The organism is Microcoleus sp. POL10_C6 (assembly GCF_036701585.1).
Taxonomy (GTDB): domain Bacteria; phylum Cyanobacteriota; class Cyanobacteriia; order Cyanobacteriales; family Microcoleaceae; genus Microcoleus.
Genome location: NZ_JAUBRB010000055.1, coordinates 1 through 48727 on the forward strand (window position 1 = coordinate 1; position 48727 = coordinate 48727).

40 protein-coding genes, 2 tRNA genes and 2 pseudogenes are annotated in these 48727 nt (G+C 46.6%); 23 read left to right on the forward strand and 21 right to left on the reverse strand.

Translation table 11 applies throughout. The annotated features are described in order from the left end of the window. The first annotated feature begins 359 nt into the window (after positions 1 to 359). The 4 genes from QUA34_RS23985 (at position 360) to QUA34_RS24000 (ending at position 8015) form a co-directional block, all read left to right on the forward strand. Positions 360 to 1535 (forward strand): exonuclease SbcCD subunit D, encoded by a 1176-nt coding sequence (locus tag QUA34_RS23985; RefSeq protein WP_333389561.1) that lies wholly within the window; start codon positions 360 to 362, stop codon positions 1533 to 1535. A gap of 252 nt (positions 1536 to 1787) precedes the next feature. Beyond that, a complete protein-coding gene (locus QUA34_RS23990; protein WP_333389563.1) occupies positions 1788 to 4829 on the forward strand; it encodes an SMC family ATPase in 3042 nt (1013 codons plus the stop codon). A gap of 86 nt (positions 4830 to 4915) precedes the next feature. Further along, on the forward strand, positions 4916 to 6085 hold the full coding sequence (locus QUA34_RS23995) for a pyridoxal phosphate-dependent aminotransferase (RefSeq protein ID WP_333389597.1): 1170 nt from the start codon (positions 4916 to 4918) through the stop codon (positions 6083 to 6085). Positions 6086 to 6101: 16 nt separating this feature from the next. Further along, the gene (locus QUA34_RS24000; protein ID WP_333389565.1) at positions 6102 to 8015 is read left to right on the forward strand and encodes an aminopeptidase P family protein; all 1914 of its coding nucleotides are present in this window, start codon (positions 6102 to 6104) and stop codon (positions 8013 to 8015) included. Here the strand turns inward: QUA34_RS24000 and QUA34_RS24005 are convergent. From QUA34_RS24005 to QUA34_RS24020, 4 genes are all read right to left on the reverse strand, one after another. Continuing rightward, positions 8005 to 8256 (reverse strand): hypothetical protein, encoded by a 252-nt coding sequence (locus QUA34_RS24005; RefSeq protein ID WP_333103119.1) that lies wholly within the window; start codon positions 8254 to 8256, stop codon positions 8005 to 8007. The genes QUA34_RS24000 and QUA34_RS24005 overlap by 11 nt on opposite strands. Then, positions 8256 to 8456 (reverse strand): hypothetical protein, encoded by a 201-nt coding sequence (locus tag QUA34_RS24010; protein ID WP_333103120.1) that lies wholly within the window; start codon positions 8454 to 8456, stop codon positions 8256 to 8258. Before QUA34_RS24010 ends, QUA34_RS24005 begins: the two co-directional genes overlap by 1 nt. A 49-nt stretch (positions 8457 to 8505) precedes the next feature. Next, positions 8506 to 8578 (reverse strand) — tRNA-Thr (locus QUA34_RS24015). Between the two features lie 125 nt (positions 8579 to 8703). Then, positions 8704 to 10863: a WD40 domain-containing protein gene (locus QUA34_RS24020; RefSeq protein ID WP_333389567.1), complete on the reverse strand. Its 2160-nt coding sequence runs from the start codon at positions 10861 to 10863 to the stop codon at positions 8704 to 8706. A gap of 378 nt (positions 10864 to 11241) precedes the next feature. On the opposite strand from QUA34_RS24020, the gene QUA34_RS24025 reads away from it, so the two are divergent. The 5 genes from QUA34_RS24025 to QUA34_RS24045 all read left to right on the forward strand — a co-directional run bounded on the left by QUA34_RS24025 (position 11242) and on the right by QUA34_RS24045 (position 20812). After that, entirely contained in the window at positions 11242 to 12387 is a 1146-nt protein-coding gene (locus QUA34_RS24025; RefSeq protein WP_333389569.1) for a sulfate ABC transporter substrate-binding protein, read from the forward strand. 88 nt (positions 12388 to 12475) lie between these two features. Then, entirely contained in the window at positions 12476 to 13336 is an 861-nt protein-coding gene (cysT, locus tag QUA34_RS24030) for a sulfate ABC transporter permease subunit CysT (protein ID WP_333389571.1), read from the forward strand. Next, a complete protein-coding gene (cysW, locus tag QUA34_RS24035) occupies positions 13326 to 14204 on the forward strand; it encodes a sulfate ABC transporter permease subunit CysW (RefSeq protein WP_333389573.1) in 879 nt (292 codons plus the stop codon). The genes cysT and cysW overlap by 11 nt, the downstream gene beginning before the upstream one ends. Before the next feature lie 208 nt (positions 14205 to 14412). Then, positions 14413 to 14772: an NIL domain-containing protein gene (locus QUA34_RS24040; protein ID WP_333328461.1), complete on the forward strand. Its 360-nt coding sequence runs from the start codon at positions 14413 to 14415 to the stop codon at positions 14770 to 14772. 652 nt (positions 14773 to 15424) lie between these two features. Further along, positions 15425 to 20812 (forward strand): DUF4347 domain-containing protein, encoded by a 5388-nt coding sequence (locus tag QUA34_RS24045; RefSeq protein ID WP_333389575.1) that lies wholly within the window; start codon positions 15425 to 15427, stop codon positions 20810 to 20812. Positions 20813 to 20957: 145 nt separating this feature from the next. Here QUA34_RS24045 and QUA34_RS24050 read toward each other — a convergent pair whose 3' ends face one another. After that, the gene (locus tag QUA34_RS24050; protein ID WP_333389577.1) at positions 20958 to 21338 is read right to left on the reverse strand and encodes a c-type cytochrome; all 381 of its coding nucleotides are present in this window, start codon (positions 21336 to 21338) and stop codon (positions 20958 to 20960) included. A gap of 180 nt (positions 21339 to 21518) precedes the next feature. Here QUA34_RS24050 and petG point away from each other — a divergent pair, with 180 nt between their 5' ends. Further along, positions 21519 to 21638 carry a cytochrome b6-f complex subunit V gene (gene petG / locus QUA34_RS24055; protein ID WP_006632329.1) on the forward strand — a complete coding sequence of 40 codons (120 nt, stop codon included), beginning with the start codon at positions 21519 to 21521 and terminating at the stop codon, positions 21636 to 21638. A 261-nt stretch (positions 21639 to 21899) separates the two neighbouring features. Here petG and QUA34_RS24060 read toward each other — a convergent pair whose 3' ends face one another. The 8 genes and pseudogenes from QUA34_RS24060 to QUA34_RS24095 all read right to left on the reverse strand — a co-directional run bounded on the left by QUA34_RS24060 (position 21900) and on the right by QUA34_RS24095 (position 30548). Then, positions 21900 to 22982 (reverse strand): glycosyltransferase family 1 protein, encoded by a 1083-nt coding sequence (locus tag QUA34_RS24060; protein WP_333328452.1) that lies wholly within the window; start codon positions 22980 to 22982, stop codon positions 21900 to 21902. Between the two features lie 98 nt (positions 22983 to 23080). After that, the gene (locus QUA34_RS24065) at positions 23081 to 24151 is read right to left on the reverse strand and encodes a glycosyltransferase family 1 protein (RefSeq protein ID WP_333389580.1); all 1071 of its coding nucleotides are present in this window, start codon (positions 24149 to 24151) and stop codon (positions 23081 to 23083) included. Positions 24152 to 24165: 14 nt separating this feature from the next. After that, a complete protein-coding gene (locus QUA34_RS24070) occupies positions 24166 to 26295 on the reverse strand; it encodes a glycosyltransferase (RefSeq protein WP_333389582.1) in 2130 nt (709 codons plus the stop codon). Positions 26296 to 26546: 251 nt separating this feature from the next. Beyond that, on the reverse strand, positions 26547 to 27080 hold the full coding sequence (locus QUA34_RS24075) for a hypothetical protein (protein ID WP_333328444.1): 534 nt from the start codon (positions 27078 to 27080) through the stop codon (positions 26547 to 26549). Between the two features lie 345 nt (positions 27081 to 27425). Further along, the gene (locus QUA34_RS24080; protein WP_333083001.1) at positions 27426 to 28496 is read right to left on the reverse strand and encodes a glucose-1-phosphate thymidylyltransferase; all 1071 of its coding nucleotides are present in this window, start codon (positions 28494 to 28496) and stop codon (positions 27426 to 27428) included. A 284-nt stretch (positions 28497 to 28780) separates the two neighbouring features. Further along, positions 28781 to 29491: a M15 family metallopeptidase gene (locus tag QUA34_RS24085; RefSeq protein ID WP_333389584.1), complete on the reverse strand. Its 711-nt coding sequence runs from the start codon at positions 29489 to 29491 to the stop codon at positions 28781 to 28783. Between the two features lie 45 nt (positions 29492 to 29536). Next, positions 29537 to 29761 (reverse strand): annotated as a pseudogene (locus QUA34_RS24090) (DUF433 domain-containing protein). Positions 29762 to 29885: 124 nt separating this feature from the next. Then, positions 29886 to 30548, reverse strand: coding sequence for a class I SAM-dependent methyltransferase (locus QUA34_RS24095; RefSeq protein WP_333328438.1), 663 nt, complete (start codon positions 30546 to 30548; stop codon positions 29886 to 29888). 136 nt (positions 30549 to 30684) lie between these two features. Here QUA34_RS24095 and QUA34_RS24100 point away from each other — a divergent pair, with 136 nt between their 5' ends. Beyond that, positions 30685 to 31068 (forward strand): hypothetical protein, encoded by a 384-nt coding sequence (locus QUA34_RS24100; protein ID WP_333328435.1) that lies wholly within the window; start codon positions 30685 to 30687, stop codon positions 31066 to 31068. On the opposite strand, the gene QUA34_RS24105 is transcribed toward QUA34_RS24100, so the two are convergent. Together QUA34_RS24105 and QUA34_RS24110 are read right to left on the reverse strand one after the other, a co-directional pair. Next, a complete protein-coding gene (locus tag QUA34_RS24105) occupies positions 31057 to 31476 on the reverse strand; it encodes a type II toxin-antitoxin system VapC family toxin (protein ID WP_333328431.1) in 420 nt (139 codons plus the stop codon). The two genes, QUA34_RS24100 and QUA34_RS24105, sit on opposite strands and share 12 nt — an antisense overlap. Beyond that, positions 31473 to 31910: a type II toxin-antitoxin system HicB family antitoxin gene (locus QUA34_RS24110; protein ID WP_333389586.1), complete on the reverse strand. Its 438-nt coding sequence runs from the start codon at positions 31908 to 31910 to the stop codon at positions 31473 to 31475. Before QUA34_RS24110 ends, QUA34_RS24105 begins: the two co-directional genes overlap by 4 nt. Before the next feature lie 257 nt (positions 31911 to 32167). Between QUA34_RS24110 and rpmH the strand changes: the two genes are divergently transcribed. The 7 genes from rpmH to QUA34_RS24145 all read left to right on the forward strand — a co-directional run bounded on the left by rpmH (position 32168) and on the right by QUA34_RS24145 (position 37180). Further along, positions 32168 to 32305: a 50S ribosomal protein L34 gene (rpmH, locus tag QUA34_RS24115; RefSeq protein WP_006632320.1), complete on the forward strand. Its 138-nt coding sequence runs from the start codon at positions 32168 to 32170 to the stop codon at positions 32303 to 32305. A gap of 42 nt (positions 32306 to 32347) precedes the next feature. Beyond that, positions 32348 to 32752, forward strand: coding sequence for a ribonuclease P protein component (rnpA, locus tag QUA34_RS24120; RefSeq protein ID WP_333083007.1), 405 nt, complete (start codon positions 32348 to 32350; stop codon positions 32750 to 32752). Continuing rightward, entirely contained in the window at positions 32724 to 33116 is a 393-nt protein-coding gene (locus tag QUA34_RS24125) for a PH domain-containing protein (RefSeq protein WP_333161710.1), read from the forward strand. Before rnpA ends, QUA34_RS24125 begins: the two co-directional genes overlap by 29 nt. A 203-nt stretch (positions 33117 to 33319) precedes the next feature. Next, on the forward strand, positions 33320 to 34468 hold the full coding sequence (gene yidC / locus QUA34_RS24130; protein WP_333083009.1) for a membrane protein insertase YidC: 1149 nt from the start codon (positions 33320 to 33322) through the stop codon (positions 34466 to 34468). 11 nt (positions 34469 to 34479) lie between these two features. Further along, positions 34480 to 34953, forward strand: coding sequence for a R3H domain-containing nucleic acid-binding protein (locus QUA34_RS24135; RefSeq protein WP_333389589.1), 474 nt, complete (start codon positions 34480 to 34482; stop codon positions 34951 to 34953). A gap of 97 nt (positions 34954 to 35050) precedes the next feature. Beyond that, entirely contained in the window at positions 35051 to 35563 is a 513-nt protein-coding gene (locus QUA34_RS24140; RefSeq protein WP_333389590.1) for a YceD family protein, read from the forward strand. Positions 35564 to 35671: 108 nt separating this feature from the next. Further along, the gene (locus QUA34_RS24145; RefSeq protein ID WP_333389592.1) at positions 35672 to 37180 is read left to right on the forward strand and encodes an AAA family ATPase; all 1509 of its coding nucleotides are present in this window, start codon (positions 35672 to 35674) and stop codon (positions 37178 to 37180) included. Positions 37181 to 37257: 77 nt separating this feature from the next. Here QUA34_RS24145 and QUA34_RS24150 read toward each other — a convergent pair whose 3' ends face one another. Beyond that, positions 37258 to 37380: a hypothetical protein gene (locus QUA34_RS24150; RefSeq protein ID WP_333328416.1), complete on the reverse strand. Its 123-nt coding sequence runs from the start codon at positions 37378 to 37380 to the stop codon at positions 37258 to 37260. Between the two features lie 10 nt (positions 37381 to 37390). On the opposite strand from QUA34_RS24150, the gene QUA34_RS24155 reads away from it, so the two are divergent. The 3 genes from QUA34_RS24155 (at position 37391) to QUA34_RS24165 (ending at position 40583) form a co-directional block, all read left to right on the forward strand. Then, positions 37391 to 37852 (forward strand): SH3 domain-containing protein, encoded by a 462-nt coding sequence (locus QUA34_RS24155; protein ID WP_333312207.1) that lies wholly within the window; start codon positions 37391 to 37393, stop codon positions 37850 to 37852. A 446-nt stretch (positions 37853 to 38298) separates the two neighbouring features. Next, complete coding sequence (locus QUA34_RS24160) at positions 38299 to 38475, forward strand: hypothetical protein (RefSeq protein WP_242724391.1); 177 nt, start codon at positions 38299 to 38301, stop codon at positions 38473 to 38475. Between the two features lie 530 nt (positions 38476 to 39005). After that, entirely contained in the window at positions 39006 to 40583 is a 1578-nt protein-coding gene (locus QUA34_RS24165; RefSeq protein WP_333389594.1) for a peptidoglycan-binding protein, read from the forward strand. Between the two features lie 177 nt (positions 40584 to 40760). Here the strand turns inward: QUA34_RS24165 and QUA34_RS24170 are convergent, their stop codons facing one another. The 3 genes and pseudogenes from QUA34_RS24170 to lipA form a co-directional block, all read right to left on the reverse strand. Then, entirely contained in the window at positions 40761 to 41288 is a 528-nt protein-coding gene (locus QUA34_RS24170) for a transcriptional repressor (RefSeq protein WP_006632310.1), read from the reverse strand. A 410-nt stretch (positions 41289 to 41698) separates the two neighbouring features. Beyond that, entirely contained in the window at positions 41699 to 42964 is a 1266-nt protein-coding gene (sigC, locus tag QUA34_RS24175; protein ID WP_333328408.1) for an RNA polymerase sigma factor SigC, read from the reverse strand. An 807-nt stretch (positions 42965 to 43771) separates the two neighbouring features. Then, positions 43772 to 44647, reverse strand: a pseudogene (gene lipA, locus QUA34_RS24180) (lipoyl synthase); the annotation flags it as partial. Positions 44648 to 44738: 91 nt separating this feature from the next. Here lipA and QUA34_RS24185 point away from each other — a divergent pair. Beyond that, positions 44739 to 44812: transfer RNA gene (locus QUA34_RS24185), tRNA-Pro, on the forward strand. Positions 44813 to 45290: 478 nt separating this feature from the next. After that, positions 45291 to 46412, forward strand: a complete 1122-nt coding sequence (locus QUA34_RS24190) for an EAL domain-containing protein (protein ID WP_333328403.1) — start codon at positions 45291 to 45293, stop codon at positions 46410 to 46412. 165 nt (positions 46413 to 46577) lie between these two features. Here QUA34_RS24190 and QUA34_RS24195 read toward each other — a convergent pair whose 3' ends face one another. Continuing rightward, a complete protein-coding gene (locus tag QUA34_RS24195) occupies positions 46578 to 47453 on the reverse strand; it encodes an SDR family oxidoreductase (protein ID WP_333328400.1) in 876 nt (291 codons plus the stop codon). A gap of 171 nt (positions 47454 to 47624) precedes the next feature. Next, positions 47625 to 48410: an exodeoxyribonuclease III gene (gene xth / locus QUA34_RS24200; RefSeq protein WP_333328397.1), complete on the reverse strand. Its 786-nt coding sequence runs from the start codon at positions 48408 to 48410 to the stop codon at positions 47625 to 47627. Positions 48411 to 48727 lie beyond the last annotated feature (317 nt).

The following is a 48727-nucleotide window of genomic DNA, read 5'->3' on the forward strand; positions in this document are numbered from 1 at the left end:
CAGGTTTTTTTCCATAATTGTAATATTCCGCCCAGAATGTCACACTTGTCAATACCCTCTGACCTGAATCCTTACGAGTGCCGTAGATTTGGTGAATGCTTTTAGTTATGCTGAGGCATATCCTGATGAGATTGAAAGAGCAATTCGAGAACAGGAAGAGGCATAAACTGTGGCAGATCTTTATACCGCGATCGCACAAAGCATTAAAACTGAAATATTTTACCATTTTAAATCAGGCTTTTATGAACGGGCAAGATGCCCGTTCCACAAGAAATTTATTCTTTGTGGAACGGGCATCTTGCCCGTTCTTGAAAATGGTACAACATCTCAGTTAACATAAACAAAAAACTCCTCGTACTATGCGAATAATTCATACTGCTGACTGGCATTTAGGGCGACGTTTTCGAGGGATCGATCGCACTTTTGAAATTGCGATCGCCCTCGAACAGATTTTGAAGCAAGCAAAAGCCTTGGATGTCGATGCTGTGCTCGTTGCCGGCGACATTTTCGACGTGCCCAACCCTCCCGCTTACGCTGAACGCATTGCTTATAACTTTTTCTGCGAACTCCAAGCGGCAGGAATTCCCGCAATTGCGATCGCCGGTAATCACGATTCGGCATCCCGCATCGACAGCATCGCGCAATTGCTTTCCCTCGCCGGTGTTCGCGCTTTAGGCAAACCCAGGCTTTCCGCAGACGGCGGCACAATTACTCTTAATACAAAAAGCGGTAAACTTTGCGTGGGAGCGATGCCTTTTGCTTCCGAACAAAGACTGTTAGATGCTAATTCTCTCTGGCAGTCTGGCGATGCCGATCGCCGAAAAGATTACCGCGAAATAGTAAAATATTTACTCGAAGATTTAACCAGGGATTTTAGAGACAATACTGTCAATTTTCTCATGGGACACATGAGCATTGACGGCGCTCGATTAGCAAAATCCGAAGTCGCTTATTACACGCGAGAAAAATACCTGCTATCATCGCAAACTCTGCCGCCGGAAGCTCAGTATGTTGCCCTCGGACACATCCACATTCACCAGCGGATTTCTGAGACTTCTCCCGCTTATTATTCCGGTTCTTTGATTCAGTTAGATTTTGGAGAAGCGGAACAGGAAAAAGGATTTTGCTTGATAGAAGTTGAGCCGGGAAGTCAGGCAAAGGTGGAATTTAAGCCGGTGGCTTGCCACAAGCCGTTAAAAGTGCTTAAATGTCATAACGACAATCTCGATGAAACTTTACAAGCTCATCAGTATCATCCGGGTTTCTTGAAAGTAATTGTCGAACTGGACAGTCCGCAAATCGGACTTGCCGATCGAGTGCGCCAAATTTGTTCTCAAGCGCTGTTAATTGAACCGCGCTATCCAGATGCAGCGCTAGAAGCAACAGAAATAACTAATATCGATCCCAATAATTTCGATCCGGCAGCAGAGTTTTGCAACTATTATCAAAACCGCTTGGGAACGACACCGAAACCAGCAGTATTGGAGGAATTTAAAAATTTGTACAAGAAGTTTAAGGAAACAGTTAACAATTAAATGGGTAAAAAGATACAATCCAAAATCCCAAATCTCAAATTTCAAATAGTTTTAAGACTGAAACCCACGCTCAATGTCGCTTGTAGTCGAGTCTAGATCCCCCTAAATCCCCCTGGTTGTTGGGGGACTTTGATAATACTCTTGTCCCCCCCTTAACAAGGGGGGTTAGGGGGGATCGGGAAGACTGTAGAAGGAAGACAGTAGAGCTGAATATAACAATCTAAAACCCCAAATCCTAAAACTAAAATCAGTATGCGTCCACTAGAACTTATTCTCGAAGGATTTACCAGCTTCCACCGCGAACAGCGTTTAGATTTTTCTCAACTCGATTTGTTTGCAATTACTGGTGCTACAGGTGCAGGCAAATCTTCCCTGTTAGATGCCATGACTTACGCTCTTTTTGGCACGACAACTCGCAGCGGCAAACAGGTAAGTGATTTGGCAAGTCAAGGCAGCGAAAATTTAAAAGTGCAGTTGCGTTTTGCTGTGGGTTCGGCACAGTATCGGGTGACGCGAAGGTGGCGTTTTCGTCCCAAATCTCCCGAAAATAAGGTGATTTTGGACAACTGGCAAAATGGTCAATGGGAAACTTTGGGGACGAGTATCGTTGCTGTTCAAAATACCATTGAACAGATTTTAGGAATGGATTTTGATACTTTTACACGCGCAATTGTTCTGCCTCAAGGCAAGTTTGATGAATTTATTAAAGGGGATACTTCAAAACGTCGGGAAATTTTGCGGCAGCTAGCGGGATTTGAGATTTTTGAGCAGATGCGGAAGGAAACAAATGAACTCGCAAAGTTGCTGAAACAGGAACGGGAAATGGTGGAAAGGCAGCTAGCGGATTTGAGTGCGCCGACGGCGGATGAGGTGGATCAAAGACGATCGCAACTTTTGATTTTAGAGCAGCAGTTACCCCAGTTCGATCGCGCTGTGATGAAAGCTCAAAAGGATCTAGATGAAGAGGAACAGCTATTTTCGCAAATCGCTCGCTGGCAAGAGTTACAACAACAACTGGCCCAATTAAATGCTAATTCTGCTGAGGTGGCAATTTTAGCACAGCGTTTAGAAAGAGCGCAAGCTGCCAATCATTTACAGGGAGATTGGGCTTTAGTGCGATCGGCTCGCAGTCAGTATGAAACTGCCGAAAGTGCCTCGGTGGCAGCGCGAAAGCAGTTAATTAAAGCTCGCTCTGAGCTGGCAGTAGAGCAGCACCAATTTGATGCGGCAAAAGCCAAAGAAGACGTGCTAGCGCCACAAATTAAGGCTCGCGAAGATGCTCTAGCTGCTGCTAAAGTATATGAAGAACAGCGCGCTCAATTAGAAAAAGAAGTGGCGCTTGCCCAAAAAGTTCAACAGGAAAAACTCCGCTTTTTTATGGCAGCAGATAAAGAACTGCAAGCTGCTAACACTAAAATTCAAGGCGCGGGTTTTCGAGTTACTCAAGCAGCGGCACAGCTCGAACAGTATGCGCCGGGAGGAAAGCGTTTAGAGCAATTGCAGCAAATTTCACCCTTATTGATGGAATTGCAGCTAATTACCAAGCAGCAAAAGACTCAGCAAGAACAGTTGGATAAATCTCTGGCAGATAAGGAAAAAGCTCAACAGAATTATGTGCAGGTTGCCGCTAATTTAGAAGCAGCAGAAATCCAACTAAAAGAGTGCGATCGCGAGTTAGAAGCGGCCCAAACCGCTAATGCGGAAGCCGCACGTTTAGAGAGTGTGGCTGCTGTCAGAATGTCGCTGAATTCTGGCGATACTTGCCCGGTGTGCGGGGGGGTGCATCCTGAGAGCGATCGGCTCCCTCCTTTGCCCGATTCTAATATTGTCGATGTGGCTGGTTTGCGGCAGAAATTGGCTGCTGCAAATCAGGTTTTTCAAGATGCTCAAAGGTTGGCTGCTGAGGGAAAAAGTGCAGTAGCAGCCTGCCTGCAAAAAGAGTCGGAAATTGCTCAAATGTTGGAATTAACTGCGAATAAAGTTGCTCAATTGCAGCAGGAAATCACTCATGTGCTGGAAAATCCTCAGTGGGAAAGCTTGGGGTTGCAGCAGGAGTTGGCACTCCTTAAAGAGAGCGATCGCCAATACCGCGAAACCGAACAGCAGTTCCAACTGGCATCATTGGAATATGATAATTTTCAGGAAAGATTTAATTTGGCGGTGGCGACTCAAGCAGCTAAACAGCAGGAATATCAAGATGCGATCGCCGAATCAGACCGTCGCCAGCAGCAGTTGCAAAGTTGTGTAAATGCGCTTTATCAAATTACCGAATATCAACCTTATGCTAATTTAGCAAAAGTTTTAGAACAAGACAAGCAAGACTTGGCAAATCTGCTAAAAGTTGCCGAAAAATCCTATCAAACTGCTCACAATAAGGTTATTCAAGCCGCAGAGAGAGAGCAACAAGCTGGAGAAGCTTTTGGACAAGCCCAAGCCCAGAAACAGCAGTTAAACCTGGATTGGTCAGCAAAATTAACAGCGGCTGATTTCACAGAAGAGACATTTTTAGCAGCGGTGGCGACAGTTAAGGAACAATCAGAATGGGAAAATGCTATTCGCTCTCACCGGGAATCAAAAATTCAGTTAGAGACGCGGGCGAAAGATTTGAGCGAGGCAATCGCAGGCAGAACTACCGATGAGAATACTTTAGCACAAGTGCGATCGGCAAAACATACCGCCCAAGAAAACCTCAAACAAGCCAACAACAACCGCGCCGAACTGTTAGCTTGGATTCAAGTAGCAGCCCAAAATCTCGAACAAGCCGAAAGACTGTCACAGCAAATCACAAATTTCACAGAACAAGAGCAAACTTATCACACCTTAGCGCAGAATCTCAAATCCAACGAATTTCAATCCTACATTTTAGAACATTTAGAAGCAGAATTAGTCGGCAGCGCCACCTTAATTTTGCAAGAATTAACCGAAAATCGCTACAAACTAATAAACCAAGACGGCGAATACTGGGTAGCAGATAATTGGAACGGTGGCGAAGCTAGACGAGTGCGTACTCTTTCCGGTGGCGAAACCTTTGCCACTTCCTTATCAATGGCTTTAGCTTTGTCAGAAAAACTGTCTCAAGGATCTCACTTGGGCAGCTTGTTTCTCGATGAAGGATTTGGTACTTTAGATACCGAAACTCTGGAAAGCGTTACTCAAATTTTAGAATCTTTGCGACAGCGAGACAGGCTGATTGGAGTGATTACCCACGTTCGAGAATTGGGCGAAAGATTGCCCGCACAAGTTAAAGTTTCTAAATCACCCCAAGGTTCTAAAATAGAAGTACATAGATCCTGAAGTGAGAGGCGCGTGCGTGAAATAGTAAACTTGCTTAAGGACGTATATTATCACTAAATCTGCCCTACAATTACCTATAATATATGATGAAAAATCCCCCGACTCGAATGCAATCGGTACAGTCGCCAATAATTCCAGTAGTTGGCGAACTGATTCGCCAAAATCCTGGAACAATATCTTTAGGACAAGGCGTAGTTTATTACAATCCGCCACAAGAATCATTTGACAAAATTCCCGAATTCTTCGCAAATACCGACAATCACAAATACAAAGCCGTGGAAGGAATTCCACAATTACAAGATGCTATCGCAGCCAAACTCAAAACCGATAACGACATAGAAATTAACAGCAAAAACTGTATTGTCGTTACCGCCGGCAGCAATATGGGATTTACCAACGCCATTCTCGCCATCACCTCGGCGGGAGACGAAATTATTATCCAATCACCTTATTACTTCAACCACGAAATGGCGGCAATTATGGCAAGTTGCCGACCAGTCATAGTAGAAACTGACGCCCATTATCAACTTAATATCGATGCTATAAAAAAAGCAATCACCGACAAAACGCGAGCCATAGTTACCATTTCACCAAATAATCCCACTGGTGTTGTTTATCCTTCCGAAGCACTCCGAGAAATTAACGAAGTTTGTCGCCAGCACAACATCTATCACATCAGCGATGAAGCTTATGAATATTTTACTTATAACGGCGTCAAACACTGTTCGCCCGCCGCTTTTCCCAATAGCAGCGAACATACAATTTCTCTGTTTAGCCTCTCCAAAGCCTATGGTTTTGCGAGTTGGCGGATCGGGTATATGGTAATCCCAGAACATTTGCTCGTTTCAGTGAGAAAAATTCAAGATACAATCTTGATTTGTCCCCCCGTAATTTCTCAGTATGCAGCGCTGGGAGCCTTGCAAGTTGGTAGAGGTTACTGCGATAATTATGTAAGGGCGATCGCATCCGTGCGCCAACTCGTATTAGACGAACTCAATACCATCCAAAATTTGTGTACAATTTCCCCAGCCTGCGGAGCATTCTACTTTTTCTTGAAAGTTGATACTGAAATCGATACAATGGAATTAGTAGAAAAATTAATTCGCGAATATCACGTAGCAGTGCTTCCCGGTACAACCTTCGGCATGGATAGCGGCTGCTATTTGCGCGTTGCTTACGGTGCTTTGGAGAAAGCAACCGCCACCGCTGGTATTAGGAGATTAGTTAAAGGTTTGAAGACAATTTTAAACAAGTAAAATAGGAAGATTCAACATGGTTGCCACTAATTTAAAAGCAAATACAAATATCCAAGATACCTCCGCTGCAAGACTGGCAGACTTGCGCGATTTGATGGCAGATTATGAATTAGATTGCTATTACATCCCAGCGGTTGACGAACACTTAAATTTATCAGTTCCAGCAGCCAAGCAGCGGCGAGCTTGGATGTGCGGTTTTACGGGTTCCGCCGGTGATTTGTTGGTTGGCAAAAATTCCGCTTGGTTGTTTGTGGATTCCCGCTATTACGAACAAGCCGAATTGCAAGTCGATACTGGAATTATTCAAATATCGAAACTCGGCTTAGAAGGAAATTTAACCTTAATTGAAACTTTAGAAAAACTGGCGGTAGAATCGGCAGAAAAATCAACTAAAATTCGCCTGGGTTTTGACCCGTTTACCGTAGCGACAGAGCAATATCAAAATTGGGTGAAAAAATTCGCGAATGCAGAGATTGAACTCCTACCAATCCGGGACAATTTGACAGACAAAGTGCGATCGCAAACTCCTTGGCAAACAGCCGAGACTTTACCCGCGATTGATGCAGAGCCCATATTTAGCTTACCTGTATCCCTGACCGGAGAAACCGCCGCCGAAAAATTAGCCAGAGTCAGGGAAGCGATGCAAAAAGCCAACATCGATGTGCTTCCGATTACCAACCTCAATCAAATAGCGTGGCTGTTCAACCTCCGAGGCTCGGATATTCCCCACATTCCCATTTTCATATCCTATGCCATTGTCACCACAGATTCAGCATTTTTGTTTACAAATACCGAACGAATTTCACTAGAAATCAAGCAAGAATTGCGGGCGGATGTAACTTTGCTTCCCTACGCAGACTATCCGCATACATTAGAAACTTGCGTAAATTTGCCACATAAAGTTCGGGTACTTTTAGACCCGAAACACAGCACAGCAGGCACGTACCAGTTAATATTAAACCATCAAGAAGCGCAGTTATACAACATCGAAATACTTTTTGAGACACATCCGGTGGAAGGGATGAAAGCTCGCAAAAATCCCGTAGAAATTGAGCAGATGAAATCAGCCAATTTCAAAGCAAGTCGAGCGAAAACTTTGACTTTAAAGTGGTTGACAAAACAGTTAGAAAATGGTAATGTATTGACCGAGTTTGATGTCAAAGAAAGCATCGAAAGATTTTACCAGGAAGAAACTGATTTTCAGACTTTAACTTTTAGAACGATTGCAGGTGCGGGAGCCAATAGCTCGATCGTACACTACGGAACCCCCAGCCCAGAAGTCACCTTAAAACCCGGAGAATTGCTGCTGCTTGACTCAGGCGCGCAATATTTAGCAGGTACAACCGACGATACGAGAACACTAAGTATCGGAGAACCGACGGCGCTACAAATAGAACACTACACCACAGTTTTAATCGCGCACATCAACTGTGCAATGCAGCAATTTCCCAAAGGAACAACGGGAGCGCAATTAGATGCGATCGCCCGTGCGGTATTATGGCAACAACAGCTAGACTACGGACATGGCACCGGGCACGGAGTCGGCGCGTTTTTAGCCGGTCACGAAGGGCCAAACGGCATCAGCAAATCGGTACAATATCCCCTGGAAGCCGGAATGGTAACGAGCATCGAACCGGGATATTACGAACCGGGATGGGGCGGAATTCGCATCGAAAATCTCTATGTTGTCAGGGAAATGCCCTCAAAAAACGGTTCGGTTTGGTACGGATTTGAATCGCTGACGTATATTCCGTTTGAGCGCAAATTGATAAATGTCGATCGACTGTCAAAGACTCAACTCGCATGGTTGAATAATTATCACGCTTCGGTAGTCGAGAAGCTGGAACCCGTACTTGATGCAGCAACAATTGAATGGTTGAAAACAGCCTGCGCTGCGTTAGGTAAAATTGATGTTACTATTAGCCAATAAGCCGATCGTACTCTGCGTGCGCGCCGATCCAAAACCACAAAATACCCTGCTCAATCCCTATACCCAAAGCTCGGTAGTCTTGTCCGGCTCTGACTGACCAATACTTGCCGACTTTTTTGAAATGCAGCGATGGATGAGTTGGATCGGCTTTGAGTAATTCGTAACATCGATCGGCTGAAAGCTTTACGGTTTCAGGTAAAGCGTTGTAGCATTCCCAAAATCGACGAGTCGTGTAGTGCATCAAATTTCCCGATAGCGCCCCGCCTCAAAATCTGCGATCGCCTCCTGGGCTAAATCTTCCAACTTACCGCCAGCAATATCTTGTTCTAACTGCTCGTCCCAACGCCGATAATCCAACTCAAAAAACCATTCCAAAAGTTGATGAAACTTATCTGGTGGTAGATCCAGGATAGCGGCTTCAATTTGCTCGATCGTCAACATAGAGCTTGTGATTTGTAGATAGTTATATCTCTCAAAATTATACTAATAAAGCTGGTGACAGGATTTGAACCTGCGACAGGCTGATTACAAATCAGCTACTCTACCAACTGAGTTACACCAGCAGTGAAACTTAATATAGCAAACTTATAGTCATTAGCGCAACCCCCCCAGCCATTTTTTTTTCAAATTCGCTCAAAACCCCTCCCCGTAAGGGCAAAACCGAAATTGTCTGCCCACTGCCAATTAACTAATCGCACCGCCAAATCTTAATCGTCTGATCCGCACTGCCGCTGGCGAGCAAATTGCCCGAAGGTGCGATCGCCACCGAGTACACCGTACCCGAATGTCCCTTAAGAGCGCTCAACAACTCCCCCGTCTGCAAATTCCAAATATTAATCGTATTATCATCGCAGCCACTAACCAAAGTCAAACCGTCCCCACTGATAGCAACCGAATCGCCCCGACTCACATAATTCTGCAAAATATGCAGCGCCTCATTCGTTCCTAAATTCGTTACACCCTTTCCCTTCGCATAATGAGTATTTAAAATCCGCAACAAACTGCCCGTGTGCAAATTCCGCAGCTTAATCGTATAATCATTGCTGACGCTAGCAAGAACCTGACCGTCCGGCGCGATCGCCACAGAATTCACCCCAACATTCAACCCCGAAAGAGTCCGCAGCAACTTACCGCTTTCCACATCCCAAACCTTGCTCGTCGCATCCGAACTGCCACTCGCCAATATTTTACCGTCCGGGCTAAAAACCACCGCATTCACATTGTCAGAATGACCCTTCAAAGTCCGCAGCAACTCACCACTCCGCAAATTCCACAGCTTAATCGTATTATCAGCACCGCCGCAGCTAGCAATTATTTGGCGCTTCGGGTTAATCGCCACCGAATTCACCTCCATAGAATGTCCCGGAAAAGTACACAGCAAATCACCGGTGTGCAAATTCCAAAACTTAATTGTTTCGTCCGAACTGCAGCTGACCAACATTTTTCCGTCATAGCTAATAGCAACCGAATTTACGCGATCGGAATGTCCCGTCAGAGTGCCAATTAATTCCGCTGTTTCTAAATTCCAAATCTTAATAGTTTTATCCCAACTACCGCTAGCCATAATTTTACCGTCAGGGCTAATCGCCAGAGAATTCACAAATGATGAATGTCCCGGCAGCGTATATACACACCGCCATTTTTGATGTTTTAATTTGTGAGCTAATTCCTTCACCCGCTTAGCTGCCGCCTCAGCTTCCTCTCTACGTTTGAGTTCAGCCTCCTCCAAACGCTGGCGTTCCGCCCTAGCTTTCGCCTCTCGCAGTGCCAGCCGCCGCATCTCTCCCTTATAGACTATTCGCTGCTGCTCCTGAATTTCTTTAAGAGTTTCTATATACGGTTGGGCCCAATCTTTAGAAAACCATTCATGAGCAAATTCCGCCTCTAATTTAAATAACTGAGGTTCGTGAGTAAAATCGATATTTAAATAATACAAATCAGCTAAAAAAGCGGCCAATAACTTGTGAATAGTCACAATTATTTGCCGAATAATCCGCAGGCTCAGCTTTTTGTCTTTCCCCTCTGCTTCCAACTGGTTATAAACCTCTTCCCAATTCCAAGGCTGCATCGCCACTAGAGAAACGCTCTGATTGATAACTCCCCAAAAACCCACATGAAAATTAACTTCATAATCGCTAATATCGCTGTACAGTATAGCAGTCGGTACGGGAGACAAAACAGTCTGCAACCGCTCCACATCAATATCAGAAATGGATTTTTTGAAATAGTCTCCGTAAAACTGAACCGGGCACAAATCTCCATGCGGGGGGTAGTGCTGGTTCAAAAAAGCTCTTAACTTAGCCGGCAGCTCGATATTCAGATTGTGGCGAAACGAATCCGGGCAATCTTGGCTAATTTTTGCGGGAGCAACTAACAGCAGCAATCGGTGCTGCTGCTGCTGCTGCAAAATCTGTTCAGTTTCCTGCCTGCTCAAATTAGAAAACCAGTTGTCCCTGTCCCAAATAGTTTGAATTTCGCTCAGCTTAACTCGAATTGCTTCTGATTGAAACTCCCGCATTAAGTCGCGGCAAAGTCGGCTAATTGCCCGCTTATCTCTTATTTCTTGTGCCTTAATTCGATTAGCCCGTTCTTCCTTTACCCTTTCTTCTGCGCCCACGAGGGCGATTAATTCTTGTTCTCTGGCCTGCTGCCGCTGCAAATATCTCATTTGTGCTTTAATCCAGCGGGGGTCTTTTTTGATTTGCTGGTTTAAAGCTGAAGAACCAGAGGGCTCAATTTCTGCATAGCGTTCGCTGACAGCGTTTGCCCCCAATCTTTCTCCCAATTCAGAGGCTACAGGCTTCAACAGTTCAATTAGGGTGTCTGAGACTGGGCGGGGTAAGGACATACCAGTTAAAACTTTTTCTTACTTAAGGGCGATCGCGCGAGTCAGGCATATCTCGCTGGGGCGGCGACTCTTGGCAGGGCTATTACATTTGGGCGATCGGCCGATGGTATATGTAAGGAGTATCCTGCAGGCGTATCGTGCAGCGCCGCAAATTTAGCACCTTAACTCAATAATAGTATTTATACACTTTACATTTTACCCCGAATCTGAATCAAAAACACCGACGGAAAAGACTTCAGGATATGCGATCGACCCTGAGTTCCCCCAATTTGTTTTTTTTGTTGCCTTTTGACTCACTCTTGTCTATAATCGTACTTCACAACCATAATTACGGTATTCCTACCTAAGAACCGTACTTTATCTAGAGGAACAAATATAATGAGCCCGTGGCAACGCCTAACTCAACACCTTTACTGGCCGCAACAGCGATCAGCCAGCACAAATCAATCATTTACGGCCATGAAAAGATTTGTATCGCTATTTTTAGTGGGAATAACTTTAAGTCTGGCCGTTGCATCCTGCGGTCAGGGAATCACCAACAACCCCGCAGCCACTCCAGGCAGTGGTAGCCCAGCAGCTAACAAAGGCAACGTAGAATTAACCCTAGTATCCTTCGCCGTCACCAAAGCCGCCCACGAAGCGATAATTCCCAAATTCGTAGAACAATGGCAAAAAGAAAAAGGCCAAACCGTCACCTTCAACCAAAGCTACGGCGGTTCCGGTTCCCAAACTCGCGCCGTAATTGACGGTTTAGAAGCAGACATCGTACACCTAGCCCTCGCCCTCGACACCGCAAAAATTGAAAAAGCCGGACTCATTGAGCCCGGATGGGAAAAAGAAGTCCCCAACGAAGGCATAGTTAGCAAATCCGTAGGAGCAATAGTCACCCGCGAAGGCAATCCCAAAGGCATCAAAACCTGGGAAGATTTAAGCAAAGACGGAGTAAAAGTGATTACTGCCGATCCTAAAACATCAGGCGTTGCCCGCTGGAATTTCCTCGCACTTTGGGGTTCGGTTGTTAAAACCGGAGGAGACGAAACCAAAGCATTAGACTTTACTAGCAAAGTCTACAAAAACGTCCCGATTCTGACTAAAGATGCCCGCGAAGCCACCGATGTATTTTTCAAACAAGGGCAAGGCGACGCCTTAATTAACTACGAAAACGAGATTCTTCTGGCAGGTGAGAAAGGCGAAAAACCGACTTATACTATTCCCGAAGTCAATGTTTCGATCGACAATCCGATCGCCATCGTCGATAAAAACGTTGATAAACACGGTACTCGCGAAGTCGCGGAAGCATTTGTCAAGTTTCTCTACACCCCAGAAGCTCAGCGAGAATTTGCCAAAGTAGGCTTCCGCCCAGTAGATGCGACAGTAGCCGCAGAACCAGAATTTGTCAAAAAATATGCCCCCATCAAAACCCTATTTACAGCTCAAGACTTAGGAGGTTGGGGAGATATTCAGAAGAAATTCTTCGATGACGGAGCGGTTTTTGACAAAATTCAAGGTTCAATTAGACAGTAAAAAAACAGAATGCCCAGATCCCCGACTTCCCCCAAGTTGTCTGGGATCTAATAGATTCACTATTCTTCCAAATCCAAAGTATTCACTTATGGCTGTATCATCTCCAACCAGCAACCCTCAATCTCCGATCGACAATATCAAAAGGGCGATCGGCAAAATAACATTACCTTGGGGAATCACCCTAGGCTACCTCAGCTTAATGCTATTGCTCCCAGTTGCAGCAATGCTGCTGAAAGCCAGCACCGCAAACCCCGCCGAATTTTGGGCAATTGCCACCACTCCCATCGCCCTTTCCGCCTACGATGTCACCTTCTTTACGGCATTAATTGCGGCATTAATTAACGGAGTATTCGGCACATTAATTGCCTGGGTTTTAGTCCGCTACGACTTTCCCCTAAAACGGATTGTCGATGCAATCGTCGATTTACCTTTTGCACTGCCCACCTCCGTTGCCGGTTTAACTCTCGCCACAGTTTACAGCGATAACGGCTGGATTGGTTCGCTTTTTGCACCTTTGGGAATCAAGATATCCTTTACTCGCTTGGGCGTAGGTATAGCGATGATATTTATTTCCTTGCCATTTATAGTTAGAACCGTACAGCCAGTTTTAAATGAGATGGAAAAAGATATCGAAGAAGCAGCTTGGTGCTTAGGTGCTTCTCAATTTGAAACCTTCTGGCGAGTAGTTTTGCCGCCGCTATTTCCTTCTATTTTAACTGGAGTAGCACTCGGATTTTCGCGAGCGGTGGGCGAATACGGATCTACTGTAATTGTAGCTTCTAACATACCGTTCAAAGATTTAATCGCCCCGGTTTTAATTTTCCAACGGTTGGAACAGTACGACTATGCAGGAGCAACAGTTATCGGCACTGTCATGTTAGCTATTTCCCTGGCAATGCTGTTCGCCATTAATCTTTTACAAGCATGGAGAAGACGCTATGACGGCTAATATTAATTCACCGGCTGGTTACAAATTTCCGCCCGCAGGTTCTAGTCGGAGTCAGGAAAAAGCTTGGGTAAAACCAACTTTAATCGGAATTGCGATCGGGTATCTCGCTCTTGTCTTATTTATCCCTACTCTCAATGTTTTTTATCAAGCTTTCAGAAAGGGATTTGAGCCATTTTTGTCTAACTTAACCTCACCAGATTTTCTGCACGCAGCGCAACTAACCCTGATAATTTCTCTGATAGTTGTGCCAATCAATACAGTATTCGGTTTGTGTGCAGCCTGGGTAATTGGTCGCAACAAATTTCCGGGTCGCACGCTATTAATCAGCCTTTTAGACGTACCTTTTGCCATATCTCCCGTAGTGGCAGGTTTAATGATTGTACTGCTTTATGGTCGGCTGGGATGGTTCGGGCCGTGGCTGGAGGGGGCCAATATCAAGGTTATTTTTGCCTTCCCTGGAATGGTGCTGGCTACTGCTTTTGTTACCTTGCCTTTTGTTGCCCGCGAAGTAATTCCTGTTTTGGAAGAAGTGGGAACTGATCAAGAAGAGGCGGCGAAAACTTTGGGAGCAAATGACTGGCAAATTTTCTGGAATGTTACGCTTCCGAGTATTCGCTGGGGATTGCTTTACGGAGTAATTTTGACCAATGCTAGAGCAATGGGAGAATTTGGAGCCGTCTCTGTGGTGTCGGGAAATATTGCTAAAAAAACGCAAACTTTGCCCTTGTTTGTAGAGGATGCTTACAAGCAGTACGCGACCCAAGCCGCATTTTCGGCTGCGGTAGTTCTCGGTCTTTTAGCAGTTGTTACCCTCGTGCTTAAGGAGATTTTAGAACGAAAAACTAGGATCAAAGAAGTTGAAGAATAGTCATTAGTCATTAGTCATTAGTCATTAGTCATTAGTCATTAGTCATTAGGGCTTTAGGGTGCGCGCTGTGAACCTCATCCCTCAAACCAGTCAGTAGTAGGGTGCGGCGCTATCGACAATCTGGTTGGAAGCTCGAAAATCTCGCAGATCCGCACCCTACAAGATATTGGTGCAAAATGTAAACTGAAACAAACATTAGGAGTCCCAAATGTTAGATCACAACACTAGCGAATCTCTATTTGAGGCGATCGGCAATTTTGACAAAACCCAAGAATCAGATATTCTCCAATCTGATAGTCGTGACAACAGACCAACTCAAACGCGCATTCGCATTCGTATTCCTAAAGAATACCATCAGGAACCTGTCATTTCTCACCTGATTTCTGAATACGGTTTGACGGTGAATTTTAATGCTGCTTTGTTGGGTGTTAAAACTTTAGATGACGGTTGGTTTGACTTGGAACTTAACGGTACAAGTAAACAAATTGAAACGGCTCTAATTTATCTCAATGATTTAGATGTGGAAATCTGGAGCAATTCCAATCATCCCGATGAAGAAACTTGGTAATTAGTGAGTCTTTGACGCACCAACCTGGAAGAGGAGTTAATATTCTGGACTGCCACGCCTAATTTTCTTTCTTCGAGCCGGTTTATTGAGTCTAATAGGCTCCAGGAATGTTAGTCATGAGTCAGCCTATCTCTTCCTGTAAAATTACAGTTATCACGCTTCTAGTGAGGAATACAAGTGGTCATAAAACTCAGAGGACTTGTATTCCTTACTGCCAAGTAATTTGATTGCGGTTGTTCGTTAGCGAAGCCCTCGAAGAGGATCGCACATACAGATAATTCAGCAGCCAACAAGTACCAAATAACACCAGCTTACAGCTAATAACCGTGATTGATGACTCTTGATTAACCAATATCGATCATCATCAGTTAACTATTCGATTGACATTTTTTATAAAATCTGGTGTTTTCTCCATCTCTGGCATATCAATAAACAGCGCGCAAGTCTTCTCCAACATTGTTGTAACAGCCGGAACAATATCCCCCTTTAAAACTTCTAAACAATCAAACTAACTCCGTTAGGGCTGGAGAGCACAAAAAAATGTTTTTGTCAATATTCAATTTAGGTGAAAGTTAGGTTAGATGAAATTAGGGGCGATCGACTCTCATCCGCGCCGGAAAAAGATTGATCGCTGCTGCGGTTGGTTTGTGATATGAATTTGATGTGTGTGTACCAGGAGAATTTGAACGTGGAACCCTATAAAGAACGGAAACACCAGATAGTTTTTGCAGATTCACAAGTTAAAGATTGTGAAAGTTTAACAGAAACGGTCAATCCCGATACAGAAATTGTTATTCTGAATGCTGATCGCGACGGGATCGAGCAAATCGCCGAAACACTTAAACAGCGGCAAAACATTGCAGCCGTCCACATTTTGTCTCACGGCGCAGCAGCCAGCTTACAACTGGGAGGCACAGAACTAAATCTCAGCAACATTGAAAGCTACCGCAATTATTTAGAAACATGGTTTGCTTTGCCAGCAGCCGAGGCAAACTCGAACTCTTCAATTACAGCTAAACCCGAAATTCTGCTTTACGGTTGCAACGTCGCCGCCACAGAAGCAGGTGTTGCCTTCGTGGAAAGGCTGAGCCAGCTCACGGGAGCAAATATTGCCGCTTCCGATAACTTGACCGGCAGTGCGGCACTGGGTGGAGACTGGGAACTCGAAGTAACTACGGGAAACATAGAAACACCTTTGGCATTTTCTGCTGAGGCGAGGGAAGCTTACAGTGCAGTTTTAGTCGCCACATTTGCCGAACTGCAAGATGCGATAACTCTGGCTAACGCTTTGCCCAATGCAGACACGATTTCCATCACCGGCAACATCACCTTAGCCGCCGGAGACGTTCTGCCCAGAATTTCCACCCCCATCACGTTTACCGGCGGCGGTTTCATCATAAATTTCGCTAATAACCGGGGCTTTTTTGTAGACAGCGGGACTGCCCCAGTCAGCTTTTCCAACCTGACATTGACTGGTGGTCGAGCGCTAGGCGGTGCCGGTACAGGCGGCGGTGGAGGTGCGGCCGGCATGGGAGGCGCACTATTTATCAACACCGGCGATGTCACAGTTAATAGCGTTACCTTCAATGGCAACAGCGCTACGGGCGGCGCGGGCAGCGCCGCCCCCGTCAGTCCTGCAGTCGCAGGCCCTGGCGGCAACACCGATTTTGCAAGCCTGTTTCCCTTCGTTTCCGCAGGTGGCCCCGGTCAAGCAGGCCTCCCGGGCTTGCCAAGTATCGGCGGGGCAGGTGGGCCCGGCGGCCCCGGCGGCAATGGTGGCGCTGGCACTGGCGGATTGCCAGGAACCGGTCTCAACGGCGGAATTGGTGGCGCGGGAGGGGTTGGTGGCAGCGGTTTACCGGGCGGTACTAATGGCGGAGTTGGAGGCATCGGCGGCGCTGGCGGCGCTGGCGGCCTCGTCGGAGGCGGTGGCGGTGGCGGTGGCGCTGGCGGCACCGGCGGCCCGCCAGGTTCGGGGATTGCAGGCGCTGGGGGCAGTGGTGGCGCTGGCGGCCTGGGTGGCTTTGGCGGCGGTGGCGGCGGTGGCGGCGCTGGCGGTACCGGCAGTGTCGCAGGTGCGATCGGCGGTGGCGGTGTCGGTGGCTTCGGTGGAGGTAGCGGCAGCGGTGCAGCATCAGTAGCCAGCACGACCCTCGGAGGTTTCACCCCAGGTGGCACTAGTAGCCCAGCCAGTGGCGGCGGCGGTGCTGGTTTGGGAGGCGCAATTTTTGTTAAGGGTGGCAGTTTGGCTCTCAACAACAGCACTTTGTTCAACAACACAGCAATAGGCGGCGATCCGGCCGGCCCAATACCCGCTACACCTGGTTTTGGGGCGGGTGCCGCGATTTTTGTCAACTTAGGCGCTAGTGCAACTCTCACTAACAACACCATTACGGCCAACACTGCTGATCCTGATCCGGTTTTTGGCCGCGGCGGCGGAATTGCTACTAACGGCGGTACGGTAAATCTCAGAAATTCGATCGTCGCAGGTAATGTTGGCGGCGCGAATCCTGACGTGTTCGGGACCTCTTTCGCCGCCACCAGTATCAACAATTTGATCGGGAATGTTACTGGCAGCAATTTACCTGTCGCCCAGCAACTGACAGTTCCTCTAGCAAATGTCATCGCCCTTACCCCAGGATTGAACCAGGCTACAGGCGTTCCCGTGACTTATGCTTTGGCTGACAGCACTGCGACTCCTAATCCGGCGATCGATACTGGGGATGCCACGGCTGCGGCTGCTGCTGGCGCGACGGACCAGCGGGGTGCTGGCTTTCCTCGGACGATCGGCGCTAGTGTTGATATCGGTGCTTATGAGTACGGCCCGATCGTCACAGGGGTTAAATTCAACGACTTTAACGGGGATAGCCTGCAAGGTGCCGCGGCGACTGAACCAGGTCTTCCCGGCTGGGTGATTTCTGTAGGCACGAAGAGCGCTACTACCGCAGCCGACGGCACTTACATCATCCGCGACGTAAAAACCGATACTCCGATTACAGAGGCGCCGCCCGTTGGAACGCCTGCTACTGCTTGGGTGCAGACACTCGGCCCGACTCCGGCAAATACGGGTATTGTTAATGTCACGGGTGCCAACTTCGGTAATTTCCAGAAAACATCGATCGCAGGCAAAACCTACACCGACCTCGCGGGCAACGGCTTCACGCCCGATGACACGGTATTAAACGGCATCACCGTTAACTTATACAAAGACACCAACAACAACAACACGCTAGAAGTCGGCACAGATACTGTTGTCGGCACTGCACAAACCACTGCAGGAGCAGGAGATTACACATTCTCGGAGATAGGCCCCGGCAATTACCTGATACAAGCCACTGCCCCAGCCAACTCCAGCATCTCTTTCCCCGCTGCAGCAATTCTCGTTAGTGCCCAAAGCGGTACTCCCGTCACCGGTCAAAACTTCGGCGTTTTCCAAAACATCACCGTTAGTGGCACCAAATTCACCGACATCACAGGCAACAGCTTCTCTGCTGACGACACCCCCCTCAACGGCACTACCGTTCGCTTGTTCAAGGATACTAACGATAACAGCACTTTAGATAGCGGTGATGCGGAAATTGCCTCTCAAGTTACCGGAACAGCGCCAGCAGCTCCTGGCACTTATACCTTTCCCAACGTCGGCTCCGGTCGGCACTTTGTGAGAGAAGACGTGCCGACTGGTTTCTCACAAACCGCCGGCCCGACTTTTTATCCAATTAACCCGGTCAGCGGCACAAACATTACGGCTCAAGACTTCGGCAACTTCCAGTTGGGCAAAATCAGCGGGATTAAATTTAACGATCTCAACAAAAATGGCATCCAAGATGGGCCAGAAGAACCACCGCTAGGAGGCTGGACAATCTACCTGGATGCCAACAACAACGGTGTCCAAGACGCAGTAGCCGCCGAAACAGGCACTAACGCCGCCGTCACCGATGTCGCCGGTAACTACCAGTTCACAAACCTGCCAGCCGGCACTTATACACTGCGGGAAGTGCCACAAACAGGCTGGACGCAAACTGTGCCCGCCGTCAATGCAGCCACGCCTACTCTTTCCGGCGCGTTTACGATCACCGTCACTAGCGGTACCGACTCCCAAAATAACAACTTCGGCAACTTCAAGCCCAATAGCATCAGCGGTCTGAAGTTCAATGACCTCAACAACAACCGGGTACAAGATACCGGGGAACTAGGGCTTGCCAACTGGCAATTCTTCCTCGATACCAACGATAACGGCACTCTCGACACCGGGGAACCGAACACCCTTACCGATGCAGCAGGCACCTACAAATTCCTCGATTTGTCAGCCGGAACCTACAAGGTGCGGGAAGTCTTGCAGCCTACTTGGACGCAAACTACCCCCGACCCGGATGACATCACTGTCACCAGCGGTCAAGACATCGCTAATATCAACTTCGGCAACTTCCAGTCGAGCACTATTAGCGGTCAAAAATTCAATGACCTCAACAACAACGGCCTTAAGGATGCCGGAGAATTGGGGCTAGGTAACTGGCAAATATTCCTCGACAGTATCAATCCCGATGGCATCTTTCAGCAGGGCGAACCCACTACCATCACTGATGCAGCGGGCAACTACACTCTCCGAGATATACCCGCAGGTACTTACCAGGTAAGGGAAGTCCAGCAAAATGGCTGGACGCAGACGACCCCCAACCCCGCCCCCGTTACGGTTAATCCCTCTGATAACATCACAGGCATTGACTTCGGCAACTTCCTGCCGCAACCCGGGGCGATCCGAGGTCTGAAGTTCCAAGACACCAACAACAATGGCACTCAGGATGCTGGAGAACCGGGTTTACCCAATTTCCAAATTCAGTTAACCAATGTCGTAGCTGGAACTGCTCCTGCTCCTGTTACTACTACCACAGACAACAGCGGGAACTACCTGTTCGCAAACCTAACGCCGGGAACCTACCGTGTCCGGGAAGTCAACCAAACTGGGTTCACCCAAAGCACACCCGAACCCGCCGACATCACCCTAACTTCGGGCGCTATTGTCAGCGGCATCAACTTCGGCAACTTCCCAGCGCCGACGCCGACGCCGACACCTGAACCGACGCCGACTCCGACGCCACCACTGCCACCTGTACCGACGCCGACGCCTGGACCTACACCGACGCCGACGCCTGCACCTGCACCGACGCCGACACCTGCACCTGTAACGACGCCGACACCTGCACCTGTAACGACGCCGACACCTGCACCTGTAACGACGCCGACGCCTTCACCTGTACCGACAGATTTGGTTTGCCCTGAGAACTTCCCCAGGATCGCTACTCCCAATCAGCCCGGCACTCCTTCACCGGCTGTGAGCAACGGCCCTAACGGTGACGATACGATCGTGGGTAGTGTCGGCAGTGACTCTATCTTCGGGTTGGGTGGCAACGATTTGATCTTTGGTCGAGGGGGCGGTGACTATATCAATGGCAATATAGCCAACGATACTATCTACGGAGGCATCGATAACGATACTCTCTTTGGTGGCAAAGGGTTTGACCTGATTTTTGGCGATCGCGGTAACGATACGATTTATGGCAATCGTGGCAACGACTCTCTTTCTGGCGACGAAGGCAATGACATATTGTACGGGGGCAAAGCCGATGACGTAATTTTGGGAGGCGCGGGCGACGACGTGCTATTTGGCGATCAAGGCAATGACACTCTCTGCGGCGGCGAGGGTAACAATACCTTAATTGGTGGCAGCGGCGATGATTTGCTCTTTGCTGACACCGGCGATGACTTGCTCTTTGGCGGCATTGGCAGCGATACCCTCGTCGGCGGCAGTGGCAGCAATGGCTTTGTCTTGTCAGCGGGCGGAGGAATTGACACGATTTTCAACTTCACCGCAGGAGTTGATTCGATCGGGTTGGTGGGAGGCTTGGACTTCAATCAACTGTCATTGACCGAAACTAATGGCTCGACGGCGATCGGAATCGCCAACAGCGACCGGATTTTAGCTATACTTACGGGCGTACAGCCGAGCCAGTTATCGGCTCAGAGTTTTAGCTTGCTGGTTTAGTCTGCATATCAAACTCGGCAGTTAAAACCGAGCATACACTTGCCTGCCGTCCCAGCAGAGAGGGACTAGCGGGAAACAGAACCTCTAAGCATGGGTTTCGAGGCTCTGCCAAAGAAGGGGAACGAATTCCGTTCCCCTTCTTTGGTCAAATTTGTTCGAGATACTTGAGCAAGTCGGCCATTTCTTGCGGACTCGGTTGAAACTGCGGCATTGGTGGGGTTTGCCCGCTGGTGACTTGCCGGATCAGATCGAATTCGGATTTGCGCTCGGACACTCCGTGCAAGTTGGGCCCGACTTGACTGTCTGAAACGGAGATGTGACACCCCGCACAGTTCATTTGAAAGATGGCGGAACCCTGAAACGGGTTGCCCGTGAGGGATAGTACGCTTTTGACGTAAGGATCGGCGACTTGAAACTGACGAATTGCGAGCGTCGCCAACATGGTGGCAAGCAACACCGCTAGCGCAAATATGGCAAGTCGCTCGATCGGGTTTTTAATTTCATTCCGGGCAAGTTGGTTATTCAAAGGAGTTCAATTAAAAATAGTATCTACAAGAAAATTTATTTCTCATAACATAGCTTAATCGTTCGCAGCGGGGAGAGCAAGGTCTGATACTCCCGGAAGGGCGTTTTTTGGCAAATTCATCTGTGTAAGTGCTGGTAATATTAAAAATAGGTTGTTAAATCTTAACGTTAAGGAGATCTCATGGTAGAACCGCTGCTTTCAGGTATTGTTCTGGGTCTAATCTTTGTTACTCTGGCGGGGCTGTTTTTTGCTGCTTATCAGCAGTACAAGCGCGGCGATCAGTTGGGTATCAATAAGTAAAAGGGTCTACAGTCCCTCACTCAGGCTGTCAGGGGAATTGGGAATTGGGAATTGGGCATGGGGCATGGGGCATGGGGCATTGGTTATTAAATCGGCCTACTGACTTCTTCCCTCTTCCTTTTTCCCTCTTCCTTCTTCCCTCTTCCTTCTTCCCTCTTCCTTCTTCCATCCGTTACATCCGTTGCCGAACTTCCCTCTTCCTTCTTCTCGACATCCGTTACATCCGTTACATCCGTTACATCCGTTGCCGAACTTCCTTCGTTAAAGATATCGATCGAGAATAGCAGCAGTTTCCAAGCCTGTTTTTTCCCAGCTAAATAGTTTTGCTCTGGCTAAACCGAGCTCCCGCAAGTGCGATCGAACTTTGGCATCGACTGCAAGCTCTTGCATAGCAGAGGCAATTTCCTCGACGTTGTAGGGGTTGACTAACCATGCGCCGTCCCCCGCCACTTCCGGCATTGAAGACAGGTTAGAGGTGATGACAGGAGTGCCACAGGCCATTGCTTCAAGCACGGGGAGACCGAATCCTTCCCAAAGACTCGGGAAAACCAGGGCGATCGCTTGGTTGATAACTTTGGGCAAGTCGGCTGGGGGGAGGTAATCTAGGAATTTTACTCGATCGACCAATCCCAATTCTTGAACCTGCGCTTTCAGCAGCAGCGTATAGCGCTTATCTTCTGAACCTGCTATCCACAATTCGTACTCGGAATTATCATGCAAAGCAGCAAATGCTGCTACAACTCGCTGCACGTTTTTATAAGGATTGTGGCGGCCGATATAAAGAAAATAATTGCTTGTTGGCAAGTCTAAAAAACGGAAAAAACTGGTATCGTATCCGGGGAAAATTGGCGTAATTAAATTAGTAGGAATATTGCAAAAATTATTGATATCTTTAGCAGTTGCTTCCGAGTCGCAAATGACGTGTTCAGCCTGCCGCAGCACTTGGGGAATGTAATAGCGGTGGTAAGGTGTCAGAGGATCGAAGCGGCGGGGAAATCGCAGCGCTATCAAGTCATGTACTGTAATTATATAGCGGCAACCTGCAAATAGAGGAGCTTCTGGAATTGGGGAAAATAACAGGTTGGATTTTAGCTGTTTGTAAATTTTGGGGAGTTGGGTTTGTGTCCACAGCAATCGGTTGATGTGTCCTTTGGTTCCTTGTTCTGGTGTGAGGTTTGGGGGGATTTGGTAGCAGTTGTTATTGGGGAAATTTTCGGCTGTTAGTAATGTTGGATTGAGGGACTTTAGGTGGGGAAATAGGTTTTTGGCGTAGATGGCTAAGCCGGTGGGTTTGGAAATTAGGAAGGAGAGGTTAATTAGTAAGTTAGATTGGGGATTGGGCATGGGATAATATGTAGATTGCGGTTTTTGGGTGGGATTTTTTTTATTTAACCGCAGAGGGCGCAGAGGACGCAGAGAGGAGAAAGGAAGAGAGGGAAGATTTAAAGATATTGCTGTAAGATGTTGGCGGTTGCTGTTCCGGTTTTGTGCCAACTAAATTGAGATGATCTGGCTAAACTAGCAGTTTTTAAGTTCGATCGCACTTTTGAATCTGTGGCTAGTGTTTGCATGGCTTCGGCTATTTCTCCGACGCTGTAAGGATTGACTAATAATGCGGCATCTCCGGCGACTTCTGGCATTGATGACAGGTTGGATGTGATGACGGGTGTGCCACAAGCCATTGCTTCTAAAATTGGTAAGCCGAATCCTTCCCAAAGTGTAGGGAAAACTAGGGCGATCGCCTGATTCATCAGTACGGGCAATTCAGAATAGGGAACGTAACCGAGAAACTTTACCAAAGATTGTAAACCTAATTTTTCAACTTGTGCTGTCAACTGCGGTGTGTAGGCATTGGGAGGCCCTGCTAGCCACAATTCGTAATTTGTGCGATCGGGCAAACTCGCAAATGCACCGATTAATCTTTCCAAGTTTTTGTAAGGATCGTGTCTGCCGGTATAAAGAAAATAATTTTTGGCTGGCAAGTCGAGATATCTAAAATTGATATTATCGCAAGCTAGGGGAATTGCGGTCATCTTTTTATGAGGAATTTGGAAAAAGTTAGCAACATCTGCCGCCGTTGCTTGAGAATCGCAAATAATGTGTTCTGCTTGCCGCAAAACCTGCGGTATGTAGTAGCGAAAATAAGCTGTTAATCGAGAAAACCGTCGGGGAAATCGCAAAGGAATTAAATCGTGAACTGTGACAATGTAGCGACAGCCGGAATACAAAGGTGCTTCGGGAATAGGGGAAAATATCAGGCTTGACTGCAATTTTTTGTAAATTTTAGGTAACTCAAACTGAGTCCACAGTAGCCTGTTAATTTGTCCTTTCGGGCCGCGATTCGGTGTCAGAGTTTCGGGAATTTGGTGGCAAGTATAATGGTTAATTTGCTGGGAAGTCAGTAATGTTGGTTTTAGCTTTTGCAGTTGCGGGAAAAGATTAGCTGCATAAGTTCCGATTCCCGTTGGTTCAGGACTTAAGAAGGATAAATTGATTAAAAGTGGGTTAGACACGCTTGAATTAGCCTTTAAGTTCGATCGAGCATTTGAGCTATATCGGCAGGATTTGGCAGCCGAATTGTAGCATACTCTTGGTGAAGAATATCAAAAAAACTATTGACTTTTTTCTCAAAATGTGCAAGTCTAAAGTTCTGACTGCGTTGCTGTGCACCAGCTTGAAGTTCTGCTAGCAAATCAGGATTAACAATTAGTTGATGTGAATGCTGGCACAGTTCCTCAAGGGTATTGAACACAAAGCCCGATCGCCCATGTTCGACAATTTCCGGTTGGCCGCCACCGTTGAAAACAATCGGAGCACAATAGTTGTGCATTGCTTCCACAGTCGCCATCCCGAAATGCTCAAATCTTTGAGGATTGACTTCACCCAAACCGCAGCCGTGCCAAAATATACTTGCTCTAGCATAAAGTGATTTTACCTCATCAAAGTCAACATTGACTTTGAGATCTATCGCCCTTGAATCTTGCTTCAATAAATTCTGAACCGTCTTTAAATAAGGATTTTTCGGAATGCTGCTGCCAACTAAGATTAGTCGCCATCCTTCCAGTTCTTTGGGATAATCGGCTAGCAAACAGCGGAAAGCTTTAATTAGTTCAATTTGCTTTTTTGTTCCCCCAGCTTCAAACTGTCCCACAGCCAAAATTATGTTTTCTTTCGGCACTTTAACTGTTGCCATTTCCACGGGCGGATAAAGCAGAAAAGTTGGCTGTAGGTTCCAGCGTTTCTCCAACCACTTGACGGTAAATTGACTGTTGGCAATAATGAAAGTGTAATCATCGACAGCAAAGTGACGGTTGCGGAAGGTATTGGGAAAGTGGCAGAAAAATACTGAGATCGGCGACAGTGGTTTAACTTTTTCCAGTTGGTTCGCGTTGATGAAAATATCGTAGTTTTTGCTTTCTCTGGCAATTTCATCAAAGGGATTTTCCATATCTTCCACGATGATGCTGGAATCGATACACTGCATTCCGCGTTTCTCGTAAAACGCCAAGGGCATAATTTTAATTTTGCATCCTGAAAGGTTGAGTCCGTACCAGGATTCTAAGTCGGAAACAGCAACTGGTTTGTTGGCGATAAAAGTAATGTCAAATTCATTTTGTAGCAGCGAGGCGAGGGTAGCGACGTATTTTTGACCCCCACCAATAAAATGCAGTCCGTGATCGTAAATGGCGATCGACATTTTGCGATCGCCCCGAACCACCTGCAATCGAGACAAAATGCGATCGATCTTCATCCGACTGTAAATCACCGCCAACTTTTCCGACAACTGTGGTAATACAGTTTCAATGATTTCTGGTTTCTGATAATCTAGAAGTTTTTTAATCGCGACAAATAAACTCTCGAACAGCAAATCGTACTGCTTGTTAGTAAAAAAATCAGAAGTATGAATTCCTTTGACTAATTGCAACGGTTCATGTTTTGCCAAATACAAAAACCGATTGCGGTTGCAGAAATACTCGGTAAGTTTGCTACCTTTACTCGAACCGCGATACTCGTGATGGGCGATAGCTGCGGGAGTATAAAGCATTTTCCAACCGCGTTTGTCGCAGCGTTTGGCAAACTCTACATCCTCAAAATACATCACAAAATCTTCATCTATCGGCCCCACATCTTCGAGACATTTCCTGCGGAAAAGTACCGCCGCCCAACAAAGCCCTTCGACTTCCCGTTCTGTATCGTACTGTCCCGCATCTTTTTCGCCAAAGCCGACATCTTGCCAATAAAAATTAGGTAATTGCTGAATACCAGCGCTGTTAATTCGCCCGTCTTTAAACAACAATTTGCCGCTAGCCGCACCTAATTCTTTATTAGTTTCTAGCCGTTTTACAAGAATCTCTAACCAGCGACTGTCAAGGGTAGCATCGTTATTTAGAAAGCCGATATATTGCCCTTTTGCTTCGCTGATGCCGAGGTTGAGGGCTTTCGCAAAGTTGTTGGCGGAGTTGACAAAAATCCGAACTTTGGGAAATAGTTCGCGCAGGGAAGCAAGGGAATCGTCTTGAGAACAATTATCAATTACAATTAAATCGAGTTGCGATTCGGGATACGCAAGTTTTTGTAGAGATTTTAAGCAATCTTTCGTGTGGCGCAGACCGTTATAGTTGACTATAATTAACGAACATATGGGCAGTGCAGTCATTCGATTTTAGATGTGAGATTTGAGATTGAGTAATTGAAGGATTGAAGAATTTTAGATTTTCGATTTGGAATTGAATAATTGAAGATTTTAGATTGAAAATTTGAATGATTGAGGGATTTTAGATTTGGGCTTTGGGATTTTAGATTGAGGAATTGAATAATTTTAGATTTTTGATTGAAGCATTGAAGCATTGCTCTCGCGAATAAATATGGGGCCTTGTGACCAAATTATTTTGGGTCATCTTTGATGCTTTATTTTTGTCGATCGAGTAATTGAGCGGTAATCTTCTCTAAAATAGCAGTATGTTGCTGCTGCACTGCTTTAATTTGCTCTATTTCAGACTGAAAAGTTGCGATCGCTCTTTGTTGAGTCTCAAGCTGTGCTGTAACTTCAGGATATTCGCTGCTGAATTCCGATTCAATTTTTTCAAAGATAGTTTGTTGATTTTCTTGCAATTTTTGCAATTGTGTGCTTAATGTATGCACGACCCGCGTATTAGCAAAATTGTAAATTACTTGTCGTTCGAGTACCGGTCTGAGCAATTTTCGGACTATTTTCCTAACGACGATGACTGCGGAACCGAGTCGCCTTTGGTAAGAGGTAATGGGGATATTATAAATGTCGAAACCTGCCTTTAAAAGGGCGATATCTTCATCATCTTCATTTTGGGCGATCGTACTATTTTCTGTTCCCAACAGCGACAGCTCAGCAATACCAATTCGAGGCTCCAAAGTTTGCCGCAATTTATGTATTATCTGTTGAGTTGGTATTTCTTCGTACTCCAAACTTTCCTCTCCTTGAGATAACTTAGTATGACTTAATTATGGAACAGGCATCTTTGCTGTTTCAATCATTGTAACTAATTGTGAACAAGCCGCTTTGCTGTGTGAATAATTGTAATTAATTGTGGAACAGGCATCTTGCCTATTCAAGGGCGGGCCGGATGCCCAACCCCTACTCCCCACAAGAAAATTTATCTCTTGTTAAATCAGGATTATTGGTTCCGATATGGGCAATATCTCAATTTAAGCTATAGCAATCCTAAATCATTTGTGAATTTCTTACTCCCTCCCCTAACCCGCGGGGAGGGTTGGGGTGGGGTAAAAAGTTTACGACTCTTGCAAGGATTGCTATAACTCAATTTGACTGTCATCACCAATCATAAACCGCAGAGCTTTTGGACGAGCCGGTGCATTGGTGAGTTGAGCTCGCTGCCCGATCACGCTGTCAACAATTCGCTGGTGAATGCCAACTATTTTCGCCCCTTGCAATATTACACTGTGTTCGATATCAGCATCAATCATCGTCACGCGATCGGCAATACTGCTGTAAGGCCCGATAAAGCAATTTTCAATGCGGCAATTTTCCCCAATTACCACTGGCCCGCGAACTGTAGAATTAATGATTTCCGTTCCTTCTCCTATTTGGACTCGCCCGATAATTTGACTTTTCGCATCTACTTTTAATTCAGTTGAAGCTACGATGCAGCTATCTAAAATGATTTGGTTTGCACTCAGCAAATCATCTTTTTTCCCCGTATCCAGCCACCAACCCTCTAAGTTGCAGGCTTCTACGTGTTTTTCCTGATTGATGAGCTGTTGAATGGCATCGGTAATTTCGAGTTCGCCCCGGGGCGAAGGTTGAATTTGATCGATCGCCTCGTGGATAGTAGGAGCAAAAAAGTAAATTCCCACCAGTGCTAAATTGGACGGCGGAACTTTGGGTTTTTCTACTAACTGCAAAACTCGGCCTTTCTCATCAACTTTTGCCACACCGAAAGCAGAGGGATTGGAAACGGGACGCAGCATAATCAGAGCGTCTAGTTTCTGCTTGTTAAAAATCTCTAAAAACGGATCTAACTGATTCTGAATTAAGTTATCTCCCAAATACATAATAAACGGAGAATCGCCCAAAAACGGTCTGGCAACTTTTACCGCGTGAGCGAGCCCTGCCGGCTCTGCTTGCAAGATATAAGTAATTTTCGCCCCGAAGCGAGATCCATCTCCTGTTTTCGTCTTCACCTCTTCCCCGGTTTCGGGACTAATAATAATCCCAATATCAGTAATCCCAGCCGCCACAATTCCTTCAATGCCGTACCACAGTATCGGCTTATTTGCTACAGGAACCAACTGCTTAGCACCCGTATAGGTGAGGGGACGCAAGCGTGTTCCTTTACCGCCAGAGAGGATGAGTGCTTTCATTGGGTGAACTCTGAGTTATCCTTTAGGGTTTGCGGTGCTGGCAAATATTGCCTGCACTTGTTAGCTCTCGTTGATTTTAAACCACCGCTACCCCGCTGGCAATAGTTGCAGTGTATCCTGACACAAATGATTTATTTTGCTCATACTTTTATAGTGCGGGAGGCACAGAGTGTCAGAAACCAGGTTTATTGCCACAAGAAGCAGTTAAAAGCTGAGGTTTTTGGTCAAAAAAACCCTTTCTTAAGGTCGCGGGTGCGCCCGTTCCGATTTAATTGCGTACCCTTTTAATAGCGGCCATATCGGGCAATCAATTGACTACCACTATTGTTTTGATTTGTCAACCAAGCCCACATCTGATCGCCCAGACAAAAATGCCACCATTCGTTAGGATGTTGCTGAAAACCCGCAGCTATCATCGCATTTTTTAATATTTGCCTACGACGGTGATATTCCTGTTTTTGCGGCTCCTTGCTATTACAAAAATAATCGGGATAAGAACGTTCTGATATTTCATCAATCGGAGAACCCATATCAATTTGCCGATTGTTTTTATCCACTAAAGTTATATCTAAAGCTGCACCTGTACTGTGAGGGGGAGGGGTTGCGCGATCGAGAGTGGGTACTGCCCAAAATTGATATACGTGTTCTATAATCACTTGGCGTTTGTCTTCGGAAACCGGAAATTCGCAGCCTTGAGCTATGGCAATTTGATTAAAAGTATAATCTACCATAAATTGCTGCACTTCCACCGGCCGATAAGCGTCAAATATCAGAATTTTCCAATTTTGATGATTTTGCTGTAGCTGGGTTTGAGCGGCGATTAAACTATCTACAACTCCTTGCCGCAAGTAGTAAGGGGAATCTGCTTTGCTGTTGTGATACGGTGCACCCAACTTTTGATAAGGGTGCGGCATTTCAAAGGCAAAATGTTCTGCTGGAATAGGGACTAAAGGTTCGCCACATTCGTCGATCGCTATTTGCTGGTATGGTTTCATATCAAGGTTTTACCCTACTTTATGATTACTGATGAACTACAATACTCAGTATATGCTTTTCACTTGATTCCGTCGCGCTGCAAATAGCAAACCAGCTAGAATATCCTCATGTTCTAAATCGTCATAGTCATCTATAATTTCTTTAGCATTCATACCCGAACTAAGTAATTCAATAATTAACTATACTGGATATCGGAGACCGCGCATACAGGGTTTTCCGTGACAGATATTTGGATCGAGTGTGATGCGCTGCAAAAGTTGGTTGTCCATATTTTAGGAACAAATATTAAATATATCCTAACCTAAAGAGCGTAGCTTTCGATGGGTTTGTAGTAAGGACTTTAGTGTTTTTAATCTCCACCTAAAGTCCTAAAGTCCTTACTGCCCCAAAATCCTAACTTTGGCGGTAAGCAACTACCGCATAAAACGGATCGCCACTTCCTATTCGCAGCATTTGCATAAAACTCGGCAAGTTAGGCTTGCGAACAATTACTTCCGGCTTACTAAATCCAGGTATATTCGCTCCTTTGACAGAATCAAAGTAACCCTTAACTAATTCGACCCGATCGCCCTCGGAACCTTCCCGCCAAGCCGCGATCGCCTTTTGATAAAACATCCGGTTGGAAAAACTGATAATTGCTACGCCCCCCGGCTTCAAAATTCGGTGAATCTCGGCAAAAATCGCATCCGGGTGTTGCAAATACTGTACCGAAACGCAGTTGACAACCGCGTCAAATTCTGCATCCGGCAGTGGCAATTTGGGATTTGCGTTCAAATTCTGCACGAAATAATGATTCAGTCTGCGATTTTTTGCCAACTCTTCTTCATTCATGCCGTGCCCTTCTACATGGGCAAATTGCATCTCGTCGGGCAAGTGAGAAACCCAACTGCTCATCATATCAAAAATCCGAGTATTCGGTTTCAGCCGTTCCCGATATAAATCGGTTAGTTGCTGAATAAATCCATCGTCTACGTGCGTTACAAACCGGGGATAGGAGTAGAACAAATTGTCGTCGGTGTCGTCTAACTTGGTGCGTTGGTCGGCTGGAAGCAACATAAATTCAGATCGCAACTAGATTTACTCTTTCTAGTTTAAGAACAATTAAGAATTGTTAACCGATCCGACAGAGGGCGGATTCCCCGTTTTAGCGTAGCATTCGATCGCCAAAAAACCGACTTACACCCTTTGGGGCTTGTGGCAAGAAGACGGTTTGCCGACTTCCGGCATTGGCGACAAAACTGCAAGAGGTAGGCGGGACGCTGACAGGCGCGATCGCATGGCAGAAAGAGGCCTATTCCGTCGGGAGAGAGCCACGCGCATTTGGCGCATTTGGCTGAGACACTCTGGCGTCGTCTGCGATCCAAAAGCGATGGCTGCCGCTGTTGCCACCGAATTACTCAGCCAGCATTTCGCCAACTTCATCGAGTTGGTTCGGCTCGAACAGGCCGGTGGCGTCGGCCAGGGCGATCGGCGCGGCGGTGTCATTGGGTGTAGTTGGTCCAATCATGGTGAACTCCATCGAACTTTTTTCCACAACTACATCATGCTCGATCGCACATCCCAATCATTGCACTGACCAGTCTTCAAACCTCAATCCAGGGATTCTTTCAAAATCTCCGCGATTCCGGGTAAGTAGAATACCGCTTTTTGCAAGTGCGATCGCGGCTATCCGTAAATCTTGCGTGCCAACGCAGATTTTTGGCCGCCAAAATTCCCTATAATTTTCAGCATCTAGATCGAAGTCAAGCAACTCAAAATCGGTCAGATAGTTAATGGTTTTTCGCAGACTTGCATAAGCTGATATTATTTCATTCCCTGATGTCGCTCGTCTGATACGGTTAAGTCGTCCATACATTTGCTCTTCAAATTTAACGATCGTAATAGCAATATCTTTTGGATTAACTTCACTGACACGCTGCACTATTTGTAGATTACCCTGCCCAAAAAGTGTGGCAGGGTCTGTATCAAATATCCACAAAGTCACTTAGCTGTTTCCTCCACCTCAATTTTATTGGTGGCTTCTGCTTCAGCGAGTCGATCGTAATATTCTGCGATTTGTGCATTCCTGTCGCGGCGCAGTTCTGCAATATCTTCTAGCATCTCATCAAAGTGCGGATCGTTTTTAAAAGCTCCTCCCCACTTCATTAAAGGATTTTCAGTTTGGGGAATGTCTACTGTCAGAGAGACTATTTCGACTTTTTTTAGACGCTCGGTCAACAATCGGTGCAAAATTTTTAAAGCTTCTTCTTTAGTAGATCCTGATCTTCTGCACTCTGGCAACTCCCAAACTATTGCGCTGTAGAGGTCTTCATCGTGCTTTTCAATTAGAAGTTGATAAGTTAATTGGGTTACAGGATTCGGAGTAGGGGTTAATACTGTGGCATTCTTCTGTTTTTTCTGGTTGGTTATATTTGGCATTTTAACGCATTGTTTTTCCAACATCCAATTAATTCTTTTCGCAAGGCTTTCAATAGATGTCAGCGGTTCAGAACGCCACCGCACTTAAAGCCTGCGGGATTCTAGCCTTTACCAATCATTCAAGGCTGCGATCGCAACTTCACTCTTAGTCTCAATTCAAATCATCAAAACATTATTGCCAAGAAAACAACTCTATGGTACACTAGAAGATTGTGAATATTAATCAAAAGTAAAGTAACAAGCCGGGAGAAATCAAAATGACACAGCAAACCCTGCACGGAACCAGCCGCAAAAGAAAAAGAACATCCGGTTTTCGCGCCAGAATGCGTACCGCAACCGGTCGATTGGTAATCAAAGCTCGCCGCAGCAAAGGTCGCCACCGCCTCGCAGTCTAGCACTGCATCAAGGTTGAGAGGCCTCCACGATCGCCCTACGCCATGTTGCCCGAGACAAACCGACTTAAGCACCGAAAAGACTTCAGCGCCGTCTACCGCAAGGGAATGCGCCGCAACTCGGCCCATTTCAGTTTAAGAGCTCTGCGTAAACCAAAAAGCGCCGAATTTGCGAAACCGACAGACGAAAAATCCTTGCAGCCCACTCGCACAGGCATTTCCATCAGCCTGAAAGTCAGCAAACGCGCTGTAGTCCGCAACCGGATTAAGCGTCAGATTCGGGCAGCTTTGCGACAGCTATTGCCCCGATTAAAATTCGGGTGGGATTTAGTAATTGTCGTGCGTCCGATCGCACAAGAGTGCAATTATGCAGAAATTCTGCAAGAATTAGAGCAGTTGTTGGTAGAAGCCGAGGTACTAGATGGGAATTCGAGAGGAAGTATATTATGAAGGCGGCCCCGCGCCCGGAGACTTGATCCTGAATTTACTCCTGGGGCTGACTGTGGTGGGAATCCCCCTAGCAGTAGGAGCAATTGTCCGGGCTCTGTGGCTGCGCTATCGGATCACGAGCCGCCGAGTGTCGGTAACTAGCGGTTGGATGGGGGGCGAGCAGACAGACGTTATCTACTCAGATATAGTCAAAATCGTCACTGTACCTCGCGGTTTCGGGACTTACGGAGACATGGTGCTCACCATGAAAAATGGCAGTCGCTTGGAACTCAGAGCTATGCCGAAATTTCGAGCAATGTATGACTACATTAACGAAAAACTGCCCATAGCCGCTCAAAAAGCAAACGCGGCCAAAGCTAAATAACCGAACCGCTTCGCCCTCAAATCAGGGTAAAGTGAGTGCGAGTATTGGCAAACTCATTACAACAAACCCGCAGACTGGGCGGTCGATCGACAGGCAATGTCCTAAGATAGAGACAAAACCCGAAAAATTGAGGCGGCTCGCGTTCAGCGGGTGAAAATAGTTCTCAACAGTAAACATAGAGCACCTAAATTAACTCAAAGCGAATGGATTTTGGTATCTCGTTTCTCTCCAACAACCTCATGCTCCCGATCCTAGATTTTTTCTACGGGATCGTGCCAAGCTACGGTTTAGCGATCGTAGCTCTGACGCTCGTGATTCGCTTTGCTCTTTATCCTCTCAATGCAGGCTCTCTTCGCAATATGCGGCGCATGAAAGTAGCGCAGCCATTGATGAAAGAGCGAGTAGATCAAATTCAAAAACTCTATAAAGAAAATCCTGCAAAACAGCAGGAGGAAATGAGCAAAGTATACAAAGAATTTGGTAATCCTTTAGCAGGATGCTTCCCATTGGTGCTGCAAATGCCAGTGCTGTTTGCACTGTTTGCAACGCTCAGGGGTTCGCCGTTTTCTGACATAAATTACAGCGTTAACGTTCAAGTTTTGCCGAAAGAACAAATCGAAACTGTTCAACCGCAAGCTTTTGCTACACCGCCACAAAATATTTACGTCACAGGTACTTTTCATGCTCCTGTTGTGGGCGTAATTCCAGGCGGCGACAAACTCGCAATCGGCGACACAACCAAGATTAATTTTCAAACCCCAGAGGGCAAACCTCTCAAAGTTTTAGCAGCAGAAAATAAGAGCGAAATCGACTTTGAACCCGGCTGGAAAGTCATCAAAGGCGAAGAAGTGGTCAAGGTAGATGAACAGGGTAACATCACGGCATTAGCGCCCGGTGAAGCCACAGTTCAAGGCACAATCCCCGGATTGGCTACTAACAAAGGATTCCTGTTTATTGAAGCTCTAGGTCGCGTTGGCGCGATCGACTCAGACGGTACAATCCACTGGGATATTTTGGTAATGATCCTGGGCTTCGGCATCAGTTTGTACATTAACCAAACCCTTTCAGGACAAGCACAAGGGCCAAACGACAACCCCCAACAGGCTACAGTTAACAAACTAACGCCAGTCATATTTTCAGGGATGTTTTTGTTCTTCCCGCTGCCCGCCGGCGTGTTGATGTATATGCTTATTGCTAACATCTTCCAAACAGTTCAATCGTTTATTTTGTCGCGAGAACCGCTGCCCGAAAACCTCCAAAAAATAGTGGACGAAGCAGAGGCGAAAACCCAAAAAGAACAAGGATTAGATGCACTTCCCTTTGAGCCCAAGCGTTCTAAGAAAAAGGCTTGATTTTAACAACAATGAAAGACTCTCAAATGCAGCGCGGACAGGCATGGTTAGAAGAATTGCTACAACTGTCCGCAATTCCTTCAAAAGTGGTATGCGAACAACAAAAAGATTGCTATTGGATGACAATAGATGAAAGCAATTTGACTCCAGAACAAGTTGCAATCTTAGTCGGGCCAAACGGTAATGTAATAGATGCCATTCAGTACCTCTGTAACACGGTTCAGAATATAGGTCAGGAAGTAGAGGAGTCAATTCCTTATACAGTTGAACTAAATGGCTATCGCATCCGCCGCCAAGAGGAATTGCGATCGATGGCAGAGTACGCAGCAGATCAAGCCCGATCGACGGGAGTTGAATTTGAACTCAAATCGCTGTCTTCGGCAGAACGCCGTCAAGTCCACAGCTTTTTGAGCGAATGTGAGGATATAGAAACTTACAGTCAAGGACAAGAACCTGATCGGCGTTTGGTTGTGCGACTGCGCTGACGCTAGAGAAGGAAGAAGGAAGAAGGAAGAAGGAAGAAGTTAAAAATTAACTATTCCTTTTGACCTTTGAATTCAAGAAGTAGGAAGGCAAAAGATTATGGAGACAATGTATATCCCTCATCTCCTCACAAAAACAGAGCGGAAAGAGGTCATTGATTTTGAAGAATTTATCCCCGATTTAGAAACTCTTACTCCGGTGCGAGGACGACTGCAAGTGACTCACCAAGGGAATTATCTTGAGGTGAAGGCGAAAGCAGAAACAATAGTTACTCTCACCTGCCACAGATGCTTGAAACAATACAATCATCGTTTGGCACTTAACTCATCGGAACTAATCTGGCTAGAAGAAACAGCAAATCAAACAGATTCAAGTTCAGCAGAAATAGAAGTGGCTTTAGAAGATTTGGTGGAAAATTTGTCGCCAGGTGGCTATTTCTCTCCGGGCGATTGGGTGTACGAGCAAATGTGTTTGGAACTGCCGCACAAACAGATATGCGATACAGAATGTCCGGGAATTTCTTTAACTGATGATGCAAATACAGAAAGCACCGAAACAGTCTCAGATAGTCGCTGGGCGTCTCTGGAAGCACTTAAACGGCAATTGCCTTAGTCAGTGGGCAGTGGGCAGTGGGCAGTTGGCATTAGCTAATAAGAAATAACAAATAACAAATAACAAATAACCACTGACAACGAACAACTAACCACTGACAACTGACTAATGACTATTTTTAGCGACGAGTTTGAACTACTCCTGCGATCGCGCTACCCCCTCATTTACATTCCCACACGGGAAGAAGAGCGCGTAGAATCGGCGATCGCCCAATCCGCCAAAAAACAGGGTTCTCGCGCTGTCTACATCTGGGATTTTGTTGATGGCTACCAAGGCAATCCCAACGATACCGGTTTTGGCAAGCGCAACCCGCTGCAAGCTTTGGAATTTCTCGAAAAATTGCCAGCCACCGCGCCGGCAATTTTTATTCTGCGCGACTTTCAGCGGTTTTTGGAAGATGTCTCGATTTCCCGCAAGCTGCGGAATTTGGCGAGACTCCTCAAATCTGTGCCCAAAAATATTGTCATCGTATCTCCTATAGTTTCGATCCCGGAAGACCTCAGCGAAGTGATGACTGTTTTGGAGTTTCCCCTGCCTGCGGCCGCGGAAATCAAAATTGAGGTAGAAAGGCTATTAGGGGCTACCGGACAAGCCATTGAAGGGCGTTTGCTGGACGAAACAGTGCGCTCCTGTCAAGGGCTGTCGCTCGAACGAATCCGTCGAGTTTTGGCCAAGGCGATCGCCACCAGAGGCGAACTCCACCCCGACGACGCGGAACTGATTTTAGAAGAAAAGCGCCAAACAATTCGCCAAACTCAAATTCTGGATTTTTACCCGGCCCGCGAAAATATATCCGATATCGGTGGTTTGGACAATCTCAAAGAATGGCTGCTGCGGCGTGGCGGTGCTTTTTCCGATCGAGCCCGCCAATACGGTTTGCCGCATCCCAGAGGTTTGTTGTTAGTCGGAATTCAAGGAACCGGAAAATCCTTAACAGCAAAGGCGATCGCCCACCACTGGCATTTGCCTTTACTACGCTTGGATGTCGGGCGTTTGTTTGCCGGATTAGTAGGAGAATCGGAATCCCGCACCAGGCAAATGATTCAGCTAGCCGAAGCTTTGGCCCCCTGCGTGCTGTGGATTGACGAGATAGACAAAGCTTTTGCGGGATTAGACGGTAAAGGGGATTCCGGCACAACTAGCCGGGTGTTCGGGACATTTATTACTTGGTTAGCAGAAAAAACTTCGCCGGTGTTTGTGGTAGCAACAGCCAACAACATCCAGTCTTTGCCGCCAGAAATGCTGAGAAAAGGCAGGTTTGACGAAATATTTTTTGTGGGTTTGCCCAGCCAGGAGGAACGGCGGGCGATTTTTGAGGTACATTTGTTGCGGTTGCGATCGCACAGCATCAAAAATTACGATTTAGAGCGCTTGGCTTACGAAACTCCCGATTTTTCAGGGGCCGAAATCGAGCAAACTTTGATTGAAGCAATGCACATTGGGTTTAGCCAAAATCGAGACTTTACGACAGATGATATTTTAGAATCAGCTAGTCAGATGGTGCCCTTAGCCAGAACGGCTCAAGAACAAATCCAGTTTCTTCAAGATTGGGCCGCTGCTGGGAAAGCTCGCCTTGCTTCTAGATACGGCAGTTTGAGCCGCCGGATTCAAGGTTAAGCTTTTGAAGTCAGTAGTCAGTAGTTAGTAGCCAGTTGTCAGTTGGCAGTTACCAGATTTTACTCAACATTCAGCAGTCAACACTCAAGAGTCAACCTTCTTCCCTCTTTCCTCTTCCTTCTTCCCTCTTCCTTCTTCCCTCTTCCCTCTTCCTTCTTCCCTCTTCCTTCTTCCCTCTTCCTTCTTCCTTCTTCCTTCATTTGCGGTTTTATGAACAGTGTATATAGCGTTTTCAAATTTTTAGTAGGTTTTCTGCTAGCGATCGTCCTGATGGCAGGTGCTAGCGTGGCTGCTGCACTTTACTTTGCCGCTAAGCTAACTACTTTGCCCGAAAAACCAGTTTTTTCCAACGACAAAACACCAGCTCAGGTTGCGGGCGCTGCGCCGAAGTCAACAGCCCAGGCTAGCCCTGTTTCTACATCTAGCGATGCCCCGTCTCCCAAACCGCTGGAACCGGGAGCTTACCGCGCGATGGTGACTCAGCCGATCGGCTTAATTCTCCGGGATACTGGTAGCCGAGACTCGAACCGCATTGGCGGTGTTGGTTACAAGGAAAGAGTCGTAGTTTTGGAAGAGTCGCCCGACAAAGAGTGGCAGCGAATTCGGATTGAGGATGGCAATCGCGAAGGTTGGGTCAAAGGTGGCAATACTGAAAAAGTTGAGGACGAATAAAAATTAGACAAAAAATATACTCTTGTGATTGTGAGGGCAGCGAAGCAATCGCAGTGTGTGATTCTTCACCAAGGTCGGTTTTTTTTCTGTCTTTTGCTTCAAATGGCAAGGCACATATTTTTTACAAAAAGTCAAGTTAAATTTATTTACGATATTGGAGATTGCTGGGTAAGGCGCACAGATTGTGGGTGCGATCGCCACTGCCAAATCCTGAATTTGACATAAAAGCCCATCAGACAAAAGGTTTCCAAAGCTAAAACTCAACAGAAAAACTCGAAAATACATAATCCCAACTTATGTTATTCAGGAGAGTATGTTAAGAAAATTAGCAAAATTTTAAGGTTAGTTGCAAAACTCAGGCGGTTGTCACCGCCGCAGAGGCAAGAGTGGTAGCTTGGATTACAAGATGTAAGTTTTCAGCTTAACAGCTACCAACAATAAAAAATATGTACGACAAACGTCCCGATCGAGATTTGGCGACTGCTGCTGTTACTGCAGCTTTGGGAGCTGGGGTCGTTACCTCTTTTGCGGTGAGCAGAGGGCAAAATCCGCTGGTAGCTATCGCAATTACTATTTTTGCAGCGGGAGTAGCTGTAATTTGCGATCGGTTCGGCTTAATTTAAGCGATCGTCGATTTTTTAAGAGAAAGTCAACTTATCAAAAAATCCCCGCCCTATTTGCAATTAGCAAAAGTGGGGATTTTTAGTGGCTAGTTTTTTGGTTAATCAGCGGTACTTTCCCAGATGCACTCGCCACATGAAAAAGCCGCGTTTCTTAACAAAAAACCTGCGATTTCAGGCTCTTTACCCGACAACCAATTAAGGTGATGACAACCTGCACCCAAGTCTTGTGGTAATTTCTGCTGCAGCCAGATAAAATATTAGCCAGCACTACCCCAGAACTTATTCTTTTTTGGCCTTAAAGGCTAAGACTATGCCTGCAAACTTTTTTGCTGAGTCTCGCGCCTCTAGAAGCAGCGATGCTATCTTAGTTGTTACCTGTAATTATTTTTGACGGTAAATTTTTTAGAAAAACGGGTGCTTCGCGCTTTCCAGGTAGAACTTAGCGTTGATAGAATCCAAGCCAAGCGTGCCAAAAATGATTTTTGGCAGTTTGCTCACACAACCCACCCACAATTTCACACTAAAAAATTATGGAATCTCTTGCTTACCTCGAACTTGCTCTTGTTTGCGAAGCACCCGCAGAGTCGAAAATTTTTGATGAACCCAAGTGGCAAAACCTATCGAGTCAGGCTTACGTCCGTTTGCTGTCTGTGGCTTTGATGCTGTCGGTTTTGAGTGCAGCCGGTGCAGCTTTTGCTCAAATAGATCCGGGATATCCCAATGTGCGAGCGGTTCAAGACAGGTTGCGGGATCTCGGTTATTTTCCCAGATCTTCGACAGGTCAACTCGGCCCGGTAACAAAACAAGCGCTGACTAACTTTCAGCGAGACTATCAACTGTCGCTGACTGGTAGGCCCGATCGAGCTACTGTGATAGCACTCAATAGTTTTGCCGGGGATGACGATCGACCTTTTAATACTATTTATACAAATTATCGGGAGCTGCGTTTTGGAGACGCAGGTGCAGGTGTTTCTGCTCTCCAGCGCAGGTTGAAGCAGCTAGGCTACTTCAACGCGCATCCCACAGGGAGTTTTCGGGAAGTGACTCTTCATGCGGTGAGATACTTCCAGCGAATTAATCGACTGCGGGTGACTGGAGTTGCTGACAGGCAAACTTTAGCTTTGCTGTTTGGTTCCACCAGGCCGATTCCCCCCGTTACGCTTCCAGGGAATATTTCGGGAAATGGCGGTTGCAAGGGGCTGCGGTTCGGAGACAGAGGAGCGACGGTAGACTTGATCCAGCGGCAATTAAAAGCTTTGGGCTATTTTGAAGGTGGCGTTGACGGTAAGTTTCGGGAACGCACTCTCTACGCTGTGACTCGTTTTCAGCAAGATTACAATCTGGTTTCTGACGGCTGCGCTGACACTGCTACTTTGACTGCTATCGATGCCCAGATGAGGCAAGCTGAAATTACCTCATGGACTGAGGAAGATGATCAACAGAGTAATGGCGGAGATTTTCTAGAGTTGGGCGACAGAGGCCGACAAGTGGAATTTGTGCAGCGGCGGCTGCAAGAATTGGGTTATTACAGGAGCCAGATTCACGGTTGGTTCGATCGACCAACTCAGGCAGCTTTGATCCGCTTTCAGAGGGATAGCGGGCTGTTTGGGACTGGAAGGGTCGATCGCAGCACTCGATCAGCTTTGCGGCAAGGTAACAGGCAGGCGGCAGAGCCTGTGCCGCAAATGGTTGCTGGTCTGCGACGGGGCGATACTGGGCCTGCTGTTCGACAACTTCAGTCTGCCCTCAGCAGTCTGGGCAAAAACCCCGGCCCGGTGAACGGAGTCTTTGGAGCCGAGACCGAGTTTGCGGTGCTGTCGTTTCAGGAGGAACGCAATTTGTCACCGGCGACGGGTATTGCCACTCCGGCGACTTTGGCTGCGCTCCAAAATGGATTAGCTGGCCGGGTAGCTGTTCCTGCTGTTCCAATTAGCAGCAGTTTCAACTCTCGATCGAGCATTCAGCAATTACAAAGGCGACTGCAAGACCTCGGCTTTTACGCAGGCCCCATCGGCGGAGTTTTCGATGCTTCGACGAGAGACGCCCTCGATCGAGCTCAGCGCAGTTACGGGGTCAGCAGCGACGATTTGTTGAGCCAAAATTTTTAGCCCCAGGCTTGGGGACGCTACATCAAAGAAATCGGGTTTCTCGTTTCCGACTCATTCCTGAAATGATGTATTTTTCTGAAGAAACCCGGTTTCTGCGTAACTGTGATCGCACTTGGGCTACCGATTTTTGTTAAAACTTGTAACAAGCCGTACTTGAAATGCGAAAATAGTGTACTATCACTCGATTGAATCCGGGGCGCTGCTGCCGTTCTGGGCGATCGACCTCGGACAAGACCAATTGCTGGAAACCAAAGACGGCCATCCCATCCGCAAAGCTTCGTGGCAAACCGTATGAATGGTTAGCTGGCAGTCTAGCAGGTGCAACCCAGACTTTTCAGCTTGCTTCATGCCAATTTTTAAAATCGAATCGTTGTTAAATTCGATCGTTCTGTTGCACTGAACGCAGACTAGGTGGTGGTGGTGATGCGGGTAAGGCTGGTTTATTTCATAGTGTTTGTGACCTTCTGCTAGTTCGAGTTCGCGGAGCAGGCTCATCCTTGCCATTAACTTTAAAGTTCGGTAAATGGTGGACAAGCTAATGTTTTCTCCGCGATTTTTTAACAAAGTGTACAAATCCTCCGCACTCAGGTGATTGCCTTTGGGGAGGTTCTGAAACACGTGCAAGATGGTTTCCCGTTGGGGAGTCATCCGCCAGCCTTTGTCATTGAGTTCGGATTTGAATGAAGACGCGGTGTAAAGTGCCATTGTGACCCTCTCAAGAAAGTCTGCCTATTGACAATAATACACAACGATCGAGATATTTTGCAAATATCGCAGCTTATTGAAAAAAGATTGAGAAAAAAATTTGGTTTTTGATATTGTTTGACTTTTAACCAGCTTTATGAATGAAAGCATCCAGGATACAAGCGCCCGGATTCATCCGTCCAGAAATAAAAAACCTGTATCGGATGAAACTTGCCCCCGAATTTATGCGTGGGGTCAATGCTTCAATTCTAAAATCTAAAATCTAAAATCTAAAATCGATTGACTTGCTGCAGAGGACAGAGAAGTGGTTGAGAAGTAAATATTGTTACTTCTTCCGAATGCCTCATGCCTTCTGCACAAGTGCCAAATGCCTTGCTCCCTGATTAATCGCGCTGATTGACCGGCCAAATTTAAGTCAGAGACTCCAGATAGTCGCGGACGCGGTTGCGACGCTTAGGTTGGCGGAGTTTTTGCAAAGCTTTGGCTTCAATTTGGCGGACGCGCTCGCGGGACAAGTCGAGGGCACGACCGATTTCTGCCAGCGAATAGGGGTGTCCGTCACCCAAACCAAAGCGCATCAGAATTACATCTCGCTCGCGGCTGGTCAAATCTGCCAGCAGTTGCTGCAAGTCGCGGTGCAGAGCTTCTCGCATCAGCATTTCTTCTGGGGAGATGCTGTCGGTTTCGAGTAAGTCGCCCAACTCCGTATCTTTTTCGTTGCCCACTTTAGTTTCCAAAGAAACAGAACGGGGGACTCGCAGCAAAACTTCTCGGACTTGGGGGGCCGTCATGTCCAACTCGACAGCGATGTCTTCGATCGTAGCTGTCCGACCTTTTTCTTGAGAAATTTTGCGCTGGGCTTTTTTGATTTTGTTCAGTTTTTCGGTAATGTGGACGGGGAGGCGAATGGTGCGGCTTTGAGTGGCGATCGCCCGCGTAATTCCCTGCCGAATCCACCAGTAGGCATAGGTGCTAAACCGATAGCCCCGCGTCGGGTCAAACTTTTCTACAGCTCGCTCCAGTCCCAGAGTACCTTCTTGTATTAAGTCGAGCAATTCTAAACCGCGATTTTGATATTTTTTCGCCACCGAAACCACCAGGCGCAGGTTCGCCTTAATCATGTGGTCTTTAGCTTCGACGCCTTCAGCTTGAATTCTTTCGATCGTCTCGACCGTCATCTCGGCTAACTCGGCCCACTGGCGCTTGCCTTCGGACATAATTCGCTTGAGTTCTGGCACGTCATCGACCCCGGCAGTTAATGCCCAGCGTTCCAAGGAAGGTTTATGTCCCAACTGTGCTGCTAAGCGATCGCGCACTTCAATTAAATGCACGAAGCGCCCAATTAGCCCTTCTTCTTGGGATGCGACGGTGTTGCGTAATTCCAGCAATTTGATATAGCGCTGAACTTTTTGAGCCTCCGAGACTTCTTCGTCTCTACCCAAGAGACGAACCCGACCTATTTCTTGGAGGTACAGGCGCACTAAATCTGTAGTGCGACGGTTGGCATTTTTTTGCAATTTGGCTGCTGGGTCTGCATCTTCTGTCTCTGCTGGGTCTTGGTCGAGCAGTTCGTCTCCAGCTTCTTCAGCATCTTCATCCAACACATCACCTTGCAAGGGATTGACTCGCAGTTGTTCGTCGAATTCAGCTTCAGCGTAAAAAGAGGTGGCTGGCATAGTGATTTTCTCAGTTGCTCCGGTGAAAAGATGCTACGCTTAGCGGTTTTTTATAATTAAGATGCCCACTTGGTTAAGACGAAGCATCACCGCTTTGTGTTTCTTTACTAACTTTCCTGACTTTTCTGCTGTTGGAGAGATCGAACTTTTGCTGCCCCACTTGTTTTACCAAGATTCTGGAAAACGCTAAGAACTTTCTGATGTAACAGGTTGAAGGCCCGAAAAGTGTGTTGTACTTCTTTGTTTATGTAGCTAGTATAGATAGTGACTCGCTATAAACAAGTGACGTTAGTCAGAAGTTAAGTTAATCTTCATCACCAATAAGCTGGTTCCCGATCACTTCGGAAAATTAGCCATTTTTTTAATAAAACTTTATATAACTCGGCGCTCTTGATTAAATACGCGGCAGTGGGCGCAGAAGTTTAATCCATTATAGAATAGGGGTTTCAGAGTTGCTCGACTCCCCAGTACCGAGTTATTGGCTGACGCAAAAACCGGGTTTCTTCCTCAATTTTCTGGATGAAAACCTAGAAGTGTGAGGAAGAAACCCGGTTTCTGGATTTTTTTTAGGTAAGTCGCGACTTTGAGGTGGCGATCGACCGATAATTGTTTTGCTGTTGGCTGCTGCTTCTCGCTTAAGATCACGCCCCGAACACCAGCATCTGAAACCGGGTTTTTGGCCCAGGGCCTGCATATCAAACGCAAGTTTTTCCTCGCTGTTACCCGGTTGATCTGGTTTTAGTGAGAATGGTGCGATCCTCTTCGAGGGCTTCGCTAACGGGCGTGAGTCAACTCAAATTAAAATTGCTAGCGTGGGTAAAGTTTCATCAGTTCCCTCACCTGTTCGGCGTGATAGGAACTGCGAGTTAAGGGAGAAGCGACAACTTGCAAGAATCCCAAAGATTCGCCAAACTTTCTCCAAGCATCAAACTGTTCTGGAGGCACAAAGTTTTCTACGTTCAAGTGCTTTTGAGTCGGTTGCAGGTACTGTCCAACTGTTAAAATATCGCAGCCGACAGCCCGTAAGTCCTGCATCGCCTCCCGAATTTCGGCGTCTGTTTCTCCGAGTCCCACCATGATGCCGGATTTGGTGTAAACCCCAGGTGCGAGTTCGCGGCTTCGCTGTAATAGTTCCAAGGTGCGATCGTACTTTCCTTGCGGCCGCACCTTGCGGTAAAGTCGCTTTACGGTTTCGGTATTGTGGTTGAGTACCTCTGGCCGGGCTGCGAGAATGATTTCTAAAGCCTGCCAGTTGCCGCACAAGTCGGGAATCAAAACTTCTATAGTTGTATCGGGCATCGCCGATCGCACTGCTTGAATGCACTCGACAAACTGAGACGCGCCCCCATCCGGCAAATCGTCCCGGTTGACAGAGGTAATCACGACGTGGTTGAGTTTGAGCCGCTGCACCGCTTGCGCCAATCTTTGGGGTTCCGTGGGATCTAATGGTTGGGGCTTTTTCTCAAAATCGATGTCGCAGTAAGGACAGGCGCGGGTACAAGCCGGGCCCATAATCAAAAATGTCGCAGTACCTGCGTTGAAGCATTCGCCGATGTTCGGACACGACGCCTCCTCGCAAACCGTATTCAGGGACAAATCCCGCAAAATTTCTTTGACGTTGCCGACGCGCTCCCACTGGGGGGCTTTAACTCGCAACCACTGGGGCTTAACTGTCACGTCTGTCTCCGCCTGAGTAGTGTTTTACAAATAATTATATACGAGCTTGCTCAATTTTGACTTGAGTGTGATAAGCTAAAAATCTATTGACTAAATCCGGGATGTAGCGCAGCTTGGTAGCGCACCTCGTTCGGGACGAGGGGGTCGCAGGTTCAAATCCTGTCATCCCGATTATAAAATTAAATTGGATATGCCCCAGCAAGTGAGTGTGTTTTGGGCGATCGTCCGGGTGTGTATATTTTTGGTACGCATAAATTAGTCGCTCGGGCGATTCCCTAGGGGATAGCTGCGCTTCACGGACTTGTTAATTCGCCTTGGCTAAAAAATTAACTGTAGCGACTGTTTTGGCAGAGGGAATTAGAGAATAAGGCGTAAAAAATCACAGCAGCAGTAGAGAGTAGCGAACAAGTCTTTGCCTTCTCCCTCTGTGATGATTTGGAACAGTGTTTTATCACAGGTACTTGCTTAATACTGAGAACTTTGACCAAGGTTTGAAACCGGAGGTCAGTATAAATACTGCAATAATTCTTAAATACAAGTTCATCACGATTTACATCTTGAGATAGATGAATTAATAGGTGAATGAGCTTATAATAAAACTTAATTGCTAGCGTGTCTAAAATCCACTCAAAAACCGGAGGATATTCCAATGCAAATAAGTGGCAAAGCCTTCGGCTCCTGCTCTCGCTGCGAAACAGTACCAGCCAAAATAGAGAACCGCGGAGGTCTATACCTGTGGTTTCCAGTATATCATACGCTGACCAAGGTTATTTCTGCACTAACCAAGGCTGAATTTGAATTCCGGCTGTTAGAAGAGAGCAAGTGTTTGTACATTATGCTTGAGGGAATAGCAAAAGAAAAGTTTAACGCCCTAGCATCATCGGTGCTGACAACTCAAGAGTTGAAAGAGACAAAAGTTTTGTGGATGCGGGAAGTTGAACAGCCAAAGCTTAGCGATTTTTATCGCAGCACTTCCTTAGACTCTTTTATTAATTTGAGTAACTCTGATTGGCTGTTAGATTTATTGTCCGAAGAACGCATTACTACGCATTTTCAGCCTATTGTTTATACCTCAGATACTTCTAAAATTTTTGCCCACGAAGCGCTGCTCCGAGGAATTGACGAGCAAGGAAACTTAATTTATCCGGGTCGGATTTTTGCCCAAGCAGAATCAGCAGGCCTAATTTTTCAACTAGATGTTTTAGCCCGGACTCGCGCTATCCGCGAAGCCCATGTTTACGATATCAAAGAACTACTTTTTATTAATTTTTCTCCGACTTCAGTTTACGATCCCGCTACGTGCCTGCGAAGAACAGTACAGGCTATTGATGAAGCTGGAATTCCTCACAGCAATATTGTTTTTGAGGTAGCGGAATCTCAGCACCCTCCTGATCTGGCTCACTTGATTAAGATTCTGAGGTTTTACCGAGAAGCGGGATTTTTAATTGCCCTGGACGATTTTGGCAGCGGTTCTTCTAATTTAAATTTGATGCACCAACTGCGTCCAGATTTTATTAAGTTAGATATGGAATTAATTCGCAACGTCCATCAAGATTATTATAAGGCACTAATTACTGAAAAGATGTTAGAAATTGCGGCTCAATTAGAAATTAAAACTATTGCTGAAGGTGTGGAAACTTTGGAAGAGTTTGAGTGGGTGCGGCAACGGGGAGCAACTTTTGTTCAAGGTTATTTGATTGCTAAGCCGACTTCTCCGCCGATCGCAGTTACGAGCTATATTGGTGCTGAACCAGTACCTATTTCTGCTTAAATGGTTTTCAGTTGCGATTTGGCGCTACATTTGCTCGTTCGCAGGCAGAGCCTGGGGACGCATATAGGAAGGCTCTGCCTCCATTAAAATGAGACAAGGGTTTGGAGGCAGAGCCTCCGGATATTCATTACCAGGCTATGCCTGGTAACGAGAATGACTAGCATTTTAAACGCTCAAATTGCGCCGCAACAAGCTTTCTAAGGATTCCATTCTCATGCCGTAGATTGATTCCAAGTTTTGCACTTCTTCGGGAGTGCAGAAATACTCGTTACCCAGCAATACGCGCAAAGTTCCTAAGTCTTTTTGAGCTTGAGGATTCAATAAACCCAAGGCATTTCTCAAACCGTCAAACACAACCAGTGGCGGGTTGATTACCATCGGTTCGCGATTGAATAAGCGTCCAAAAATGCGGGGAATGTCGTCTCTTGTGAGCACATCCGGACCACCGACTCGCAGAATTTGGTTGCGGGCGCCTTCGACTGTTGGCGAGTCTGCGGCAATCTTTGCTAAGTCGTCGGTACTGACAACAGATGTGCGGTTTTTGCCGTCGCCAATCAGCAGGTAAAGTCCGGTTTCTCGAAATCTTTCTGCTAGGGGTAACAAGCTGGAAGCAAAACCGGCAGGCCGCAAGATTGTATAATTCAAGCCGCTATTTTGCAGGTATTTTTCTACTTCTCGCTTGGCTTTGAATACTGCGGAATCTTCGTATCCTCGATCGACTCCCAGTACCGAAATAAAGACAAAGTGCTGCACTCCGGCTTCTTTGGCGCAGTCGATTAATTCTATGTTAGCGCGGTAATGTACTGCTTGAACGTCGCCGCCGGTGCCGTGGCTGCTGATGATGTATTGCACTCCTTGGCAGGCTTTTTTAATATCTTTGTCTTGTTTTAAGTCGCCGATAAAAATCTCGGCGCCTCGGTTTTCTAGTTCAGAGTAGCGAGATGCGAGGCGAACGAATGCGCGGACAGGCTTTTCTTGCTGTCGGATTTCTCGTACAATTCGGCGCCCTAGCGCGCCTGTTGCTCCGGTTACTAAGAACATGATTTTTAGTTGTTGGTTGTTACTTACATCTTGCACTTTTCTCAATAGTAAGCAAGATGCCTGTACCACAAAGAGTTAATTTTCTTGTGGTGTGGGCATCCTGCCCGCCCATCCAAGGCTTATTGAGAATGGTGCAAGATGTCAATTGTTATTAACCTTATAACTTATAAATCAAATTTCGACAATTACGGGGGCGTGGTCGCTGGGTTTGATTAATTTTCTAGGAGCAATATCTATTGTACAGTTTTTTGCTTGTTCGTACAGGGGAGGGCTAAGATAATGGTGATCGATTCTCCAGCCGTTGTTGCGGGGAAATGCGGCGGCGCGGTAGTCCCACCAGCTATAATGGCCACCTTCTGATGTGAATTTGCGAAAGGGGTCGTTTAATCCTAATTCTATGATTTCTGTGAGTGCGAGGCGCTCGGCGACAGACAAGCCGACGGAGTTAGCATTGGCTTTGGGATTGTGGATATCTCGATCGTCCGGGACGATGTTGAAGTCGCCGCAAATGCACAAGTTGGGGGATTTATCTAGTGCTATTTTGAGGTATTCTTGCAGCAGTTGGAGCCACTTTAGCTTATACTCATATTTCTCGCTGCCGACTTCGGAACCGTTGGGAACGTATACGCAAATAATGCAAATATCGTCTATAACCCCGGCTATTAGGCGTTTTTGTTCGTCAAAAATACCTGTGGTTTCTTCGCCGAGAATGGGGGCAAATCCGGTGCTGATTTGCGTTAGAGGCGATCGGCTAAAAATGGCGACACCGTTGTAGGATTTTTGACCGGAAATGTAGCAGTTGTAGCCGAGGTTGGTGAAGGGTTCTAGGGGGAAGTCTTTGTCTGTAACTTTGGTTTCTTGGAGGCAGAGAACGTCTGGGGAGTTTGTGTGCAACCAGCTAGTAACGTGTTCTAGGCGGGTGCGGATTGAGTTGACGTTCCAGGTGGCGATTTTCATTAATACAGTAATCCTAACGGTGATGTGGGGGGAACCCAAATTCGAATGACTCGGCGCTTGAAAGAGACTGTTGGCGAAGGTCGGAGGGGTGAAACCCCTCAGACATCGCCATCCTGAATAGGCAGAATGATTGTGTAATCACGCAGCATATTAAATAATTTATTATGACTCTTCACCCCCGCGACTGCTCGTCAATTCCAGAAATGACAGCAACTGTTGCACGGGGAGCATGTCACTTTTGCAGTGAGTAATTATACTTATGAAGTTTTTCCCTGATTTCCAATTAACCCGTTCAAGTAAGCACAACTCGGAGCTAA

Excerpts from the sequence above, each read along its gene's own strand:
- QUA34_RS24125 (WP_333161710.1), top strand. The coding sequence starts at position 32,724 with ATGGGAATTCGAGAGGAAGTATATTATGAAGGCGGCCCCGCGCCCGGA.
- QUA34_RS24135 (WP_333389589.1), top strand. The coding sequence starts at position 34,480 with ATGAAAGACTCTCAAATGCAGCGCGGACAGGCATGGTTAGAAGAATTG.
- QUA34_RS24005 (WP_333103119.1), bottom strand. The coding sequence starts at position 8,256 with ATGCACTACACGACTCGTCGATTTTGGGAATGCTACAACGCTTTACCT.
- QUA34_RS24170 (WP_006632310.1), bottom strand. The coding sequence starts at position 41,288 with ATGGCACTTTACACCGCGTCTTCATTCAAATCCGAACTCAATGACAAA.
- QUA34_RS23995 (WP_333389597.1), top strand. The coding sequence starts at position 4,916 with ATGAAAAATCCCCCGACTCGAATGCAATCGGTACAGTCGCCAATAATT.
- rnpA (WP_333083007.1), top strand. The coding sequence starts at position 32,348 with ATGTTGCCCGAGACAAACCGACTTAAGCACCGAAAAGACTTCAGCGCC.
- QUA34_RS24000 (WP_333389565.1), top strand. The coding sequence starts at position 6,102 with ATGGTTGCCACTAATTTAAAAGCAAATACAAATATCCAAGATACCTCC.
- QUA34_RS24165 (WP_333389594.1), top strand. The coding sequence starts at position 39,006 with ATGGAATCTCTTGCTTACCTCGAACTTGCTCTTGTTTGCGAAGCACCC.
- yidC (WP_333083009.1), top strand. The coding sequence starts at position 33,320 with ATGGATTTTGGTATCTCGTTTCTCTCCAACAACCTCATGCTCCCGATC.
- QUA34_RS24010 (WP_333103120.1), bottom strand. The coding sequence starts at position 8,456 with ATGTTGACGATCGAGCAAATTGAAGCCGCTATCCTGGATCTACCACCA.
- QUA34_RS23990 (WP_333389563.1), top strand. The coding sequence starts at position 1,788 with ATGCGTCCACTAGAACTTATTCTCGAAGGATTTACCAGCTTCCACCGC.
- QUA34_RS24195 (WP_333328400.1), bottom strand. The coding sequence starts at position 47,453 with ATGTTCTTAGTAACCGGAGCAACAGGCGCGCTAGGGCGCCGAATTGTA.
- QUA34_RS24025 (WP_333389569.1), top strand. The coding sequence starts at position 11,242 with ATGAGCCCGTGGCAACGCCTAACTCAACACCTTTACTGGCCGCAACAG.
- QUA34_RS24140 (WP_333389590.1), top strand. The coding sequence starts at position 35,051 with ATGGAGACAATGTATATCCCTCATCTCCTCACAAAAACAGAGCGGAAA.
- QUA34_RS24160 (WP_242724391.1), top strand. The coding sequence starts at position 38,299 with ATGTACGACAAACGTCCCGATCGAGATTTGGCGACTGCTGCTGTTACT.
- xth (WP_333328397.1), bottom strand. The coding sequence starts at position 48,410 with ATGAAAATCGCCACCTGGAACGTCAACTCAATCCGCACCCGCCTAGAA.
- QUA34_RS24040 (WP_333328461.1), top strand. The coding sequence starts at position 14,413 with ATGTTAGATCACAACACTAGCGAATCTCTATTTGAGGCGATCGGCAAT.
- petG (WP_006632329.1), top strand. The coding sequence starts at position 21,519 with ATGGTAGAACCGCTGCTTTCAGGTATTGTTCTGGGTCTAATCTTTGTT.
- QUA34_RS24190 (WP_333328403.1), top strand. The coding sequence starts at position 45,291 with ATGCAAATAAGTGGCAAAGCCTTCGGCTCCTGCTCTCGCTGCGAAACA.
- sigC (WP_333328408.1), bottom strand. The coding sequence starts at position 42,964 with ATGCCAGCCACCTCTTTTTACGCTGAAGCTGAATTCGACGAACAACTG.
- QUA34_RS24085 (WP_333389584.1), bottom strand. The coding sequence starts at position 29,491 with ATGAAACCATACCAGCAAATAGCGATCGACGAATGTGGCGAACCTTTA.
- QUA34_RS24070 (WP_333389582.1), bottom strand. The coding sequence starts at position 26,295 with ATGACTGCACTGCCCATATGTTCGTTAATTATAGTCAACTATAACGGT.
- rpmH (WP_006632320.1), top strand. The coding sequence starts at position 32,168 with ATGACACAGCAAACCCTGCACGGAACCAGCCGCAAAAGAAAAAGAACA.
- QUA34_RS24020 (WP_333389567.1), bottom strand. The coding sequence starts at position 10,863 with ATGTCCTTACCCCGCCCAGTCTCAGACACCCTAATTGAACTGTTGAAG.
- QUA34_RS24155 (WP_333312207.1), top strand. The coding sequence starts at position 37,391 with ATGAACAGTGTATATAGCGTTTTCAAATTTTTAGTAGGTTTTCTGCTA.
- QUA34_RS24110 (WP_333389586.1), bottom strand. The coding sequence starts at position 31,910 with ATGCCAAATATAACCAACCAGAAAAAACAGAAGAATGCCACAGTATTA.
- QUA34_RS23985 (WP_333389561.1), top strand. The coding sequence starts at position 360 with ATGCGAATAATTCATACTGCTGACTGGCATTTAGGGCGACGTTTTCGA.
- QUA34_RS24095 (WP_333328438.1), bottom strand. The coding sequence starts at position 30,548 with ATGTTGCTTCCAGCCGACCAACGCACCAAGTTAGACGACACCGACGAC.
- cysT (WP_333389571.1), top strand. The coding sequence starts at position 12,476 with ATGGCTGTATCATCTCCAACCAGCAACCCTCAATCTCCGATCGACAAT.
- cysW (WP_333389573.1), top strand. The coding sequence starts at position 13,326 with ATGACGGCTAATATTAATTCACCGGCTGGTTACAAATTTCCGCCCGCA.
- QUA34_RS24045 (WP_333389575.1), top strand. The coding sequence starts at position 15,425 with ATGAATTTGATGTGTGTGTACCAGGAGAATTTGAACGTGGAACCCTAT.
- QUA34_RS24150 (WP_333328416.1), bottom strand. The coding sequence starts at position 37,380 with ATGAAGGAAGAAGGAAGAAGGAAGAGGGAAGAAGGAAGAGGGAAGAAG.
- QUA34_RS24060 (WP_333328452.1), bottom strand. The coding sequence starts at position 22,982 with ATGCCCAATCCCCAATCTAACTTACTAATTAACCTCTCCTTCCTAATT.
- QUA34_RS24145 (WP_333389592.1), top strand. The coding sequence starts at position 35,672 with ATGACTATTTTTAGCGACGAGTTTGAACTACTCCTGCGATCGCGCTAC.
- QUA34_RS24080 (WP_333083001.1), bottom strand. The coding sequence starts at position 28,496 with ATGAAAGCACTCATCCTCTCTGGCGGTAAAGGAACACGCTTGCGTCCC.